Here is a 54480-nt window from a genome sequence, read left to right as displayed (position 1 = left end):
CCGAAGACGATGATCTTCTATCTCGCAATCACGCCGACCATCGTCGACCTGAAGACCATCACCCTCGCCGACTACGGCATTCTGGTCGCCCTCACCGTCATCGTGCTCTTCGTGGTGCTGGTGCCTTATCTGGCGCTGGCGGCCAAGGCGCGCTGGTTCCTGAAATCGCCGCGCGCGCTGAAGGCGCTGAACCGCACCGCCGCCGGCTTCATGGTTGGCGCAGCAGCTGCCATTGCGGCCCGTCAGTAGGTGCATCGATATTCAGGTGAGGCCGGCCTGCAAACGCCGGCTTGCTGCGCTTCCGGTGCTCACGTACCCGAAAGCGCTCCGCTCCGGTTCTCGCAAGCCAGCATTTTCGGCTCGGCCTGACCTGAATCTCGATACACCTTGGTGCGCAATCGGCACTTGCTCAGCCAATCCATTCCGCCAATCCGGCCATCCGGGAAATGCGTTTCCGGGAGGTCAGCCTTTTCAGCAAGCGCCCCACTCGATATTTTCGGCCGGCAGCCTATCTTGCGCGATCGAAAGCCCTATTCTGTCCGCCGATGCCAATTGCCTGACCAATTGCCTGACTTGGGAGCGAAACCAATGAACAAGCCCGTCTCTTCGCCGCGCGTGCCCGGCCGCGGCCGCGTCTACAATTCGATCACCGAGACGATCGGCGACACGCCGTTGGTGCGGCTCGACAAATTCGCCAAGGAGAAAGGCGTCGTTGCCAACCTTCTGGCCAAGCTCGAATTCTTCAACCCGATCGCCTCGGTCAAGGATCGCATCGGCGTTTCGATGATAGAGGCGCTGGAAGCGTCGGGCCGCATCAGGCCCGGCAAGACGACGCTGATCGAGCCGACCTCCGGCAATACCGGCATTGCGCTCGCCTTTGCCGCCGCCGCCAAGGGCTACAAGCTGATCCTGACCATGCCTGAAACCATGTCGGTGGAGCGCCGCAAGATGCTGGCGCTGCTTGGCGCCGAGCTGGTGCTGACCGAAGGTCCCAAGGGCATGAAGGGCGCCATTGCCAAGGCCGATGAACTGGCCGCCACCTTGCCCGACGCCGTCATTCCGCAGCAGTTCGAAAACCCGGCCAATCCGGAGATCCACCGTCGCACCACGGCCGAGGAGATCTGGAACGACACCGATGGCGGCGTCGACATCTTCGTCGCCGGCATCGGCACCGGCGGCACCATCACCGGCGTCGGCCAGGTGCTGAAGCAGCGCAAGCCTTCGGTGCATGTCGTCGCCGTCGAGCCTGAGGCCTCGCCGGTGCTGTCGGGCGGCCAGCCCGGTCCGCACAAGATCCAGGGCATCGGCGCCGGCTTCGCGCCAAAGATCCTCGACACCTCGATCTATGACGAGATCGTCAAGGTCTCCAATGAGGATTCGGTCGCCAACGCCCGCCTCGTCGCCCGCCTCGAAGGCGTGCCGGTCGGCATCTCGTCGGGCGCCGCACTCCAGGCGGCAATCGTCGTCGGCTCGCGGCCGGAGAACAAGGGCAAGACCCTGGTGGTGATCATCCCGTCCTTCGCCGAGCGCTATCTCTCGACCATCCTGTTCGACGGGCTGGGGGCTTAGTCCTTACGTCTTCGCTGGACTGCCGAAAAACCGGCCGTGGCTTCAGCCGCCGGCTTGAGCGGAAGGCGGCTTCCGGGTCAAATCGCCCGGCCTGCTTCGTGCAGGTTGGGGAGGATTTTATGTACAAACTTTACACACGCCCAGGCAGTGGCGGCTTCGTCGTCGAGGCCGCGTTGGCGCTGGCAAACGTGCAATTCGACCAGATCGATGTGCCGAAGAAAGACCCGCCGGACCCGACTTTCCTCGACATCAGCCCGTTGAACCAGGTTCCGGTCCTGACCTTGCCCAGCGGTCAGTCGATAACCGAATCGGCGGCGATCTGCATCCTGCTTGCCGAGCGCCACCCGCAGGCGGGTCTGGCGCCGGCCGCCGGATCGCCGGATCGCGCCGATTTCCTGCGCTGGATGGCGTTCATGTCGTCGGTGCTCTACCCAGCCATCCTGCGTCTATACTATGCCCATCGCTACACCACCGATGCCGAGGGCAAGAAAGCCGTCAAGCAGGCAGCCATTGCCGAGATGGACCGCGGCTTCGCCATTGTCGATGCAGCACTTGAGGGGCGAGATTGGCTGGTCGGCGACGCGATGTCGCTGGCCGACATCTATCTCGTCATGCTGGTGGCCTGGCACCCTGATGTCGACAAGGCGCGGGCGGACTGGCCGAACATCGAACGCCTGTGGTCGACATTGCGCGCGCATCCGCTGATGAAACGGCTCAACGCATCGCATGAGATGTGGCCGAGTTGAGCGGCGCTCAATTTCGCAGGATCGCCCGTTTCGCCTGCAGGAAGCGGCGCACGGCCGGGTCGCGCTCGAGGCCGATCGCCCGGTCATAGGCTTCGACCGCTTGCGCTGCATTGCCGAGCCTGGCCAGCAGGCCGGCGCGGGCAGCCCAGTAGGGTTGATAGTCGTTAAGCCGCTTGTCGTCGCCGAGCACGTAAAGCGCCGCAAGTCCCGCCGCCGCCCCGTCGACCTCGGCGATCGCCACGGCGCGGTTGATCGCCACCACCGGCGACCCGGCAATGGCCGACAGCGCATCGTAAAAATTTCGGATCGCCGCCCAGTCGGTCTGGCCGGTCCGCCGCCGCGTCGCGTGCACCGACTGCACGGCCGCTTCGAGTTGGTAGCGGCCGATGACGCCCATGGTCGCAGCGTGGCCGAGCAGCGCTTCGGCCTCGTCGATCAGCGCGTGATCCCACAGAAGGCAATCCTGATCGGCAAGCGGAACATAGTCGCCGGCTTCATCGCGCCGCGCCGGGCGGCGCGCCTCGGCGGACAGCATCAGCGCCAGCAGACCGAGCGCTTCCGGCTCGTCGGGCATCAGCGACGCCACCAGCCGCCCGAGCCAGATGCCTTCCGTCGCCAGATTGCGGCGTTGCGTTTCAGTTCCGGCGGGGTCGGTCCAGCCCTCAGCGAAAGCGGCGTAGATCGCCTCCAGCACCGTATCCAGCCGCTCGCCGAGTTCGGCCCGCTCGGGTACGCGGAACGGAATGCCGATCTCGCGGATGCGGCTCTTGGCGCGCACCAGGCGCTGGCCCATCGTCGCCGGCGAGACCAGGAAGGCCGAGGCGATTGCTCCCGCGTCGAAACCCAGAACCGTCTGCAGGATCAGCGGCGCCCGCACGCTGGCCTCGATCGCTGGATGCGCACAGGCAAACATCAGCCTGAGACGCTCGTCGGGCAGGTCTTCGTCTTGCATGCTTGCCTCCATCTCCTCGGCCATCAGCTTGAGATGGTCGCGGCTCGCCTCGCTGGTCAGCCGACGGCGCACCGCATCGACACCACGGCGGCGCGCGACCGCCAGCAGCCAGGCCTCCGGCTTTTCGGGCACGCCGGTTTTCGGCCAGCGCTCAAGTGCTGCGGCAAAGGCATCCGCCAGCGCGTCCTCGGCGCCGGCGACATCGCGCGTGCGCGCCGCGAGCCAGGCGACGAGCTTGCCGTAGCTTTGCCGGGCGGCCGCCTCGGCCGCCGCGCGCGCGATCTCCGGTCGACTGTCCATCACTGGGTCATTTCTGAGAGGCGTACTCGGTCATTTCCCAGATCGGCCGCACCTCGATAGTGCCGGCGCCGGCGCCTGGACAGCGCGCTGCCCATGCGATCGCCGCGTCGGCGTCCTCGGCCTCGATCATGTAGAAACCGGCAAGCTGCTCCTTGGTGTCGGCGTAGGGGCCGTCGAGCACATTGGTCTTGCCGTTGGCCGTCCGCACCGCGGTGGCAAGCTGGGTCGGCTTCAGTCGGTCGCCGGCGAGCCACGCTCCGGATTTCTTCAACGCTTCGGTGTAGGCGCCGTAGGCGGCGCTGATCTCGTAGGTCTTGTCGCTCGGCGCGGCCGCCATCGCGGCTTCGTTCGCGTATATCAAAAGCATGTATCGCATGGTCTTCTCCCGTTCTTAGGAAGGCCGCGTCATTGCGTGCCGAACGTATGTCGCGCGGCCCTGCCCGATTTCGACAGGCTTCAGAAAAAACTTTCATCTTCACCAGGCGATTTCGCAAGGGCCAGATCTTTCCTGGCTGGACGGTGGCAGCACCGGAGTGGCAGCGGTCGCGCCCAGCACTATCCTCTGTCGCGGCGGGCACGTCACGCGAGCGATGGGAGATGAGAATGCAACTCGTGACCCACAAGAAATTCAAGAACGGCCGGTTGATGCCATGGGCAAAAGGCACGGTCGTCAGCGGCGCGAAAGGCACCGTCTATCTCTGCGGCAACACCGCGACATCGGCCGACTATGATCCAGCCGGCAAGAAAGGCGGCGGCTTCGCCGGCGATGCGGCGGCGCAGTGGCGTGAAGTTCTCGGCAACATCAAATCGGATCTGGAGGAAATGGGCAGCGGCCTCGACCATCTCATCAGGCTGACCTTCTTCGTCAGAGGGCCGTTTCCCGACGGCGGCGTGCTCGGCTCTCTCAATTTCGTCTCGACGTGCTGGACGCGTTCTTCGCCGAGCATTGTCCGAAGCATTGCAGCTACAACAATCCGCCACCATCGGAGGTAATCGGCGTCGCAGCGCTTGCCCAGGCCGACATCGTCATCGAGATCGTCGCCGTCGCGGCGCTGCCGGACTGAGGTCGGATCAGGCCTTCGGCTTGAGCCAGCCGCGATAGCGCACGATCAGCCCCGGCGAGCGAGTGCGAGGTCACTTTTGGGCGACATGGGATCAGCCGATCATCCGCGCACGCATCGCGGCGGACGGGATCTCGCAACTGTCCTTGCGGCCGAAGATGGCGTAGCGGTTTTTGGCGATGCGTTCGTAAAGCCAGCCGCGCAAGGGGCGCGGCAACAGCAGCAGGGCTTTCGCCGCTCGCCACGGCCAGCCGAGTTCGGCCATCACGGCAACAAAACTGTCCAGCCGCATGAAAGGAGCGCCGCCGATGAGGACCAGATTGGTCTCATAGCTGTCGGTGCGCAGTCCATGCTTGTGGAACAGCGCCTCGCCCAAGGGCGACTGCGCCGTGGCGAAGCGGAAGCGGTTTTTGCGGTCGAGCCTGACCACCGTGCGCACGAAGGCCGAGCACAGCACGCAGACGCCATCGAAAACGATCAAAGGCTGGCTGGCATCGAAGGGGTCAGGAGAAGACGTCACGGGACATCCGGCAGCTTGTGTCAGGCGACACTAAGCCTGCCGGCTAGGGGATCAAAGCCGCGGCGTTGTCGCACGGCTTCTCGCGGCCAGCGCGGGGCGCTCGGCGCGATAGGTGGTTGCGCGGTGGTCGGCGCCCGGTCTGCAGATCCGGCTGTCGTGACGCGTTTCGAACGTCATGATCAGTGCGCGCCGAGCGAGCTGCCGCGACGGGCGCAGGCCGGGCCCGGTCCGCGCATGTAATAGCGCTCCGGCCGATAGGTCGGCGCGATGAATTCGCGGATGGCGGCGGCATAGCCGGCGATGTGGCCCCAGAATTTCATTTACCCAGTCCCTGTCCCGATTTTCGGATGTCCCGTCCGATTGCGGGGATCATAGCGTCGAGGCGTGAATAGTCGGTGAACACGATGTTAATCTTCGGTCGAAAACCCGTCGCTTCGTGGCCGGAATGCGGCGGTTTCGGGGTCTTTCAGAGCCTTTTGAGCCCTTTCCGGCCAATGTGACTTTTGCATCACATATGTTTCGTCTGGATGTCGCTTGGGCGCGGTTCTGTTTCAATTTCGGCGAGCCCCGCGAAATTTCCGTGCGCATGGCTGCAAAGCCGCCAGGCAGCAATCGGAACCGGAATCGGCTTTACCCGTTCTCGGTTGAACCGCATCGCGCAGGAGTTTCGCCATGGCACCCCGCCCCGCCTGGAAGGGCTATCTGAAACTGTCGCTGGTCACCTGCGCCGTCGAACTGACCAACGTCGTCACCCACACCGAAAAGGTCTCGTTTAGGGTGCTGAACCGCAAGACCGGCAACACGGTCAAGCGCATCTATGTCGATGCCGAAACCGGCGAGCCGCTCGACGAAGGCAATGAGATAAAGGGCTACGAACTCGATGACGGCGACTTCGTCCATATCGAGGAAGACGAGATCGCCGCGGTGCAGATCGAGTCGTCGCACACCATGGCGCTGGACGGCTTCGTCGACAAAGCCTCTATCCAGCAGATCTATCTCGACACGCCCTATTATGTCGCGCCGGCCGACAAGGTGTCGGAGGAAGCCTTTGCCGTCATCCGCGACGCCATGGCCGGCAAGAAAATGGCCGGGCTGGCGCGCATCGTGCTCTATCAGCGGGAACGTCCCGTCGTTATCGAGCCGCTCGGCAAAGGCATGGTGCTGACCACTTTGCGCTACGACAACACGGTGCGGCAGCCCGACAGCGCCTTCGGCGACATCGAGGCGGTGAAGACCGACCAGGAGATGACCGATCTCGCCGAACTCATCATCGACAAGAAGAAGGCGAAGTTCGATCCCTCGAAATTCGAGGACAAATATGAGGACGCGCTGCTCGAGCTGATCCGCGCCAAGAAGGCCGGTAAGAAGGCGCCGAAGCCACAGGCCGCGCCCAAGCCGTCCAACGTGGTCAATCTGTTCGACGCGCTGAAGAAGAGCCTGTCGGATGGCGGCACGGCGAAAGGCTCGGCCAAGAAGGCCAGGCCGGCCGCCAAAAGCGGCAAGGCGAAAGCCGCCGCACCCAAACGCAAATCGGCGTGAGGCCCAGCACCATGGCCAGCCTCGAACAATATCAGTCCAAGCGCGATTTCAAGAAAACCGCCGAGCCTGCCGGCAAAGTCACGCGCGGCAAGACATCCGGCGGCATCTTCGTCATCCAGAAACACGATGCGACCAGGCTGCATTACGATTTCCGCCTCGAGCATGACGGCGTCTTGTGGAGCTGGGCGGTGACGCGCGGCCCGAGCCTCGATCCGCACGAAAAGCGGCTGGCCGTGCATGTCGAGGACCACCCGATCGACTATGCGTCCTTCGAAGGCACCATCCCCAAGGGCGAATATGGCGGCGGCACGGTCATCGTCTGGGACGAAGGCACATGGACGCCCGAGATCGACCCGGCCAAGGCGATGAAAAAAGGCCACATCTCGTTCGAGCTCAAAGGCAAGAAGCTGAGCGGCCTGTGGCATCTGGTCAGGCTGAAGCCACGCGCGGGTGAAAAGCGTGACAACTGGCTGCTGATCAAATCCGACGACGCCGCTGCCCGCCCGGGCGAAGACATTCTGAAGGACGCACCGGAATCGGTGAAATCCGGCCTCACCATCGAGCAGGTCGCGGAGGGCAAGACCGTCGACGGCAAGAAGCCGAAGGTCTGGCATTCCAACAAGCCTGCCGCCTCCAGCAAGGCGAAGGCCGGCAAGCGTCTCGATTTCATCGAGCCGCAGCTGGCGACGCTGGAGCGCGAGGCGCCGCCCGGTAAGGACTGGCTGCACGAAGTCAAATTCGATGGCTACCGCATGCAGGCGCAGATCGCCGGCACCGAGGTGCGGCTTCTGACCCGTACCGGCCTCGACTGGACGGAGAAATTCGGCTCCGAGATCGTTGCCGAACTCGCCCAGCTGAAATGCAGCGACGCCATCATCGATGGCGAGATCGTGGTGTTGGCCGACAGCGGCGTTTCGTCCTTCGCGCTGCTGCAACAGGATCTCTCCGCCAATCGCACCAGCCGCTTTACCTACTACGTCTTCGACCTGATGCGGCTCGACGGCAAGGATTTGCGCGCCGAGCCGCTGGTCGAGCGCAAGCAGGCGCTGCAGGAGCTGCTTGGTGAGCCGGCCGAAAATGCCGCCGTCCGCTTCAGCGACCATTTCGCCGAGCCGGGCAAGATCATGCTGCAGCATGCCTGCCGCATGGGGCTCGAAGGTATCGTTTCCAAGCGCGCCGACGCGCCCTATCGCAGGGGTCGCGGCCCAAGCTGGGTAAAGTCCAAATGCACGGAGCGCCAGGAATTCGTCATTGGCGGCTATGTGCCGTCGGAAAAGACCGGCCGCGGCCTGCGCTCGCTGCTGGTCGGCTATTTCGAAGGCGGCAAGCTCAATTATGCCGGCCGCGTCGGCACCGGCTTTTCGGTCAAGGGCGCGACGGACCTGAAGAAGAAGCTCGATGCGCTGAAGGCAGAATCATCGCCTTTCGCCGCCGCCGTGCCGAAGGGCAAAGGTCTGGTCTGGGTCAAGCCTGAACTGGTCGGCGAAGTGGAGTTCCGCAGCTGGACCTCGGACCGTATAATACGCCACGCGTCGTTCCAGGGACTGCGCGAGGACAAGCCGGCGGAGGAAGTCGTGCAGGAAAAGCCATCGAAACCGGCGAGCAAAGCAAAGCCCGTGGCAAGCAGCGCCGGCAAGGCTTCCGGGACGGAAGCTGGGGCAATGACCACCAGCGTAAAACTATCCCATCCCGAAAAGCTGCTGTGGCCCGACGAAAAAATATCCAAGCAGGCTTTGCTTGAGCACTACGCGCTGGTCTGGCCGCGCATGGAACAGTTCATCATCAACCGGCCGCTCAGCCTGGTCAGGGCGCCGGACGGCATAGGCGGGCCGCGCTTTTTCCAGAAACACGCCTCGGCCGGCATGAGCGACAAGATCGCCCGGATGAAGGACCCGACCGATGGCGAGGAGATCCTGTTCATCCGCGATTTCGACGGCCTCGCAGCTCTGGTCCAGTACGGCGTGGTCGAGGTCCACATCTGGGGCTGCACGACCGACGAGCTGGAAAAGCCCGACCAGATCATCTTCGATCTCGATCCCGACGAGGGCGTCGACGTCAAGGCGGTGCGCGAGGCAGCGCTCGACATCCGAGGCAAGCTCGACGATCTGTCGCTGCCCAATTTCGTCAAGCCGTCGGGCGGCAAGGGCTACCACGTGCTGGTACCGCTGAAGCCTTCGGCGGATTGGGAGGCGGTCAAAACCTTCTCGCATGATTTCGCCAAGGCGCTGGAGCAGGCAGCCCCCGACCGCTACACGGCAACGCTGTCGAAGAAGGCGCGCACCGGCAAAATCTTCGTCGACTATCTACGCAACGGCAGGGGTTCGACCACGGTCGCGCCCTACTCCTCACGCGCCAAGAAGGGCGCGACAGTGTCCATTCCGGTGACATGGGCGGAGGTGGAGGCGGGGCTGGCGCCGAACGCATTTCCGATCGGCGACAAGACGACGCTGAAGCAATTGGAGAAGGCTGATCCGTGGGCGGATTTCTTCAAGCAGGCGAAGGTGCTGAAGCGGGGGTGAGGGGCCGACGTAGCGATCCTTCGCGCCCCCCTCTGGCCTGCCGGCCATCTCCCCCACGAGGTGGGAGATTAGCGGTTCCGGCGCCCCGCTCATTCCTGCAACCGTTGAAGATTGGCGAAGGCCCGCGTGACGTCCGATCTCCCCCCTTGTGGGGGAGATGTCCGGCAGGACAGAGGGGGGCGCTGTCCCGCCAGCATCGCGAAATCGGCACCGGCAAACTAAGCCAAAAACACCCGCTCAAACGCCTGTTTCCCCGGCGGTGAAAACAACACAGCCCGACTGTCCTTCTCCCGCCTTGCCCATTTCTCCGCCAGGATCTTGTCGAGGATCGCCGCGCCCAGCGTGCCGGCGAGGTGCGAGCGGCGTACGCTCCAGTCGAGGCAGGCGCGGCAGACCGGCCGGCGCGGCTTGGCGTCGACATCGATGCCGATGGCCGAAAAATGCGAGGCCGCCGACGGCCCGAGCCGGATCTCCTGGTCGTCGCGCAAAAGAATGTCGCGTGCGACAAGCCGGTCGAGCATCGCCACCGCCTGTTCGCCGGCGAGGTGGTCATAGCAGACGCGGGCGACGCGCATGGCGCCGTCGCGCGGGCCCGGTCGCACGCGCTTGGGGCCGACAGCTTCCGCCACGCCGGTGATGGCTTCGATCATGCCCGCCACTTGCGGGCCGGCAAGGCCGTAATAGCGGTGCCGGCCCTGGCTGGCCAAAGTCAGCAACCCGCCCTCCATCAATTTCGACAGATGCGACGACGCCGTCGGCAGCGACACGCCGGCCTCCAGTGCCAGTTCGCTTGCCGTCAAAGCCGTGCCGCCCATCAGGGCATTCAGCATGTTTGCCCGCGCCGGATCGCCGACCAGGCTGGCGATGCGGGCGATGTCGGGTCCTTCACGCATAGTTCGGTCTCCATCGAAGCATTCTTGCGAGATAATCACTAATGTCGGGAGAGATCAAGGAGAACGCCGATGCCAACCGCTTCCGCCCCACTCGCCAGCCGCCAGCCCTTCCCGGTCGTCACCTGGCTGCACCGGCGGCTGCTCGCCCGCTGGTATGACCGCCATCTGCAGCGGCTCGACCTCGCCGAGATCGACGACCATTTGCTGCGCGACCTCGGCCTGACCCGGGAGGATGTGCGCCGCGAATGCGCGAAATCCTTCTGGCAGGCCTGACCGCCGGCATTTTGCTTAGCAGGCCCGGCGGCACAACGTTTCGACGCCGCTCGAACCATCCATGCGAAACCCAAGGAGATCACGATGACCATCACCTGCTTCATCCGCTATGAGATCGACCCGTTCGGCAAGGCGGCGTTCGAGCAATATGCCAAGGCCTGGGGCCAGGCGATCCCGCGCTGCGGCGCCGATTTGATCGGCTACTACGCCCCGCATGAGGGCTCGGCCACCAGGGCCTACGCCGCCTACAACATCGACAGTCTGGCCGCCTACGAAGCCTATCGCGCCCGGCTCGCTGCCGATCCCGCCGGCAAGGCCAATTACGAATTCGCCCGCCGGGAAAAGTTCATCTTGAAAGAAGACCGCATCTTCTTGAAGCTGGTGTCGGGGCCGCATGGACCGCAGCAGCTGTTCCAGCCCGCGGTCAAGGAGGAAGCATGATCGCTGTCATCTTCGAGGTGCAACCGGCTGAGGGACAGCGCGATGCCTATCTCGGCATCGCCGCCGAGCTGAGACCCCTGCTCGACGGTATCGATGGCTTCATCTCCATCGAGCGGTTTCAGAGCCTGGTCGACCCGAACCGCATCCTGTCGCTGTCCTTCTGGCGCGACGAGGAAGCGGTCAAGGCCTGGCGCAACACCGAGGAGCATCGGCAGGCGCAAAAGGCCGGCCGCGGCGGAATCTTTGCCGGCTACAGGCTGCGCATTGCGCATGTGGTGCGCGATTACGGGCTGACGGAGCGGGACGAGGCGCCGGCGGATAGTCGGGCGGTGAATGGGTGAAGCTGACGATGTGCAGCGGCATTCATAACCGTCGACCATCGCGCCGCCCCTCATTGTCCTGCCGGACATTTCTCCCCGTGTAGTGACGGGGAGAAGACGCTGTTGCTGATGGTTTCGCCAATCGCCAGCGTTGCAGAACAAGCTGCGAAATTCGCGATAGCCCCCTTCTCCCCGTTTACGGGGAGAAGATGCCGGCAGGCAGATGAGGGGCAGCGCCGACCTTTGCCTTACCTAGGCATTCCCGATCAGCACTCCGGCCGCGAACACCAGCGCCCCGCCCAGCACCACCTGGAACGCCGCGCGCAGGAACGGTGTCTGCATGTAGCGGTTCTGGACGAAGGCGATCGTCCACAGTTCGAAGAACACCACCACCGCCGCCACCGCCGTCGCCGTCCAGAAATGCGGGATGAGATAGGGCAGCGCGTGGCCGAGGCCGCCCAGCGTCGTCATGATGCCGACGGTCAAGCCGCGCTTGATCGGTGAGCCGCGGCCCGACAGTTTGCCGTCGTCGGAGGCGACTTCGGTGAAGCCCATCGAAATGCCGGCGCCGATCGAGGCGGCGAGCCCGACCAGCAGCGTCTGCCAGGTGTCGTGCGTGGCAAACGCTGCGGCAAAGATCGGCGCCAGCGTCGACACCGAGCCGTCCATCAGCCCGGCCAGCCCCGGCTGCACATAGGTCAGGATGAACTGGCGCTGCTCGGCGCTTGCCTCCTCGTCCTTGACGGCGCCCGGCACAAGTGTCTGCTCCAGCCGATGCGCCGAATTCTCATGGCTTTGCTCCGCCGCCGCGAGGTCGTTGAGCAGTTTTCTGGTCGAAGCGTCGCTGGTGCGCTTGGCCGCTTCAACATAGAAGCGATAGGCCTGCCGCTCCATCTCCTCGGCCTGGCGCCGCACATGCTCGATGCCGAGCGGCCGCACCAGCCAGTCGGGCTTGCGCTCGTAATAGCCTCTTACATGCTCGCGGCGCAGCAGCGGAATGCGCTCGCCGAAACGCTTGCGGAAGAGCTCGATAAGGGAATCGCGATGGCCGTCTTCCTCCTCCGCCATCGCCTCGAACACTTTTGCCGATTGCGGGAAGTCTTCCGCCAGCCCGTCGGCATAGGCGCGGTAGATGCGCCCGTCATCCTCCTCGGAGGAAATTGCCAGAGCCAGGATCTCCTGTTCCGACAGCGTTTCGAAGGGACGGCGGCCGAAACCGAAGACACGGGAAAGCATGATAAATTCACCCTAGTTTAGAATAGTTCTAAACTAGGCGCTGTCGCCGTGCCGGTCAATCGCCGGTCAACAAGTGTTGAAGTGCCCGGGCTGCGGCGCGCCCTTCATTATCAGCGAATGTTCACCTATATTGACGGCCACACGCAAAGCGAAAGGTATCCTGGAGATGACGACAAAGCCGCATGACCACTTCGATCCCAAACCCGTCCTCGATCTTATCGCCAGCATCGAGGCCGATCTGCAGCGGCTGAAAGGCCTGGTTGAACAGCAGGTCGAAAAATTCGATCCCGCCAATCCGCACAACAAGGCGCCTGACGGCAAGCTGACCGAGGAAGGCGTCGAATGCTGCTACCGCATGTTCGACGAAGGCAAGTCGCGCTATTCGGTCGCCCAGCAAATGAAGATCTCCTTCGCCGCCGCCACGCACAGGTTCAATGCGTGGCGCAAGGCGGGTGGCGCGAAGCGGCAGAGGGCGCTGTTAGGGTGATTGGCGAAGGCCAACGCGACATCTGATCGCCCCCCTTGAGGGCAGGGCAATCGCATATGCCAGGTTTTCGCTCTACGAATACCCCCACCCTTAGTCCCTCCCCACAAGGGGGAGGGAGACTTGGTAGGCGCTGATCTCCGCAAACCACCTAGGTTCGATGCCAAAAAGGGGTGGCATGCGGCAGCGTTCCCTCCCCCTTGTGGGGAGGGTTAGGGTGGGGGTCCTCTTCGTAAAAACTCATATGCGATTGCCCTGCCTCCAGGGGGGAGATGCCTGGCAAGGCAGAGGGGGTCGGTCCGACCGGGCTCGACGTCCTGCGGGGCAGATGGAGGGCTAGCGCTTCACGCGCGGCGACCCCCTCTGTCGCCTTCGGCGACATCTCCCCCTCGAGGGGGGAGATCAGCAGCTTCGCCCCTACGGCACCAGATCAATCTCTTCCGTCTCGCCGCCTTCGCAGGTGTAGCAGCAGTCTTCGCATTTTTCTTGGTTGTTGGGGCCGACGCCCCAATAGGTTTCCTCGTCGCCGTCGACCCAGGCGCCGTAGCAGATGGATTCGCCTTCGTTGCACGAGATCGGGATCTGCTTGGTCTCGCCATCGTCGAGATAGAAATCCTTGTCGTTGCCCGGCCAGACATAGTCGCGGTCCTGGCTGTAGAGCTCGAGGCGCATGGCGTTGGGATGGCTGTTCTTGACGGCAAAGGTGATGTCGGCGGCATAGGCCGATGGCGCCAGCAGAGCGGACAGCGAAAGCGCTGCGACGATGCGGCGCGTGATGGTGAGAGACATGGCATTCCCCGAATGAGAATCGGCCCCCCGGCCGAGAGCGCCAGCATCGCATGATGGCGGGTGAGATTGAAGGGCGGTCGCTGACTGAATTTGGGTGATTGGCGGGCGAGTGTAATCTCCCCCCTTGAGGGGGAGATGTCGCCAAAGGCGACAGAGGGGGTTGCCTCGCGTAGAGCGCCAACCTCATCTGCAAAATCAGGCCGAGCCCGGTCGGACCGACCCCCTCTGGCCGCTACGCGGCCATCTCCCCCTCGAGGGGGGAGATCAGCAGCTTTGGCGCCTCACTCACCCCACAAACCCAACCCGTTTATGCGATCCGTCGCAAAACGGCTTGTTGGCCGAGTGGCCGCAGCGGCAGAGAAACGTGCGGGTGGTGCGGTCGATCGTGTGGCCGGTGCCGGTGACGATCTCGGCATTGCCCTCGACCTTCAACGGCCCGTTGGTGGTGGGCGTTATCGTCAGCGGGCCATTCCGCGCGTCCAGCGTCGCCGGCGCCTCCTTCAGCGGCGGCTCGCCGGTGGCTGTGAAGCCGGCCTTGATGTGGCCGTTGTCGCAGAACGGCTTGTTTTGCGAGGCGCCGCAGCGGCAGAGCGTGGCGCGAAACAAGGTCTCGCCGCCCAGCACGATCTCGGCATGAACGGCCAGCGGCCCGTTCTCGCGCAGCCGCACCGTGTTGACCACCGGCGGCTTCTCCTGCGGCCCGCCATCCTTCCTGAAGTAGCCGATGGCGCCGGACGGACAGTTTTCGGCCAGCGTCACGACTTGCTCGACATCAGCCGCCTCGGGGTGGATCCATTCGCCGGGCGCATTGGGCACGAAGACATGCGGGTTGCCGAGCACGCAATTGCGCGAGTGGATGCAGCGCTTGCCGTTGAAGGAAACGTCGATCTTCTCGCCTTCGACCGTGCCTGCCATGGAGCTGTCCTCGTGGTGGGTGACAAGAGGCTAGGGCGGTGGCGGCAAGGGCGTCAAGCTCGCCGGGGGCGAACTGCTGATCTCCCCCCTCGTGGGGGAGATGCCTGGCAAGGCAGAGGGGGGCGCTGTCCCGCCGACCTCTCAAGCCTGCAGCCCACCTCGTTTCGATTTAAGGCTTGTTGATCCGATGCGCTGGCGATCCTTCGCGCCCCCCTCTGTCCTGCCGGACATCTCCCCCACGAGGGGGGAGATCAGCAGCTCCCGCCGACCGCTCCTCACTCCACCAGATCGATCGTTTCCGTCGTCTTCTCCACGCAGATGAAGCAGCACGTATCGCAAGGCTGGTCATTGTCTGGCCCGACCCCGGCCGAAATCGCATCATTGCCGTTCACCCAGGCGCCGTAGCAGATGTTTTCGCCCTGAGAGCACGAGATCGGCACCGATTTCTGCGAGTTCGGTTCGATCAAAAACACCTGGTCGCCGCCCGGCCACGACATCTTGCGGTCACGGCTGAACAGCTCCACCGCCACGGCCTGGCTGCGCAGGTTCTTGACGAAGAACGCCATGTCGGCGGCATGCGCCGGGGTGGCGATGAGGAGGGCGGCAAGGGTGAGGCGAAGCATGGCGGTTTCCGAATCGGAGAGGGGAACTAGAGCATGAGCGGAGAAGCGGCGGTAGAGCGGGCAATCTCCCCCCTCGAGGGGGAGATGTCGCCGAAGGCGACAGAGGGGGTCGGTCCGACCGGACTCGACCTCATTGACGCCGAGGAAGGCTAGCGCTCCACGCGATGCGACCCCCTCTGGCCTGCCGGCTTTCGTCGCTCGGAAAGCCAAGCAATTGGCTTCCCGTCCGCTACGCGGACCACTCCTCAACCCCCTCAAGGGGGAGATCAGCGCCTCACCACCACATGCGGCGCGAATGTCTTTATCGCCTCGACCATGTCCTGGCCGCGCACATCCAGCGACGACACCTCCATGTGCACGATGTTCTTGCCGAAGGGCAGCATCCGGTCGAGCGCATTGGCGGGCGCATATTTGATTTCGTCGGGCGGCTCCCGCGTGAGCTCGAAATTGAGCATTGCCGCGCCCTTGCCGGAGGTCAGATGCACGCTCTTCACCATCGCCCATGGCACCAGGACATCACCGGCGCGGCGATCTCGGAAACCATGGCTGTCCAGGATAACCTTGACCGAACTGTCGAAGGCGCCGCGCGCGATGACATAGCCGAGCCCTAGGCAGCCGAGCGCCACCAGCGCGATGACAAGCACATGGCCGCCATCGGCGCCCGCCGCCAGTCCGCGCAGCGCGCCGAAACCGGCAATCGCGCCGATCAGCAACGGCCCGATTGCCGGGAAGATCTTTCCCGTGGCGCTGTTGCGGAGTTCGAGCGGCGCGGACATCGGACAAGATTGAAACTGAACGCCGCGCGAGTCGAGAGGTCTATGCCGGGCTGGCTGGCGCGCTTTGGCCAGCCGGCCGCTCGCGGCATAAATACAGGATCGCCAGCATCACCGCGATCAGCACGATGGCGTAATAGATCCCGACGCCGGCATAGTGTTCCGCCCTTTCGATCGGATAAATGCGGCCGTCCCTGGCGGCGCGCGCCACCATCGAGGCGACAAGCGCGTCATGCGAGAACATCCAGTTTATCGCGCTCAGGAGCAGGACCGAGATGAGCAACAGGGCGTTGTAGAACTTCGCCCTCGGCGCGAACCGCAGCAGCATGGCGCCACACCAGCCGTAAACGGCGCCGTAGAGCGCGGTTGCCGCATTCTTCAGCGGCGTCTGCTCGACCATGAACAGGAAAGGCGTGCCGTCATCGCCTTCGGCCAGGCGCAGCATGTACCAGATGCCGGAGAGCACGCCGAGCGTGCCGAGCAGCAGATTGGCCCATTGACGCTGGCCGGCCGGTTGCTCGTTGAGCGGGTAGGAGAGCAGCCATTCGCCCACCGAGGCGTTGGCCAGCCGCACAAGAGCGACAAGGACCACCGAAACGAGCTGCCGCGCCGCCCATGTCGTCGGTTGACCGAGAACGGCCTCGCCGACACCGGGAAACAGCCGGTCGGCGACGACCACCGCCGCATTCACCCAGGCATAGTCGAGGCAGAAGCTGAGGAACGGCAAGACATATTTGCGCAAATCGAAATTCTCCGCCCTGTCACTTCTGCTTGGCGCATCGCCCCTGCTTAACGGTTGGGCCGCACAAGTGTCCAGATCCAGCCGGCAAAGGTCAGCACCAGGAACGGATAGCCGGCGGCGGGCAGCGGCGCCGAGGTCGGCAGCAAGGGCGCGCCCCACAGCACCATGGCCACCGTCACGATAAACAGGATGGCGGCGATGAGGCCGGTCAGCCGCATCCACAGCGCAAAAGTGTTCGCCGCGCCGATCAGGACAAGCGCTGCCGCCCACAGCGAAATGCCGGCGACATAGGAGGGCACACTGGCCTCCAGCCCCGCCGCATTGCCGGCCAGCAGCAGGCTTTCGCCGGCGAGGAAGGTGAGGAACCCGGCCGCGACGCAGTCATTGCCCAGCCGCTGGTATTTCATGGTCAGAAGTGCGGTTGCCAAGACGAGCGCTACGCCGTCGATCGCCCAGAGCGTTTCGCGCAGCGGCGCGCTGGTGACGAAGGTGCCGGCCAGTCCGAAGGCACCACCGATGGCGAGGCCGAGAGAGGCGATGAGGTCTGAGGTGGTGCGCATGTGACGGCTCCCCAAGCGGGGAGAGGATACTGCAGGGTGGGGTGATCGCAAAGCTTGGCGATGGCCACCTTACAATAAAAACGTCAGTAATGTGGACCTATGTTGCATTGCAATAGAATCATACTCCCTTGATGATGTTTGCTTTTTAGCAAACAAGAAGTATTGTTCGCGGAAGCGGGGTCGCTTTGCGCTGAGTTATCCCCGCTGGGAGGAGTTGCGTAAGCGTTTGTATTTATTGTGGAAATCCCGAAACCATTAGCTTCTGTTAATGGTTTATTAGCCATGCCTTGACTCTCGGCATAGCTTAACCTCATCTTGAAGTCGTCCAGAATCAAGAAACCGCCGCAAAGCTGGCGAGCCGCGACGGTTTCAGAGTTCTAGCCCGCACAAGATTGGACGTCAGGCGCGGGGTATGGCGTATTTGGTACACTGATGTTGAATCAGAATAATCCGCCATGGTCAAGCCTGACGTTCGCTCACGCCAATCAAGGAGTGACTCCTATGGCGCAGCGTACTTACCCCTCGTACTGGTTGTACAAGGACAATCGTGGTGAATGGCGTTGGACGTACGAAGCTTCGAACGGCGAGACCATCTCCGTAAGCAGCGAAGGTTACAAGCGCCGCGTCGATGCCCAGCGCGGTATCGACATCATGAAAGCTTCGACAAACAGCCCGGTCTGGTACCCGGCGAATCTCGAAAATGCTGCCTGACGACGGCCTATCGAGAGGGGCCCGCTGCCTTGTTAGGCGGGGCTCCTCCCTGTAGGAAATACATTTCAGGTGACCGCGCGAGTGATCCATCATGCCCGACCGCTCTATTGCATCCGTAGGATTCAGAGTCCGCACTAACGCAGTAACATATATCGAATTTGGTAAAAGTAACTCTCTTCTCGACTTTGATGTTATAATGTTTCGACCCGACATTGGGAACTATATGTTTTCCAGCGAGGTATACAATGGAAAACCGTGTTTAGATGACGAGAAATCGTTTTCTATCAAACGTCACATGGAGCACTGGCGTCGGGAAATAAGAGATGCAGTAGATAGCGGTAAGACCGTTATAGTATTTATGACCGACCTAACGCCGATCTCGATCGCCACCGGCGAAAGGAAATACTCCGGAAGTGGTCGAAATGCTCGAATAGAGCGAATGGTAACGGATTACGACAATTATCAGTTCCTACCATACGCCCTACGAATGACTCCAAGCGTCGGAAGTTCGATGGTGTTAGGGTCAGCAAAAGCACAACCGCTGGCCGAGTATTGGAGAAGTTTCGAACAGTATTCTCTTTACAAGGTTATGCTTGACGGTACTGGAGTTTCTGGCCAGATACTGACTCGAAATGGCGGAAAGACAGTCGGTATGATAGTCCGCTCAAGGACGGCTAACGGCGCTTTAGTTTTGTTGCCAGATGTCGATGTTGAAACTAAGCTCTCAGGCGTAGTCCAAACGAAAGCCGGATTGCGCCCATCAGACGAGAGTCAAAAGTTTTCTGATAGGCTCATTAGCGCCGTGGTCTCGATCGACAAGGCTATAAAGGAGTCGGTCGAAGTTACACCAGAGCCGCCTTGGGCTACAGATTTTATTTACAAGTTGAGGGCCGAAGTTGACATCGAGAAACGAATTGCTGACTTGGACACCGAGTTCGCGCGAATAAGTGCGGAGACCGCTGGTTTAAAGGACAAGTTGGTAGATATCTCTTCTCTGCGAGGATTACTCTACGAGAAGGGCCCTCCCTTGGAGAAATCTATAATCAAGGCTCTTCGCATTCTTGGCTATGAAGCTGACGGTTTGAAAACAGCGGACTTAGAGCTTGATGTCGTGTTCACTTCACCTGAAGGGAGATTAATTGGAGAAGCTGAAGGAAAGGACGACAAGCCGATAAATGTTACAAAGCTTCGACAACTCGCACTCAATGTCCACGAGGACTTTGCACGAGATGACGTCGAGACGCTTGCAAAGGGTGTTTTGTTCGGAAACGGTTACCGTCTCACCGCGATAGCTGAGCGTGAAGACCCTTTCACTGATAAATGTCAGAGTGCATCGCAAGTCAGTTCGACAGCGTTAGTGAGCACACCAGATTTATTTTTGGTTGCTAAGTACCTTGGCGAAAACTCCGATCCAGACTTCGCAAAGCGATGTAGAGAGCTAATCGGTTCAGGAGTGGGTCGCGTCTCTTTTCCGGTCACTCCAGAAGCTAAGGTCCCTGGCTGCGATACTTAGAACGAGACCGCTTTCGTTGTTCAGTATCCGTATGAGGACGGGCGCTTAAGTCAGTACGTCGGATCGACGCGTCCTCCTTAGTCGCCCATCTTCAAGGCCTGGATAAACGCCTCCTGCGGAATATCCACCTTGCCGAACTGGCGCATCCGCTTCTTGCCTTCTTTCTGCTTGTCCAGCAGCTTGCGCTTGCGGCTCACGTCGCCGCCGTAGCATTTGGCGGTGACGTCCTTGCGCAGCGCAGAGATGGTTTCGCGGGCGATGACCTTGCCGCCGATCGCGGCCTGGACCGGGATTTTGAACAAATGGTGCGGGATCAGCTCTTTCAGCTTCTCGACCATCTGCCGGCCGCGCTTTTCCGCCGCCGTGCGGTGGACCAGCATCGACAGCGCGTCGACCGGCTCCTCATTGACCAGGATCGACATCTTCACCAGGTCGCCCTCGCGATAGTCGGTCAGATGATAGTCGAACGAGGCGTAGCCCTTGGAGATCGACTTCAGCCGATCGTAGAAATCGAAGACGACCTCATTGAGCGGCAGATCGTACGTCAGCATGGCGCGCTTGCCGACATAGGACAGGTCGGCCTGGATGCCGCGCCGGTCCTGGCAGAGCTTTAGAATACCGCCGAGATAGTCGTCGGGGGTGAGGATGGTGGCGCGGATCCACGGTTCTTCGATGGCTGAAATCTTCACCACGTCAGGCATGTCGGCTGGGTTGTGCAGCTCCTTCATCGAGCCATCGTTGAGCAGCAGCCGGTAGACGACGCTGGGTGCCGTGGCGATGAGGTCGAGGTTGAACTCGCGCTCCAGCCGCTCCTGGATGATTTCCAGATGCAAGAGGCCGAGGAAGCCGCAGCGATAGCCGAAGCCGAGCGCGGCACTGCTTTCCATTTCATAGGAGAAGGAGGCGTCGTTGAGGCGCAACCTGCCGACCGCGGCGCGCAGATCCTCGAAATCGGCGGCGTCGACCGGGAACAGGCCGCAGAACACCACCGGCTGCGCCGGCTTGAAGCCGGGCAGCGCATGCGCGGTGGCGCGCTTGTCCTCGGTGATGGTGTCGCCGACGCGTGTGTCGGCCACTTCCTTGATCGAGCCGGTGAAGAAGCCGAACTCGCCGGGGCCGAGCTCGTCGACATTGATGCGGGCCGGCGTGAACACACCGGTGCGCTCGACCAGATATTTGGCGCCGGTGCCCATCATGCGGATGGTCTGGCCCTTCTTCAGCACGCCATCGATGATGCGCACCAGCACGATGACGCCGAGATAGGCGTCGTACCAGCTGTCGACCAGCATGGCCTTGAGCGGTGCGGTCGCGTCGCCTTCGCGCGGCGGCGGCAGTTGGTGGACGATGGCTTCGAGCACATCGGGAATGCCGAGGCCGGTCTTGGCCGAGATCAGCACGGCGTTGGAGGCGTCGATGCCGATGACCTCCTCGACCTGCTCGCGGATGCGCTCGGGCTCGGCCGCCGGCAGGTCGACCTTGTTCAGCACCACGACGATCTCGTGGTTGTTGTCGATGGCCTGGTAGACATTGGCCAGCGTCTGCGCCTCGACGCCTTGCGAGGCGTCGACGACCAGCAGCGAGCCCTCGCAGGCGGCGAGCGAGCGCGACACTTCATAGGCGAAGTCGACATGTCCGGGCGTGTCGATGAGGTTGAGGATATAGTCCTCGCCATTGTTGGCGCGGTATTTCAGCCGCACCGTCTGTGCCTTGATGGTGATGCCGCGCTCGCGCTCGATGTCCATCGAGTCCAGCACCTGCTCCTTCATGTCGCGCAGCTCCAGCCCGCCGGTGGACTGGATCAGCCGGTCGGCAAGCGTGGATTTGCCATGGTCGATATGGGCGACGATGGAGAAATTGCGGATGTGGTCGAGAGGCGTGCTCATGTCGCGCGCTTTAGCAGGGGCGGGTTGCAGGGGCAAGCGGGGGTGGGTTTGCAGAGCAACACTGCCGGGAATGAAGCCGCAATGACCAATGTCTGCGCTGCCCCTCATTGTCCTGCCGGACATTTCTCCCCGTATAGTGACGGGGAGAAAGGGCCTGGCCGCAGCCGCGGCGCTCTTCTTGTTGCAACATTGGCGATTGGCGAAACCGGCGATGACAGCGTCCCTCTCCCCGTCACTCTACGGGGAGAGGATGCCGGCAGGCAGGTGAGGGGCAGCGCCAACGCTTAGAACAGGTGTCGTCCCGCATCGCGCACATCACAAACCGGTGAGCGATGTAACGAAGCCTCGGGCGGCTGCGAAGTGGGTGATGACCGGCGCATCCCAGCGCCCCACGGAGCAAGCCCAATGTCCACAAAACTTATCGCCTTGTCCGGCCTCCTCGCAGCATCGCTGTTGTCGTCGATCGGCACCGCCTTCGCCCAGCCGCTCACCGTGGTCGAATTGTTCACCAGCCAGGGCTGTTCGTCCTGCCCGCCGGCCAATGCCAACCTGATCAAGGTCAAGGACCAGCCAGGCGTTCTGGCGCTGTCGTTCAACGTCACCTATTGGGATTATCTCGGCTGGAAGGACACGTTCGGCCGCGAGGAGTTCACGCAGCGCCAGGTGCGCTATGAGCCGTCGCTCGGCCGCTCGGGTCCGTTCACGCCGCAGGTCGTGGTCAATGGAGGCGCCGATGCGGTGGGCGCGGCGCCCGGCGAGATCGAGCAGCTGATTACCTCGAGCACCCATGCCGCAGGCCCGTCTCTGTCGCTCGACGGCGGCAAGATCAGCATCGGCGCGGGTTCCGCACCCGGCGGCAAGGCCGATGTCTGGCTGGTTCGTTACAACAAGGGCGTCATCGAGGTGCCGGTGGCGCGCGGCGAAAACACCGGCCGCACCCTGCCGCATGCCAATGTCGTGCATTCGCTGGAGAAACTCGGCAGCTGGAGCGGTGACGCCACCTCGCTGCCGCTGCCGGCAGCCTCCGGGGGCCTCAGCACGGCGGTGCTGGTGCAGACGCCCGGCGGCGGGCCGATCCTGGCCGCAGCCGCCAACTGATTTTTCTATTTCTACGCAACGCCGCTAGCGCGGCATAACCGGGCTCGCATCCGCGCGCCCTCATCAGAGAGGAAGTACCCATGACCAAGACCCTGACGGCGCTCGCCTTTGCGCTTTCGATGACGGCCTTCGCCGCCGGCGCCCGCGCCGACGAAGCAACCAACGCGGTGAAGCCGGCCGATCCGATGGCCACCGAGGCGATGAAGCCGGCAACGGACGCCATGAAGCCGGCGACCGATGCCATGAAGCCCGTCGACCCGATGGCGACGAATGCGATGAAGCCCGCCACCGACGCCATGAAGCCGGCCGATGCCATGAAACCCGCAACGGATGCGATGAAGCCGGCGGACGCGATGGCGCCCGCTAACTAAGGCTTGAACCCGCGGCCCGGCTGTACAGCGGCCGGGCGGCGCACGGCAATTTGAGAAACCAGACGGGACGATCTGTCGTATAGTCGTCGCCACCATCAAGGAGATCAGACATGACCGGCATTGCAAAGACGAGAACGCCGATCTTGAAGAGCGCGCTTGCCGCGCTCATCGTCGCCGCGGCGGCGGCTGCCTTCTGGCAGAGCCCGGCGCGCTCGGCCGAGGACGCGGTGGTGATCCCGCCGCCGGCGATGGACGAGAAGGCAGCCAGCGGCAGCGAGAAGGCGATCTTCGCCGGCGGCTGCTTCTGGGGTGTGCAGGGCGTGTTCCAGCACGTCAAGGGCGTGACCAAGGCCGTCTCCGGCTACACCGGCGGCGCCAAGGATGACGCCGTCTACGAAACGGTGGGCAGCGGCCGCACCGGCCACGCCGAATCGGTCGAGATCACCTACGATCCGTCCAAGGTGACCTATGGCCAGCTGCTGCAGGTCTATTTCTCGGTCGCCCACAACCCGACGCAGCTGAACTACCAGGGCCCGGACTCGGGCACCCAGTACCGCTCGACCATCTTTGCCGAGAACAGTGAGCAGCAGAAGATAGCCCAGAGCTACATCGCCCAGCTCGACAAGGCCAAGGTGTTTCCCAAGCCGATCGTCACCACGCTGGAAACGGGCAAGACCTTCTATCCGGCCGAGGAGTATCACCAGGATTTCCTGACGCTGAACCCGACCTACCCCTATATCGTCTACAACGACCTGCCCAAGGTGGCGAATTTGAAGTCGCTGTTCCCGGCGCTGTACAGCGAAAAGCCGGTGCTGGTGCTGGCGGGGAAGAGCTGAACACCTAATCTCCCCCCTCGAGGGGGAGATGTCGCCGAAGGCGACAGAGGGGGTCGGTCCGACCGGACGCGACCTCCTGCGGCAGACGAAGGTTAGCGCTCCACGCGCGGCGACCCCCTCTGGCCTGCCGGCCATCTCCCCCTCAAGGGGGGAGATCAGCTCCCCTCAATCATACGTCAAATCCGTCGCCTTCCCGCCGAACACTCGATACGCATAGAACGAATAGAAAATAATCACCGGCAGCACGACCACCGTGCCGGCGAGGATGATGGCGAGGCTTTCCGTTGCCGACGCCGCCTGCCAGATGGTCAGCCTGTCGGGCACCACGAAGGGGTAGAACGACCACGCCAGCCCGGCAAAGCCGAGGGCAAAGATGGTGGCGAGCGTCAGGAACGGCCGGAGCGCATGGCGGTCGTCGGGCTTGGGCAGATAGAAGGTCTGCCGCCACAGCCACAGGAAGAGCAGCGCCGACAGGATCGGCAGCGGCGACAGATAAAGCATTTCGGGCCAGCCGAACCATTTGGCGAAGATGCGCGGGCTGGCGAAGGGGGTGGCCAGCGACACCGCCGCCATGCCGAGCGCGGTCAGCACGAGGGTTGTGCGCAGCCAAGCCACCGCCTTCTTCTGCAACGCGCCTTCAGTCTTGTAGATTACCCAGGCGGCGCCCATCGCGGCATAGGCCGCCGACAGGCAAAGCGCCACCAGCGCGCCGAAGGCGATGCCGCCAAGGCCGACATCGAGGCCCAGCACATAGACGCCGAGCATATAGCCCTGCGCCAGCGAGGCGATGATGGAGCCGAGGAAGAAAATGCGGTTCCAGCGCTGCTTCTTGCCGGACGGCACCTTGGCGCGGAAATCGAAGGCGACGCCGCGCAGGATGAGGCCGACCAGCAGCACGAAGACCGGCAGATAAAGTGCGGTCAGGATGACGCCATGCGCCATCGGGAAGGCGACCAGCAGCAGGCCGACGGCCAGCACCAGCCAGGTCTCGTTGGCGTCCCAGAACGGGCCTATTGCCGCGATCATCGTGTCCTGCTCGGCATCTTCGGCGACCGAGAACAGGATACCGATGCCGAGATCGAAACCGTCGAGAATGACGTAGATCAGGATGGCCAGGCCCATCAGGCCGGCGAAGATGAGGGGGAGCGCGGTTGGCCAGTCAAAGGTCATTGGTATCTCCTTACGCACTGGTCTTGATTTACGAAGTCGGCGCTGCCCCTCATCCCCCTGCCGGGACCTTCTCCCCGTATAGGGACGGGGAGAAGGGGGCTGGTCGTAATCTCGGCACCCGTTCTGCAGCGGTGGTGATTGGCGAAAGCGGCGATGACAGCGCCCCTCTCCCCGTCCCTATACGGGGAGAGGATGCCGGCAGGCAGGTGAGGGGCAGCGCTGACCGTAAAAGCGTACATCCTCACTCTCCTGCAGCCGGCTGCGACATGGCCGTCTTCATCACGCCCGGCAGCGGCGAGGTGTCGCCGTCCTTGGCCGCCTTCAGCGCCAGGTGCACCAGCACGCCGAGATAGGCGATCAGCAAAAGCACATAGAGGATGAGATAGATCGCCAGCGTCAGTGCGACATGGCTGCCGGCGACCGGGCCGACGGCGTCCGCCGTTTTCAACACGCCTGTGACCAGCCAGGGCTGGCGGCCGATCTCGGTGGTGTACCAGCCGGCGAGCGTCGCCAGCCAGCCGGATAGCGCCATCGGCACCATCAGCATGGCCAGCGGCCTTGGCAGGCTGTGGCGGCGCTTGAGGAAGAAGGTGGCCGACCATGAGACGATGAGCATCAAAATGCCGGTGCCGACCATGATGCGAAAGCCCCAGAACAACGGGAGGACCGGCGGGTGGAGGCCGGGATAGTCGTTCAGCCCCGGCACGATGCCGCTGGTCGAGTGCCGCAGCACAACACTGGCGCCATCGGGAATGGCGACCTCGAACTTGTTTTCCTTCGTCGCCTCATCCGGCCAGGCAAACAGCACCAGCGGCACGTTGGGCCCGGTGTTCCAGTTGGCTTCCATGGCGGCGATCTTCTGCGGCTGGTGCTCCAGCGTGTTCAGGCCGTGCTGGTCGCCGGCAAAGATCTGGATCGGGATCAGGATTGCGGCGGTGAACACACCGGTGCGCAGCGCCTTCCACATCGATTCCGAACGGTCACCGGTGAGATAGCGCAGCGCCGACAGGCCGGCGATCAGGAATGAGACGGTGAGCCCCGAGGCGAGCAGCATGTGCACGAGGCGGTAAGGCATGGACGGGTTGAAGACGATCGCCCACCAGTCGACGGGATGCGCCTTGCCGTCGATGATCTCGAAGCCGGCCGGCGTCTGCATCCAGGAGTTCAGCGCGATGATCCAGAAGGCGGACAGCGTGGTGCCGCCGGCGACCAGCACGGTGGCCAGCGTATGGACGCGGTTCGACACACGGCGGAAGCCGAACAGCATGATGCCGAGGAAGGCCGCTTCGAGGAAGAAAGCGGTGAGGATCTCGTAGGCGAGCAGCGGCCCGGCAATGTTGCCGACCTTTTCCATATAACCCGGCCAGTTGGTGCCGAACTGGAAGCTCATGGTGACGCCCGACACCACGCCCATGGCGAAGGACAGCGCGAACACCTTCACCCAGGTGAAATAGGCGCGCATCCAGGCGGAATCATTGGTGGCGTTGTAACGCAGCTTGAAGAACAGCAGCACCCAGCCAAGCGCGATGGTGATCGTCGGAAACAGGATGTGGAACGAAATGTTCGCCCCGAACTGCATTCGCGACAGGATGAGCGGGTCCATGGCGGGCTCCGGCTGCTGTTTCTTGCCGCAGGATAGGCTGCGGATGCGGTGCGGTCAAAGCGACGTGGCGCCACGCGGGGCGCGTTGTCGCAGCAGATCGGGCCAAACCGTCAGTGCCCCACCGTCCGGAGCAATCGCATATGACGGCACCCTACGAATACCCCCACCCCTAACCCCTCCCCACAAGGGGGAGGGAGACTTGCGTCGGCGCTGACAGCGGCCAATTTGTCGGGGTTATGACGTCAGATGAGGGAGGCGGGCGGCAGCGTTCCCTCCCCCTTGTGGGGAGGGTTAGGGTGGGGGTCCTCTTCACAAAGCCGTCTGCAGCAACGCACGGCGAAACGGCAAAAAGAGAACGTTTGTCCAGAATTGTCAGCAGCGGCATTGACTTCCGGCCGTGCGCACCGACATTCAGCGCAATAATAATCCCTTTCAAGCAGTCGTTTCCCGCCTCATGTCTTCCACTATTTCGCCCTCCATCATTGCGATTTCCGGGGTCACCAAGACCTATGCCACCGGCTTCAAGGCGCTGAAGGAAATCAACCTCGACATCGAGCGCGGCGAGATCTTCGCGCTGCTGGGGCCGAACGGCGCCGGCAAGACGACGCTGATCTCGATCGTCTGCGGCATCGTCAACCGCTCGTCGGGCACGGTCACGGTCGACGGCCATGACATCAACAGGGATTACCGCGCCGCGCGCAGCCTGATCGGGCTGGTGCCGCAGGAGCTGACCATCGATGCCTTCGAGACGGTGTGGACGACGGTCAATTACAGCCGCGGCCTGTTCGGCAAGGCGCCCAACCCCGGCTTTGTCGAGAAGGTGCTGCGCGACCTCTCGCTGTGGGACAAGAAGGACGCCAAGGCGATCACGCTGTCGGGCGGCATGAAGCGGCGGCTGATGATCGCCAAGGCGCTGTCGCACGAGCCGCGCGTGCTGTTCCTCGATGAGCCGACCGCCGGCGTCGATGTCGAGCTGCGCCAGGACATGTGGGCGATGGTGCGCCGGCTGCGCGACGATGGCGTCACCATCATCCTCACCACGCATTACATCGAAGAGGCCGAGGCGATGGCCGACCGCGTCGGCGTCATTAACAAGGGCGAGATCATCCTGGTCGAAGGCAAGGCCGAGCTGATGCACAAGCTTGGACGCAAGCGGCTGCTGCTGGAGCTGCGCACGCCGCTGACCGTCGTTCCCGATGCTTTCTCGCGCTATAGACTGGAGCTGTCGCCGGATGGCACACAACTGACCTACACCTATGACAATCAGAGCGAACGCCCCGGCGTCGCCTCGCTGCTGCGCGAGCTCGAGGCGGCCGGCATCCAGTTCCGCGACATGGACACGCAAAACAGCTCGCTCGAGGAGATATTCGTCAATCTGTTGAGGCAAGACGCATGAATTGGCGCGCAGTCTGGGCGATCTATCGGGTCGAGATGGCGCGTGCATTGCGCACCGTGCTGCAGAGCATCGTCTCGCCGGTGATCTCGACATCGCTCTATTTCGTCGTCTTCGGCTCGGCCATCGGCTCGCGCATCACCGAGATCGACGGCATCAGCTACGGCGCCTTCATCGTGCCCGGCCTGATCATGCTGTCGCTGTTGACGCAGTCGATCTCCAACGCCTCCTTCGCCATCTATTTCCCGAAATTCGTCGGCTCGATCTACGAGCTTTTGTCGGCGCCGGTGTCCTATCTGGAGATCGTCATCGCCTATGTCGGCGGTGCGGCAACCAAGTCGATCATTCTCGGCCTGATCATCCTGGCTACGGCCTCGCTGTTCGTGCCGCTGCATATCCAGCACCCGTTCTGGATGCTCGCCTTCCTGGTGCTGACGGCGGTGACCTTCAGCCTGTTCGGCTTCATCATCGGCATCTGGGCGAAAAGTTTTGAGCAGTTGCAGCTGGTGCCGCTTTTGATCATCACGCCGCTGACCTTCCTTGGCGGCAGCTTCTATTCGATCAACATGCTGCCCGAGGTCTGGCGCACGGTGACGCTGTTCAACCCCGTCGTCTATCTGATCAGCGGTTTCCGCTGGAGCTTTTATGGCAAGTCGGACGTCTCGGTCGGCATCAGCCTCGGCATGACGGTGGTCTTCCTGGCGGTCTGCATCGCCATCGTCGCCTGGATATTCAGGACCGGCTACCGGCTCAGGAACTGACGAGCCGTGGCTTCGGCCAAGGGCTAGATCGCCTTGATCAGGCGCAGCAGGCCCAGCATCTCGACCAGCGTCCCCTTGCGAAAGGCGATGTAGGTAGGCTCCTCGATGCCGTGGAAGCGGCGCTTGAACGCCGCCTGGCCCTTGAGGTTGAACTTGCTGCGGTTGACCCAGGGTGATTCATAGGCGCGCTCGAAAGCGTTGCGCCAGAAGCTCGATTCGGCAAATTCATTGGCGCCGACGTCGAGCATCGGCGACAGGCCGAGCGTGACGACCGAAATGCCCTCGCCGCGAAAGCGGTCGACGGCGAATTTGGTCAGGCCGATTTCGGCATGCGGCGAGGCATCGATGTGCTTGCGCTTGAACGAGGTGGTATAGCCAATCACCTTGCCGTCTCGGAACAGCGGATCGAAATCGAGCAAGGCGACGAGTTCGCCTTCCGGGCTGTAGAGCACGAAACGGCGCATATCGATGCCGAGATGATCGGCGAAGGGGCGGTTGAGGAAGGCCATCTCCCAGCGCTTGACGATGCGGTCGGCCCGCCAGTTCTGCGACAGGCGCTGGACCTCGTCGAGGTAGACCGCTCCCTCGCCAAAGGAAAACCCCTTCTTCAACAGCCAGCGTTCGGAATAGCGCACGGTTTCGTTGCGCTTGCCGGAAAAGTCGTGCGCGGGAAGCTCCAGCCGCGTGTCGACGCCGAGACAGTTGACCTGGTAGCCGAGCCCGGACAGCACGCGCGCCGTCGGTTCGCCGATCTGCACGAACCACGGGCTGTCGGCGGCTTCGACGAAGCGTCTTATGTAGTCGGGCCGATCAGGCGGGTGGGCCACCGGGTCACCGAGCGCGAAATGGTGCTTCATCTTGGTGCCGAAGGCGATATAGCCCTCAGTGTCGCCGAAATAGGACAGTTTTTGCTGCACGGCGGTCGAATAGGCCAGAGAGAAGTCGCCGTGCTGGCGAACCAGCGCCAGCCGCTCGACATGCGACAAATCCTGGCGCGGCACCTTGGCTGCAGCGCCCTCCAGCAGTCTGTCGAGAAAGATACGCAAGGAGGGCATGGTCGAGCTTCCGCGTGCCGATGATAAACAGAGGCCTGCCCCCAAGGCCTCGAATCAGTCGCATTGACGCGACCTCATTATCGATCATATCGCCCATGTGCCATACAGGACGGGCCATATAGGACGGGTCCCATGGCGCAGCTAAAAGGGAATCTCGACCGAATGGCGGCAACGACAGGCGAAACGATGCCCATCGTCCCGGGGCCGAAAGGCTCTGACGAGACGGTGATCGTCATCGGCGCCGGGGCGGCCGGCTTGGCCGCTGCCGACGCGCTTGGCCGGCGCGGCATGGCGGCGGTTGTGCTGGACAAGGAACAGCGGATCGCCGAACCGTGGCGGCGACGGCACGAGAAGCTGACCCTCAATACGCATCGCGCGCTGTCGGCCCTGCCCGGCCTTGCCTATCCGTCGCGCACCGCCGCCTTTCCGAACAAGGATGTCATCGTCGGCTATCTCAATGATTTTGCCCGCATCCGCGGCATAAGGGTCGAATTCGGCACCGCCGTCGAACGGGTCGAGCGCAACGGCGGCCACTGGCTCGTCCATACCAGCCAAGGAGTGCTGAGCGCACGTCACGTCATCGTTGCCACCGGCCGTGACCGCTTGCCGTGGACACCGGATTGGCCGGGCAAGGCGACGTTCGCCGGCAAGTTCGTCCACGCCGCCGATTTCGGCACAGCGGAGGACTATGCCGGCAAAAAAGTGCTGGTGGTCGGAGCCGGCAATTCCGGCTTCGACGTGCTCAACCACCTTGCCCGCGCCGACACGGATGCCGTGTGGCTGTCGGCCAGGCAAGGTCCTTCGCTGATGCCGAAGCGGATCGGCAAGGTTGCCGTGGCGCGCTTCGGCGGCTTCATGGCGATGCTGCCGACGTGGATTGCCGACGCCATGATCGCGGCGACGCAACGCCTGGTGTTTGGCGACCTTACCCGCTTCGGCCTGCCGCCGGCGCCGAAAGGCGGCGCCAGCCGGCTCGGCGTCGAGCAGATCGCGATTGCCGTCGACGACGGCGCCGTCGCCGCGCTGAAGGCCAGACGGATTTCGGTGGTGGCGCCCGTCGCGGCCTTCGAAGGCCCGGGCGTGCGGTTGAACGACGATACGGTGATTGAGCCGGATGTGGTGATCGCAGCGACCGGCTATCGCACCGGCTTGGAGTCCATGCTGGGCGACCTCGGCGTGCTCGACGCCAAGGGCGTGCCGAAAGCCAATGGCGGCACGCCGAGCGGCCAGCCCGGTCTGTGGTTCATCGGCATGCGGCCGAGCCTGACCAGCTATTTCCACAGCGCCGGCCTGCAGGCCGAAGCGATTGCAAGGCAGATCGCCCGTGGATGACTAAGCTTGGAGGCGTCCGGCAAATCGCCGTGGCGTGCTCTTGATTCCACTTCTTGCCTTGTTATATAACATGTTATGGTTGTGCAACGAGCGGACCCACCAATGGAAGACATCATTCGATCTCTTGGCTACCTCACCCTCGGCAGCAGGCTGAAGCGCATCGGCGAGCAGCTGCAGGCCGATACGCAGCGCATGCTCGATGGCCTGGAGGTTCCGGTCCAGTCGAGCCAGTACCCTCTGCTGGCCGCGCTTGATCGGCTCGGGCCGCTGCCGGTCGGCGAGCTGGCGCAGTCGCTCGGCATCACCCAGCCGGGCGTGACGCGCAGCGTGGCGCTGCTGGCCGAGCTGGACCTGGTCGAGGCCATTCAGTCGGACGGCGACCAGCGGCGGCGAATGGTCTCGCTGACCAAGAATGGTCAACGTCTGGTCGACAGAGCGAAGCGGGACGTCTGGCCGCGCATCGAGAATGCCGTCGCCGACCTGTGCAAAGGCCTTGCAGGGCCACTTCTAGAACAACTCTCGGCCATCGAGGACGGCCTGGCGGCGGCTCCGCTCGATCGTCGCGTAAAGCAGGGTGTCGCGCCATGAGCCATATCCTCGACCGACCCGTCTGGAGCGCGCTCGACACGCGGCATCGAATCTTTGCCTATGGCGACAAGCTCGCCAGGCGTTATCCCTCCTCGATCGTTCCCTTCGCCGCCACCGCGATCGACGACGCCGAAAGCCTGCAGGCGCTCACAAGACTCGTTCCCGCAGGTGAAAGCGTGTTCATGCTTCAGGCGGATCCTATTGCCCTGCCGTCTGAACTGGCCGCGACCGTGACCGCCTTCGGTGTTCAGATGGTCGCCGAGGCGCCGTTGCCCGCCGTGTCGGATGAGCGCGTCCAGCAACTGACGCTGGACGATGCGGCCGAGATGCTCGCTCTGGCGACGCTGACCAAGCCCGGGCCGTTCACGCTCAAGGCGCTCAGTCTCGGCGATTTCTGGGGCGTGAAGATCAATGGCAGGCTGGCGGCGATGGCCGGCGAGCGCATGAAGCAGCCCGGATACAGCGAACTCAGCGGCGTATGCTCGCATCCGGACTTTCGCGGCGGCGGCCTTGGCCGGCTGCTGTCGCTGTTCGTGTCGAACCGGATCATGGCGCGCGGCGAGGTGCCCTACCTGCACGCCTATGCCAACAATGCCAACGCGATTCGGTTATACGAATCCATCGGCTTCAAGCTAAGGTCGGAGATGAACGTGGCCGTCGTGCAGCGCGCCGGCTAGGCCAAGGGCCATCCTCACGGCTTCACGCCGATTTCGGCTCCAACCGGCGGAACCCGACGGTTTCCATAAGCATGTCCTCCTCGACCATGCCGGCATTGTGGAGCGCAAGCACGTTCAGCGCGATCTCCCGTGCCTCGGCCGAATCGGGATGCACGTCGCGCCTGCGGCAGGCCTCGTCGAACACACGTTGCAGCTTGGCGATGTCATCGGGCCTGAGCAGGCCACGGTCATAAACAGACTTCGGCATGGCAGCCTCCTCTAGAAGACCTAGGGCGCCATGATTAAATGTCCAATCTTTCCCGAGGCTTGAGTGGAACAGTCGCCTGGATTTGGGTGAATCCGGCCCGCGCGTTGGCAATCAGACCGCGATCTTGCTGCCATCCACCCGGCTGCCTCTCGTCACCGGTCGGGCTTGTTCCGCTGCAGTCTGCTTGACGAGCCGGCGCGCTTGCGAAACAAGGGCTGCCAAGAACGGCAGCGAGGCACAAAAGTGAGTTTCTGGGGACTGGCGCAGCTCGTCATTTCGACGGTCATTTTCCTTTTGGCGGCAATCGCGGCCAAGCAATGGGGGCTGGCGCCGAGCCTCGGCAAGATCCTGCTGACGCTGGCGCTCTATACGGCGGGCAATCTGATGATGCTGCGGCTGGTCCGCGAGTTCGGCATGTCGGTCTCGTTCAGCCTGTCGGCGGTGATCCAGCTGGTAGCGGTCAACGCCGTGGCGCTGGTGTTCTTCGGCGAGCGCGTCAATGCCTTGCAGGCAACCGGCATTGTGCTGGCCATCGCCGCCGTGGCGCTGATCACACTCGGGCCCTATCTGCAGGGGCGGTTATAGTCCGATGAAGGCCGCCATCCGTACCCTCGCCAACAGGATCGAATTTCCGGTGCTGCTCGCCGGACTGATCATCGCCGGCGGACTGTGGGGGTTCGAGGAGCTGATGGAAGTGGCGCGCGACACCACCCCGCATGCTTTCGATACCGAGATCCTGCTCGCCTTCCGCCAGGCCGGCCATCCTGAGGTTCCGCTCGGCCCGCTCTGGCTGCAGGGAGCGATGCGCGACATCACCAGCCTCGGCAGCTCCGCGGTGCTGGTGCTGATCGTGGCGGCGGTGATTGTCTATCTGCTGCTGATCCGCAAGGCAGGAACGGCGCTGTTCATCCTGGTGGCGGTGGCTGGCGGCCAGGCGCTGTCCAGCCTGCTGAAAGCCGGCGTCGACCGGCCGCGCCCGGACCTCGTCTCTCACCTGGCCAACGAGACCTCGCTCTCGTTTCCAAGCGGCCATGCCATGGTTTCGGCGGTGACTTATCTGACGCTCGGCTCGTTGGCGGCGCGCTTCCTGCCGGGACGCACGACCAAGATCTTCGTGCTCTGCCTGGCGGTTTTGACGACGCTGCTGGTCGGCGTCAGCCGCGTCTATCTCGGCGTCCACTGGCCTTCCGACGTGCTCGCCGGCTGGTGCGCTGGCTTCGCCTGGGCAATGCTGTGCTGGCTGGCAGCGCGGCTGCTGCAGCGGCGGCATGCGGTGGCAGATAGTGACAGCGAGCTTGAAGAAAACTAACGGTCCGGAGCGGAAATCAGATCAGCCGGTTGATCAGCCCGTGCCCGCAGCCTGCCAGCAGAAAAACCGCCGACACCCACGGCGTCAAGCGGCCGCTGGTGACCTTTGCTGCCTCGATCAACGATGCGCGGGCGCAACTCAAAGCCGTACCCGCTGACTGAGCAGGCAAGTGTGCGTTGTCAGTCCAGGCTCAGCACCGCGATCTCGCCTTCGTTCATCAGCGGCACGAAGATCCGCGTGCCGTCCGTGCCGATGTCGGCGCTGCCCGGCTTGAACTGCGCCACAACCTGTGGGGCGCCGCCAACCTTGTAGCGATAGAGCGTGCCGGTCATGTAGGCGGTGGCGTAGATGCTGTCGCCGATGGCGACGACGCCGTCGAGGTCAGCGAAATTTTGCGCGCCGGGCAATGGCGTGACGGCTTTGCTGGCGATATCCACCGACAACAGGCCGCCGGGCTCGGCGGTGCTGAAATCGGGCCTGATGCCCTTGCCCCAGGACGCCACGATCAGCCGATGGCCATCGGCAAAGACACCGTTGGGTGACGCCAGCATCGCGTCCTTGACGAACAACTCGGGCTTGTCGCCGTCGATGCGGTAGATGGCGTCGGCCAGCATATCGGTGACATAAATTTTGCCCGAACTGTCCGATGTCACGTCGTTGAGGAAGACGGCGCCAGGCACATCGATGGTCGACACGAGCTTGCCGCTGGCGAGATCGACGACGCGCACCTTGGTTATGTCGGCGACGTAGAGCTTGCCGCCGGTGATCGCCGAGCCCTTCGGCGCATCCATGCCGTCGGCCCAGTGTTGCGTTATCGTCTTGCCGTCCGGCGACAGCACCGAGAGATAACCGTTACCGTCGGCTTCGCCGGGATTGCCGACGATGTTGGAGACGATGATGCGGTTGTTGGCGGCGTCGAACAGCGCCGATTCCGGCTGCTGGAAGCCGGAGGCGCGCCAGACTTCGCCGGCCTCGGCGACCGGTACAAGCGCGATGCCGAAGGCGGCGAAACAAATCGAGGTGATGAGGGTTTTCATGGCCAGGTCTCCTGATGACGAGCGGAGAGCTAGAGATTTCGATACTTTTCGGAAAGTCCGATTGCCGCTAGTATCGAAACTCGATACCAAATGGCGCAAAAGAGGTGCATCCCATGAATGGCCTGATCTTCGAGGCGCTGAAGCGGACGTTGAAGGCCAAGGGCGTCACCTATCGCGACCTTGCCGAGCGCATGGGCGTTTCCGAGCCGACGGTGAAGCGCATCTTCCATGAGCGCAATTGCAAGCTCGACCGGTTGGTGGAGATTTGCGCGGCCGCCGGCGTCGAGCTGGAAAATGTGCTGGGGTCGATGAACAGGGGACCAGGACCGGTCAACCGCATCGCACCGGAGATTGAGCGCAAGCTCGCCGGGCGGCCGGCGCTGCTGTTCATCTTCGTCATGCTGTCGGAGAAATTCACGCCCGAGGGCGTCATGCGCTCGCAAGGCCTGAGCGAAGCCTCGATGTTCCTCTATCTGCGCGATCTCGAAGCGCTCGGGCTGATCGCGCTGGGCAGCGGGCTGTCGGCACGGCTGCTGGTCGACACGCCGATCCAGTGGAATTTCGAAGGGCCGCTCAGGCCATTGTTCGAGATGACCAACAAGAATTTCATCGGCTGGGCGATCACCCATCTGGAGCGGGAAGCGACCTTTGTCTCCTTCTCGCGGCGGATGCGGCCGGAAACGGCCGAGATGGTGAAGCGCGAGGCCGAGGAACTGGCCGAGCGCGTCAAGCTGCTCGCCCATCACGACCAGCACACAACGCCCGAGGACGAGCTGACCGGCTACAAATGGACGTTTGCTTTCGGTGCGACGCCGTTTCCGGCGATCATGCCGATCGGCCCGCACCCCAGGGATGCCGGAGCATTCGACCGGCCCGCGGCTCCTGCAAAGGGACGCCGTCCTTTGCCGGCCTGACACGGCCAAGCCTCCGCCAGTCCTGCTGCGGTTTTCAACATGATCCTTTGTCTGGACGTTTTTGCTCTTTGCAGCCGCGTTTCAAAAATGAAACCACATTCATGATAGAGTTCGCGCACTGATTTGCCAGACTGTAGAGGTCGGGTTTGCCGAGTGCGTGACACGTCCCCGTGAAATCGAAGTGATCCCATGCCGACCGCGCCAACACTTGAACTTCGCCGCTATTCGCGCCTGAAAAATTTGCGGGCGCGCGCCGAACGCCAGGGTGCTGCATTGCAGTTCTGGGCGCGGACGGCATCGCTCGCCGTGATCTCCTGCTTCTTTTCATTGATCAGCCGCTGGGATGCCTCGCTGCTCTTCGTGCTGGCGGGCCTGTTGCTGTTCCAGCTCGTCGGCCTGATCCAGTTTCGCTTTGCGCGCCGTCGCACGGCGCGATGGTGGATCGGTTATCTCGTCGGTACGCTGGACATCATTCTGTTGACCGTTCTGCTGGTAACGCCCAACCCGTTTTCCCAGGAGGTCGCGCCGGCCGCGATGCAACTGCGCGAGGGCAGTTTCAAATTCCTGCTGATTTTCGTATGCCTTGGCGCGCTGACCCTTTCGACACGATTGGCGCTCTATCTCGGCGCGCTCGCGGCTTTGACGTGGACGATCGGCGTGGGATGGGTGATTCTTCGTCCGGGAACCGTCATTCCGGCGACGAACCTCTATTCGATGCCGGTGACAGAGCGACTGAACCTCTATCTCAACCCCAATTTCGTCGATACATTCGCGCAGGCGACCAACGTGTTGGTCGTGCTGATTATCGGCGCAATCATGGCGCTGGTCGTCTCTCGTTCCCGACATCTGTCGGAAGACTATGTCAAGGCAGAGCGTGCCCGCGCCAATCTCGCCCGGCATTTTTCGCCCAATGTCGTCGACCAGCTCGCCACGGATGACGAGCCCTTCGGCCCGGTCCGCCGGCAGGATATCGCGGTGCTGTTCGCCGACATCGTCGGCTTCACACACTATTCCGAGGATCATCCGGCCGAAGCAGTGTTCGAACTTCTGCGTCAGTTCCACCGTCGCATGGAGCAGGTCGTTTTCGACCACCATGGCACCGTCGATAACTATATCGGCGATTGCATCATGGCGACATTCGGCGTTCCGCAAGCCAGCCATGACGACGCGACTCGGGCCATTCAATGCGCTGAAGCGATGATCGCCGCTCTCGAAGACTGGAATGTGCAGCGCGTGTCCAGGGGATACCCGCCGCTGGACGTTCGGATCGGTGCACAATATGGCGCTGTCGTCATCGGCGCGGTCGGCAGCGAGCGCAATCTGTCCTTCGCGGTGGTGGGCGACACCGTCAACGTCGCCAGCCGTTTGCAGTCGCTCTGCCGTGAGCTTCAGGCGAATATTTGCTTTGGGTCACGACTGATTGAGGCCGCGAAGGCGGAATCGCCCACGACACAGTTGAATGCGCGCGATCATGGACCGGTGAGCATCCGCGGCCGGGACGAACCGGTCCATGTCTGGGTCGAACACAGAGCCGAAAACCAGGGCGCTATCGCGGTTTCGGCATGATGCAGGCCGCGCCAAGCCATCACGTGTCTGAGGCGATTGCGCCAGCCTTCGCGGCTGCGACGTCTGTGCTTGCCTTGTCGTCCCAGGTCACCGCCCGGTAGTCGAAGCCATATTCCAGCGTCGGCTTGACGATGCGGAAAAAGGGCGACAGGTCGAAATCGCGCGGCGTGTAGAGCGAATGGTGGCGGATGTGCAGGATTTCCCGGCGTGAATAGCTCGACTGCGCCGAGGCGCGGCCGGGTGCGCGGGTGATCTCGGGCAGGATCGGATAGCGGATCTCGCCATAGGCCTCGGCAATCAGCGTCGAGCAGATGGCGCGCGTCGGATCGCCCGAGCCAAAAGCCAGCATGCGGCGGCGCCAGCGCACCGGCACCGGCGGCGCCGGCAGGAAAAAGCGCAGCATGTCGAAGATGTTCTTGAGGTCGTATTTCAGGCCGAGCTTGCCGATCATGAAGGCGACGACCTTGTCGCGGTCTTCCGGCGTCAGGCCGCTCGCGCGGCAGATGCGCGTGTTGTAGGTGCGGTAGCGCGACAGCGGCACGGCGACACAGCCTTCGCCGAGCGTAACCTCGATCAGGCGCGGCCGCTCCGATCCATCAGCGGGTTCGGGCAAGGCATCGCCAACATAGAAGGCGGCGTGCGACCATGTCGACTGGGTCAGGTATTTGATGGCCGCGGAGATCTTCTGGTTGCCCTCGATGAGCAGGATGTCGCCGGGTTCGAGCGCGCGACGCAGCGTCTCGGCGTCGGACGGCGTGTAGGGCTCATAGCCGGAGGATTCGTCCTGCAGCCGGCCGGCAAGCCAGCGGCCAAGTCGGTCGAGAAGCGTTTCGGCGGGCGCGGTCATCGTAGAGCGTGACTAGCACGGGGTGGTGGGCGAGGGCCAGCGGGCCGTCAGCCGACCGTCGCGTTCGCGTCTTCCTGGGTCGCCGGGCCGGCGAGATCGTCGCGCGCATTGCGGGCAAGTTTCTTCGTCGAGCGCTTCGGGTTGTCGCCGAACAGCCCGGCAGCCCCGGCGAGACAGGCCTTCTTCAGGCTCTTTTCCGAGCGCTTCAAAAGCTTGCCCAGAAGCTTGGTGTCCTGGGCATCGCCGAGCGGTTCGTCGTCGGCTTCGAGCAGGGCGCGCATGACGAAGACATCGTGCAGTTCGCCGAGCTTTTCGCCCAGTTCGTCGACCGCCTTGCGCCGCACCTTGATCGGCGTCGGCCACAGCCGGCCGAGCAGCGACAAATGCATCGAGTGGGTCTTTGCCGCCTTGCGCAGGTCGTGGAAATCCTCGGCCCCACCGCGCGATCCCGCCCTGTCCAGCGCCTTCCTGGCGCGGCGCAAGGTCTTGCGGGCGCCGTCGGCGAGCACGTCGGCGGCGTGTTCGGGCAAATCCGGGAGCAGCAGCCGCTCTATCCGGACCAGGCCTTCCTCGCAGGCGGCGGTCGCAGCACCTATGGCGGCGTCGAGGCCGGCGCCGGCATGCATTTCATGCTGGCGGGCAATAAGCCGATCGCGCACGCTGTCGAGGCCGCCGCCGGCAACCTGCTCGGGAAAGGCGGCGGCCAGGCGATCGATGGTCTCGACCAGGGCGGTTGCCTCGCGCGGACCGGCAAGCAGGGCCGCCACCTGGCGATAGCACTGGTTCTCGGTCCCGCAAAACGTTTCGTTACCGGAATGGACCAGGCGTAGCAAGGCGCGCGCGCTCTTCAGGCGCTTGCGGCATTTGTGCAGCGCCTGCTCCGGCCGGTCATGCGCCGCGGCCAGATGCGCAAGCGCCTTGCCGATTTCCTCGCCAAGGATGCGTCTGACCTCGCCGGTCAGCGGCAGGCGCGGATCGATGCGAAAACTCATGCGGCGATCTCCGGAATCCCCCCAAGGGCGAGCGACGCGTTGTAAAACCTTTGCTCGCCGGTCACTTCGCGGCCGAGCCAATCGGGCAGCATTTCGTCAGGTACATCCTCCGGCGTCTCAAGCTCGGCCACCACCAGGCCGGCAAGAATCCCACCGAAAACATCGACTTCGTAGAGATAGCCGCGATGCCTAACATGGTGGCGTGTCTTCTCGATGACATGTCCGATAGCGAAGGCCAGCATCTCCTCGGCATCGGCCAGCGGGATCGGATATTCGTATTCGTCGCGCTCGCGGGCACGGCTGCCGAATTTGAGCGTCAGCTTCGCCGAGCTGCCGTCGCTGATGCGCACCCGCACGGTGCGGCCGGGGGCTGCGGCAAGGTAGAACTGGCGAATGCGGATATCCGCGTCGGCCAGATTACGCCACTCGGCGCTGGAGACCAGGAACTTGCGTTCGACTTCCTTGCCCATGGCCGCGCACTAAAGCGTCTGCGGCTCGACATGGCAAGCCGGCACAGAGAATCAATTTGACTTTAATCAATCGATTGATTAAATTGCTGGCATGATCAAACCAGTACTCGACAAAATGCCCCGCCAGGAGACATCGCCCGCCGAGCAGACGCGCGCCGCACTCGTGGTGGCCGCGCTCAAACTGTTCGGACGGCAGGGCTTCGACGGCACCTCGACGCGCGAGATCGCGGCGGAGGCCAAGGCTAATATCGGCTCCATCGCTTATCATTTCGGCAGCAAGGAAGGGCTACGCGCGGCCGCCGCCGACCACATCGTCGAGACCATCCAGGCGATCGCCGGACAGGCGATCGGAACTGCGCCGGCTCAGTCCACTCCCGAGGCTGCCAGGGCGCAGCTGTTCGCGGCGCTGGAGCGCATGGTGGGGTTCATCGTCGCGAGTCCCGAGGCTGGCGAGATCGTACAATTCGTACTCCGAGAGCTCTCGCATCCCACAGCGGCGCTCGACCGCATCTATGCCGGCGTGTTCGAGCCGACGCATCGGCGGCTCTGCCAGGTCTGGGAACAGGCGACCGGCGAGCCGGCAGAGAGCGAGGCCACCAAGCTCACGGTTTTCACGCTGATCGGCCAGGTCATCTATTTCCGCATAGGCCGCGAGGCGGTGCTGCGCCGAATGGGTTGGCGCGAGATCGGCGCCGCGGAAGCCGCCAAGGTGGTGGCGGTCGCCACCAACAACCTCGAGGCCATGCTGGGCGCGCGAAAGCCGGCCGCCCGCAAGGAGGGCAAGCGATGAGTTTTCTCTGTTCCCTGCCCCTCGCGGCCCAGCTGTTCAGCGCCTGCGCGCCGGCGGCACCCCTGGCCGTCGGCTATGTCGAGGGCGAGTATGTCTTGCTGGCGCCGATCGAGGTGGCGCAGGTCGAGACCGTCAAGGTCAAGCGCGGCGACCGTGTCGAGCCCAACACGCCGGTGGTGACGCTGGAAAGCGCCGACGCCAAGATTGCCGTGGCGCAAGCCGAGGCCGCGCTCGCCCAGGCGCAGGCGCAGCTTGCCGATCTGCAGGTTGGCAAAAGACCGGAAGAGATTGCCGTGCTGAAGGCCGAGGTCGACATGGCCCGCGCGCAAGCCACCGACGCCAGGCGTCGCTATGACCGCGCCAGCGATCTGTTCAAGCGCGGCACCGGCACGCAGGCCGACTACGACACCGCGTCGGCGACGCTGGAGACGGCCAATGCGCAGGTCGGCCAGGCGGAAGCCAATCTCGCCGTCGGCGGCCTGCCGGCGCGGCCCGAAACGATTAAGGCGGCCGACAACCAGGTCAAGCAGGCGCAGTCGGCGCTGGAACAGGCTGAGTGGCGGCTGTCGAAGCGGGTGCTGGCGGCGCCCTCGCCCGGCCGCGTCAACGACGTCATCCGCAACCCCGGCGACACCGCCGGCCCGACAGCGCCCGTCATCTCGATGCTGCCCGATGGCGCCGTGAAACTCAGCGTCTATATCCCGGAAAGAGCCTTTTCATCGATCAAGGTCGGCACGTTGCTTTCCGTCCATTGCGACGGCTGCGGCGAGGCCGTGAAGGCGCGCGTCAGCTATGTCTCGCCCGATCCGGAATTCACCCCGCCGGTCATCTATTCGCTCGAGAACCGGCAGAAGCTGGTCTACCTCGTCGAGGCGCGGCCGGAGGGCGATGCACAAGCGCTGCAGCCGGGGCAGATCGTGGATGTCGAGCTGGCGGCCTCGGCAAAATGAACGCCATCGACGTTCATGGCCTGGTCAAGCGCTTCGGCGACAAGACGGTCGTCGACCATGTGACGATGGCGGTGGCCGAAGGCGAGATCGTCGGCTTTCTCGGCCCGAACGGTTCCGGCAAGACGACGACCATCCGCATCATGTGCGGCCTGCTGACGCCCGACGAGGGCGAAGGCACGGTGCTGGGTTTCAACATCCGAACCGACTCGCTCCGGATCAAGCGCGAAGTCGGCTACATGACGCAGAAATTCTCGTTCTACGAGGATCTGACCATCGGCGAGAACCTCGAATTCGTGGCGCGGCTCTACCGGCTGAAGCCGGTCGAGGAGCATGTGGCGCGCACGCTGGAAGAACTTGGCCTGACGACGCGCCGCAACCAGCTCGCCGGCACGCTGTCGGGCGGCTGGAAGCAGCGCCTGGCGCTCGCCGCCTGCATCATGCACAAGCCGAAGCTGCTGCTGCTCGACGAGCCGACCGCCGGCGTCGACCCGAAGGCGCGGCGCGAGTTTTGGGACGAGATCCATCGTCTCGCCAGCGGCGGCCTGACCGTGCTGGTCTCCACCCACTATATGGACGAGGCCGAGCGCTGCCACCGCATCAGCTACATCTCCTATGGCAAGATGCTGGCCACCGGCACGGTGGACGAAGTGGTAAAGAATGCCGGGCTGACCACCTTCGTGCTGCAGGGGCCGCACCTCGACCAGGTCGCCGATGCCCTGAAGGAACGGCCGGGCGTCGACCAGGTTGCGCCGTTCGGCGCCACGCTGCATGTCGTTGGCTCCGATAAGGCATCACTCGAAAAGGCGCTCGCCGATGTCGAGAAGGAGCATAAGGGCGTCACCGTAAAACCCGGCGAGACCAGCCTCGAGGATGTGTTCATCCAGTTCATGTCCGGCTCGAAGGACAATATGGCATGAACAACGTCTTCTCTTTCGCCAGGCTCGGTGCGCTGCTGATCAAGGAATTCATCCAGATGCGGCGCGACCGCATCACCTTCGCCATGATGCTGGGCGTGCCGCTTATACAATTGGTGCTGTTCGGCTATGCCATCAACAACGATCCCAAAAGCCTGCCTGCCGCACTCGTGGCGACCAGCAACGACCCCTACACCCGCGCCATTGTCGCGGCCCTGCAGACGACCGGCTACTACCGCTTCGACCATGTCGCGCAAAGTGCCGAGCAAGCCGAATTCCTGATGGCGCGCGGCGACGTTTCCTTTGTCGTCACCATCCCTGCCGATTTCGGCCGCCGGGTCGAACGCGGCGACAATCCGCAGATCCTGATCGAGGCCGACGCCACCGATCCGGCCGCCGCCAGCGGCGCCATCTCGACTCTAAGCACCGTCGCCAGCCAGGCGCTGCTTCGAGCGCAAGGCATGCAGGAGGCGGCGGCCGAGAACGCCAGGGGCCAGCTCGACGTGGTGGTGCACCGGCGCTACAACCCGGAAGGCATCTCGCAATACAACATCGTTCCCGGGCTGCTCGGCGTCATCCTGCAGATGACCATGGTGATGATGACCTCGATCGCGCTGACACGCGAGACCGAGCGCGGCACGATGGAGAACCTGCTGGCGATGCCGTCCAGTCCGCTCGAGATCATGCTGGGCAAGGTGCTGCCCTATCTGGCGGTCGGCGCGGTGCAGGTGGTGGTGGTCCTGGCGGCGTCGAAGCTCCTGTTTGCCATCCCCTTCACCGGTTCGATGTCGCTGCTGCTCACTGCCGTTCTTGTGTTCGTGCTGGCGCTGGTGCTGCTCGGCTACACCATCTCGACCATTGCCCGCACGCAAATGCAGGCACTGCAGCTGACCTTCTTCTTCTTCCTGCCGTCGATCCTGCTGTCGGGCTTCATGTTCCCCTATCGCGGCATGCCCGGCTGGGCGCAGACCTTCGGCGAGATTTTTCCGCTGACGCATTTTTTGCGCATCACCCGCGCGGTGATGCTGAAGGGCGCGGAACTGCCGGCGGTGGCGAGCGAGATCACCTGGTTGGTCGCGTTCGTGGCCTTGTTTGCCGGCGTAGCACTCGCGCGGTTCAGGCGGACACTCGACTAGGCTCTCAACGATTGAGCGATTTTGGACCGCTGACGAAGGGGCTGCCCCTGACGTAAAACCGCAGCGGGCGGTCTGCATCCCTCGTAATGCCGATGCGGATGCCTTGGCCGATGTCGCCGGCTTGATGCTCATCTTCTGCCAGCCATAGCGGGCCTTGCCGGCACAGATCGAGGCCATCGAGCGAACGATCGATCCGCAAGGCCTGGGCGAGCCGTCCCGGCCCTCGCGCCAGGTCACGCAAGCGCTCGACGCCCCGGTTCTCCCGCATAAGCGGAATGCCTTCGAGCGGTTCGAGCGCCCGGATCAGCACGCCGGTGCCGGTCCCCACCCCTTCGCTTGAAACATTGAGCATCCAGGAGACGCCATAGGCGAGATAAACATAGGCGTGGCCGGCCTCGAGGAACAACGAGCGATTGCGCGGCGTCATCCCGCGATAGCCATGGCCGGCGGCGTCGCCGGTGACATAGGCTTCGGTTTCGACGATGCGGCCGCTGACGATACCTTTCGGCAGCTCCCGCACCACCAGTCTGCCGATGAGGTAGCGGGCGAGAGCAGCCGTATCTTCCGGCAGTTCGGCGCGGTCGAGCGGGCGGAGGCCGGTCATGCTATCGCCGCCTGGTTTCAAGATATCCGCTCGACCCATTGCGCACGCGAAGGTCCCGGATCGAACGGATCGCCGAAATACTGGGTCTCGCGGGCCACCTTGCCATCGAGGAACTCCATGATGCTCACCGTATAGGAGGGAATCCCGTCATAGGTCAGGACATATTCGGTGATCCAGAGGTCGCCTGAGCCGGTGATCCGCCGCACAGCGAAGCGCTTCTGGTTGGGCTGCGCGGCGCGCGACGACTGGATGTTGCGCCGCCCACGAATGCGCTCGCCCGATTGCGGATAATCGAGCACTGCGTCGTCGCGATAGATCTGATGCTCCGTCTCGAAATCATTGGCATCGGAGGCAGCCCAGTGGCGATCCAGAGCCGCTCTTATGTCAGCGTCTGCCATATCGGTTCTCAGGCCGCGGCCATGATCTCGGCATAGGTGCTGAAATCGACATTGCCGCCCGATAGCACCACGGCCACGCATTTGCCCGACAGCTCGATCTCGCCCGATGACAATGCTGCCAGCGCCACGCAGCCACCAGGCTCGACCACCAGCTTGAGATGGGCCATGGCGTCGCGCATCGCCTGTGCCGCCGCCTTGTCTGAGACGGCGATCGCGCCGGCGAGGTTCTTGCGGTTGATCTCGAAGGTCATCTCGCCCGGCTCGGCAACCAGGATGGCATCGCAGATCGAGCTGTGGCCGGGTTCGTTCGAAACCCTTTTTCCCTCGATCAGCGAACGGCGGGTGTCGTCGAAATGCTCGGGTTCCACCGCCCAGACCGCCGTATCTGGCGAGGCGTCTTTGACCGCAATCGAAATGCCGCTCGACAGGCCGCCACCACCGCAAGGGATGAGAACCGCGTCGAGGCTGACACCGAGCGCCTTGGCCTGGCGCATCAATTCGAGGCCGATCGTGCCCTGACCTGAGATGATGGCCGGATCGTCGAAGGGCGGCACCAGCACCATGCCCTTGTCCATATAGGGGCGCACCACGGTCATGCGGTCGCCGCGAAAACGATCGAACGGCACCACCTCGGCGCCCATCTTGCGGACGTTGGCGATCTTCATCGCGGGTGCGTCGGCGGGCATGGCGATGACTGCCTTGACGCCGAACATTGCGGCGGAAGCGGCGACGCCTTGTGCGTGGTTGCCCGACGAGAAAGCGACCACGCCGCGGCCGCGCTCTTCCTCGCTCAGCGTCGACAATTTGTTGTAGGCGCCGCGGAACTTGAACGAGCCGGTGCGCTGCAGCGTCTCCGGCTTGAACAGGATGCGGCCGCCGAAGCGCTTGTTGAGTTCCGACGATTCGATCAGCGGGGTTTCGACGATCAGGCCGGAGAGCCGCGCGGCGGCGGCGTGGATGTCGGCAATGCCGGGAAGCATGGTCATGACGAAGTCCTGAGAGGGATGAGATCGGCGCATGGTGCACGCAAAGGCAGGCCGCGCACCAATGAAAAAATGTGACCGTTACAAAGTTTGGCGGGCATGAGCGGCGAGGAGGAGGGTCAAACTGGCCCACCTCTCCCGCCTTTATCCGCGAGGCCGTATCGGCTAAGGGCGGGGGAACAGAATTCCGGACCGCCAGAAATGACCACCAAGCCCAAACCCCTGTTCCTCGGCATCGACACCGGCGGCACCTATACCGATGCCGTGCTGTGGTCGGAACAGGGGGGTCCTAAAGGCAAGGTGCTGGCCAAGGCCAAGGCGCTGACCACGCGGCACGACCTTGCCGTCGGCATTTCCGGTGCGGTCGACGCGGTGCTGGAGAAATCCGCCACCGACCCGGCCTCGATCAAACTCGTGTCGATGTCGACGACGCTTGCCACCAACGCGTTGGTCGAGGGGCAGGGCGGTCGCGTTGCGCTGATCATGATCGGCTTTACCGAAGCCGACCTCGCCCGCGACGGGTTGAAGACCGCGCTCGGCACCGACCCGGTGGTGTTTTGTCCGGGCGGCCATGATGTCCACGGCAATGCGGCCAAGCTCGACCTCTCGGGCTTGGAGGCCGCACTCCCCGAACTCGGCGCCTCGGTGTCGGGCTTTGCCGTCTGTGCCTATTTCGCCACCCGCAACCCGGCGCATGAACTCGCCGCGCGCGACCTTATCCGCGAAAAGACCGGCCTGCCGGTCACCGCCAGCCACGAATTGTCAGCCAAGCTCGGCGGCCCGCGCCGCGCGCTCACCACTTTGCTCAACGCCCGGCTGATCTCGATGATCGACCGGCTGGTGGCGGCGACCGAAGGCTTTCTCGAAGCGCGCAAGATCGCAGCGCCCCTGATGGTGGTGCGTGGCGACGGCGCGCTGGTCTCGGCCGCCTTTGCCCGCCAACGGCCGATCGAAACGATTTTGTCCGGTCCGGCCGCCAGCCTGGTCGGCGCCCGCCACATGACCGGGCTCGACAACGCCATGGTGTCGGACATTGGCGGCACCACAACGGATGTCGCCGTGCTCGACGGCGGACGGCCGCGCCTCGATCCGGAAGGCGCCACGGTCGGTGGTTTCCGCACCATGGTCGAAGCGGTGGCCATGCGCACCTTCGGTCTCGGCGGCGATTCCGAAGTGGCGCTGGAAGATGGCGCGCTCAACCCGAAAATCCTGCTCGGGCCGCGCCGCCTGGTGCCGCTGGCGCTGGCCGGCATGATGCATGGTGTTTCCGTGACATCCGAGCTCGAACGCCAGCTGCGTGCGCCCAATCCCGGCCGCATGGACGGCCGCTTTGCGCTGCGCACCGGCGTACCGGACAGGCTTGCGGCCGGCCTGACCGCGCCTGAAGCCAAACTCTACGAGCAGATCGGCAATGTGCCGCTGGCCATCGACAGGCTGCTGGCCTCGAACGCCCAGAACGCCACGCTGAACCGGCTGGTCTCGCGCGGCCTCGTGCACATCTCCGGCTTTACGCCTTCGGACGCCGCCCATGTGCTGGGCAAGCAGGCCAACTGGGATGCGGCCACCGCCCGGCTCGGCGCCGAACTCTTCGCTCGCAAGCGCGACGGCCGCGGCCAGAACATCGCCGCCTCTCCCGAGGTGATTTCCGAACGCGTTCTGCTGACTCTGACGCGTTGGTCGGCCGAATATATTCTCGAGACCGCCTTTGCCGAGGACGGGCTGGATGGCGCGGCAACCGTCGCCCATGCGCTGGTGCAGCGCGCCGTCGATGCCCATCCCGGCATCGCCAGGCTCTCGGTCGCGCTCGATCGCCCGGTCATCGGTCTTGGCGCCTCGGCGCCGCTGCACTATGCCGGCCTGGCCGAGCTGGTCGGCAATGAATGCGTGGTGCCGGAAGACACCGACGTCGCCAACGCCCTCGGCGCCGTCGTTGGCCAGGTCCGCGTCTCCGCCGAAGCCCGCGTCAGCCAGCCCAAGGAAGGCCTGTTTCGACTCGCCTCGGGGCAAACGGTGCGCGATTTCACCGACGAAGCCAAGGCGATCGCGGCGGCGGAAGCCGATGTGCGGGCGATCGTTGCGGAGCGCGCGAAAGACGCCGGTACCGATAATGCAGAGATCGAAGTGGCGACGGAATTCCGCGTCTCCACGGTCGAGGCTCAGCGCATGTTCATCGAAGCGCATGTGGTGGCGGTGGCGTCGGGAAGGCCGAGGATTGCGGTTTAGCGCGGGTAATCTCCCCCCTTGAGGGGGAGATGTCGCCGTAGGCGACAGAGGGGGTTCTAGCGCGTGGGGCGCTAACCTCCATCTGTCGCAGGAGGGCGAGCCCGGTCGCACCGACCCCCTCTGGCCGCTTCGCGGCCATCTCCCCCTCAAGGGGGGAGATTTGGCGGCGATTCCCGCCGCCTTCACCCTAAGCTGAATTGACCCTTCACCCCTGACATGCCAAAGGCCGCAAAGCCTTTCATCTGGAGAAGCCCTGATGACCGATCGCGTCGAGATCGCCGGATTGCGGATTGCCCGCGAATTGCACGACTTCGTAGGCAACGAAGCGCTGCCGGGCACCGGTATTGCGGCCGACGCCTTCTGGAACGGTTTTTCGGCCATCGTGCACGATCTGGCGCCGAAGAACCGGGCGCTGCTGGCCAAACGCGACGCCATGCAGGAGCAGATCGACGCCTGGTATCGCGCCAATGGCGCGCCCATCGATATGGAGGCCTACAAGAATTTCCTCAAGGAGATCGGCTATCTCATACCGGAAGGCCCAGCCTTCAGCGTCTCGACCGACAATGTCGACCCGGAGATCGCCATCGTCGCGGGGCCGCAGCTGGTGGTGCCGGTGATGAATGCGCGCTATGCGCTCAATGCCGCCAATGCCCGCTGGGGGTCGCTCTACGATGCGCTCTACGGCACCGATGCCATCCCCGAGACCGGCGGCGCCGAGAAGGGCAAAAGCTTCAACCCTGTGCGTGGCGCCAAGGTGGTGGCCTGGGCAAAACGCTTCCTCGACGAGTCCGTGCCGCTCACCTCCGGCAAATGGGCAGGCGTGAACGGGCTTACAGTCCAGGGCAGCATCTTGCGGCTCAGCGCCGGCGCCGGCGGCACCACGCTGGCCAACCCGAAACAGTTTGCCGGCTATCGTGGCGACCCGGCCAACCCTGAAGCCATTTTGCTCACCCAGAACGGCCTGCACATCGAAATCTTGATCGACCGCGCCAACCAAATCGGCCGCACCGATCCGGCCGGCATTGCCGACGTCATCCTGGAATCGGCGCTGACCACCATCCAGGACTGCGAGGATTCCGTCGCGGCCGTGGATGCTGAAGACAAGGTCGTGGTCTACCGCAACTGGCTCGGCCTGATGAAGGGCGACCTGGCGGAGGAAATCAGCAAGGGCGGCAAGAGCTTCGTGCGCAAGCTCAACCCGGACCGCGCCTGGACGGCGCCCAATGGCGGCGCACTAACCTTGCCCGGCCGCTCGCTGATGCTGGTGAGAAACGTCGGCCACCTGATGACCAATCCAGCCATTCTCGACCGCGACGGCCATGAGGTGCCGGAAGGCATCATGGATGCCGCAATGACCGCGCTGATCGCGCTGCACGATGTCGGCGCCAACGGGCGGCGGATGAATTCCCGCGCCGGCTCGATGTATGTGGTGAAGCCGAAGATGCACGGACCGGAGGAAGTCGCCTTCGCCGTCGAGATTTTCGACCGCGTCGAAGCGCTGCTCGGCATGGCCAAAAACACCATCAAGATGGGCATCATGGACGAGGAGCGGCGCACCACCGTCAACCTGAAGGAGGCGATCCGCGCGGCCAGGGAGCGCGTCGTGTTCATCAACACCGGCTTCCTCGACCGCACCGGCGACGAGATCCACACCTCGATGGAGGCCGGGCCGATGATCCGCAAGGGCGACATGAAGCAGGCCGCCTGGATTTCCGCCTATGAGGCCTGGAATGTCGATACGGGCTTGGAATGCGGTCTGGCCGGCCACGCCCAGATCGGCAAGGGCATGTGGGCGATGCCCGATCTGATGGCGGCGATGCTAGAACAGAAGATCGCCCATCCCAAGGCCGGCGCCAACACCGCCTGGGTGCCGTCGCCGACCGCTGCCACGCTGCACGCTACCCATTACCACAAGGTCGATGTCCATGCCGTCCAGGCTGCGCTGAAGAGCCGGCCCAAGGCGAAGCTCGACGACATATTGTCGGTGCCGGTGGCGGTGCGTCCGAACTGGACGCCGGATGAAATCCAGCGCGAGCTCGACAACAATGCGCAAGGCATTCTGGGTTATGTCGTGCGCTGGATCGACCAGGGCGTCGGCTGCTCCAAGGTGCCGGATATCAACGATGTCGGCCTGATGGAAGACCGCGCCACGCTACGCATCTCCTCGCAGCACATCGCCAACTGGCTGCATCACAAGGTCTGCTCGCAGATTCAGGTGATGGATTCGCTGCGCCGCATGGCGGCCATCGTCGATTTGCAAAATGTCGGCGATCCCCTCTACCGGCCGATGGCCGCCGACTTCGACGGTTCTATCGCCTTCCAGGCCGCCTGCGACCTGGTGTTCAAGGGCCGCGAACAGCCGAATGGATATACCGAGCCGGTGCTGCACGCGCGGCGGCTGGAGCTGAAGGGGAAGGCTTGAGCGCCAGCGTCCCCCTCCCCTCAAGAGGGAGGGATCTACGCCGCCTGCGCCACCCGCTCCGACATCATGCGATAGGAAATCGCCTCGGCCAGGTGGATGCGGCCGACGGTCTCGCTGGCGTCGAGGTCGGCCAGCGTGCGCGCCACTTTCAGCACGCGGTGATAGGCGCGCGCGGAAAAGCCGAGCTTTTCGCTGGCGTCTCTCAGCAGCGAGAGGCCGGCTGCATCCGGCACGGCGATGTCTTCGATGATCGAGGGCGAGCAATGCGCATTGGTCGTCGCGCTGGTGACGCCGAGCCGTTCGAAGCGCTCGCGCTGGATGGTGCGCGCACGGGCCACGCGCTGGGCTACGGCGGCGCTCTTTTCCGCCCGATCCGGCCGGATCAGATCGGCGGCCGAGACCGCCGGCACCTCGATCCTGAGGTCGATGCGGTCGAGCAGTGGGCCGGAAATGCGCGCCTGGTAGTCGGTGCGGCAGCGCTCGCCGCGCAGGCAGCGATAGCCCGGTTCGCCGGCCATGCCGCAGCGGCACGGGTTCATCGCCGCCACCAGCTGGATGCGCGCCGGATAGGTGACGCGGTGGTTGGCGCGCGCGATCATGCAGTCGCCGGTCTCCAGCGGCTGGCGCAGCGCATCCAGCGTCTGCGGTGAAAATTCGGGAAATTCGTCGAGGAACAGCACGCCGTGATGGGCAAGCGAGACCTCTCCCGGCCGCACCCGCAAGCCGCCGCCAACCATCGCCGCCATCGAGGCCGAATGGTGCGGAGCGCGGAACGGCCGCCGGTCGGTGAGCTTGCCTTCGCCGAGCTCGCCCGCCACCGAGGCGATCATCGAGACTTCCAAGAGTTCCTTCGGCGCCAGCGGCGGCAGGATCGACGGCAGCCTTTGCGCCAGCATCGATTTTCCCGAGCCTGGCGGGCCGACCATCAGCAGATTGTGGCCGCCGGCGGCCGCCACTTCCAGCGCCCGCTTGGCGCTCTCCTGGCCCTTGATGTCGCAGAGGTCGGGCAGGTCGCGCGCCGAGACATGGATGCCGGGCTCGGGCCGCGACAGCACCTGCGTGCCGCGAAAATGATTGGCAATCGCAATCAGGCTGCGCGGCGCCAATATGTCGAAATCCTTGCCGGCCCATGCTGCTTCCGGCCCACAGCCGAACGGGCAGATCAGCCCCTTTCCCTCGGCATTGGCGCCGATCGCCGCCGGCAGCGCGCCGGCCACCGCGGCAATGGTGCCGTCGAGCGACAATTCGCCGAGCACGACATAGGAGGCCAGCATGTCGCCCGGAATGGCGCCGAGTGCGGCCATCAGGCCGAGCGCGATCGGCAGGTCGTAATGGCTGCCTTCCTTGGGCAGATCGGCCGGGGCTAGATTGATCGTGACCTTTTTCGACGGCATCGACAGGCCCGACGCATGCAGTGCCGCCTGCACCCGCTCGCGGCTCTCGGCCACCGCCTTGTCGGGCAGGCCGACAATGTGCATGCCGACCTTGCCCGGCGCGATCATCACCTGGACATCGACCGGCACGGCTTCAATGCCCTGGAAAGCAACCGTGCGAACCCGCGCCACCATTTGTTCAAGCCCCCGGATACCGGTTCGCTCGGGTCTTTCTGATCAGACTGCGAGCGATGTCGGCCCAAGACAACCATAGATTTCAGCCCAAGGCAAGAACATTACAGGAACATGCAAGTGTCGCCGTACTTCCGGCACCATACGATGCCGACGCCTGCCTTCGCCCGAGACAGAATTAACCACAAAGGCGCGTCGCGGTTGGGTGTCACCGATCCGACTCGCATACTATGGTATGGTTGGGATCGGGGGACATCCGCAGCGCGTCCAGGCGCCAAAGCGAGGAAAACAGGATGCCGACCTTAAGCAATGGCAGTCAGCTCACCGTATGGGAAGAACCCGACTATCCCAATCCAAGCCCAGACGCGGTGCTTTTCAGCATCACGGAACCCGATGGCGACGTGATCGGGCCGATAGGGGCAAAGCCCGATTTCCCGTTCGGCGGCATTGACGTGGCTTCGGTCGATGTCTTCGACGGCTTCTTCACCATCACCAGCTTCACCAACGAAGGCAGGACCGAGACCTGGACGTCGGTCGAAACGCAGGTCTTCGACAATGACGGCAATCTTCTCCGCACTTTGTCCGACCAGGCAGCCTACCTGTCGGCCCGGATCGTCTCGGTCAACGCCGACAGCCCCAACACCATCACCGTCACCTGGATCGGGGCGAACGAGTATTTCGGCGGCGAAAACACCCAATACGGCCAGCACCAGATCATCCTGGAGGGAGGCACGCTGCAGCCCGACACGTTCGTCAATCATGCGCCCACGGTTGCCAATCTGAATGTGTCGGTTTCGCAGGGGGAATTTCTCGACGACATCAAATTCAGCGCCGCCGATGCCGACTATGATCTCCTGAGCTTTGTCGTCGTCGATGGGCCGGACCACGGCACCTTTGAGCAAAGCACGCGTTTCGACGGCAACCACTATCCGTTTCACCAGGGTCACTATGGCAACAGCCTGCACTATCATGCCGACTTTCTGAACGGCAATCTGTTCGACTACACACCCGAGGCGGGCTTCGTCGGCACTGACAGCTTCACGGTTTACGCCACGGACGGCCAGGGCAACAGCAATCTGGCGACGATTACGATCACGGTTGCTCCACCGGCCGAATCCATCGCGCTGACCGACGCCGCGAACACAGTGAACTATGGAGCCCATGATCGTGCCGCGCTCGTCACCGCGCTAGGCGGCAGCGACCGTGTCATCGGCACGTCGTTCAACGATACGCTCGATGGCGGCGCCGGCAACGACCAGCTGTTCGGCGGCACCGGGGCCGACACCCTCATCGGTGGCGCGGGCACGGATTGGCTGAAGGGCGGCGCCGGCAATGATGTCATAAGCGGCGGCGCGGGCACGGACGGCATCCGTGGCGATGAGGGCGACGATGCCCTTGATGGCGGCGCCGGCTCCGACGACCTGCGTGGCGGTGCTGGCGATGACATCCTCAATGGCGGTGCCGGCGGCGACCGGCTGGCCGGCGGCGAGGGCAGGGACGTCTTCGTGTTCGACTCCCTTGGACCGGCGAACTGCGACAGGATCGAAGACTTCGATGCGCAGGATGATATGATCCGCCTGGACAGCTCCGTGTTTGTCGGGCTGCAGGCCGGCCCGCTTTTCGCGGCAGTCTTCGCGATAGGTGACAAAGCCGTCGATGACAGCGACCACATCCTTTACAACGACGTGACTGGCGACCTGCTGTTCGATGTGGACGGGGTTGGCGGCGCGGCGGCTGTCAAGTTTGCCGCCGTCGACCCGGGCACCTGGGTCACCGCGGACGATTTCCTGGTGTTCTAGGGCGTTTCACCGTTTCACGGAAACGGCGAACCGCTCTATCTCTTTGTTTTTACATGAATGCTCAGGAAAAGCGCTGCGCGCTTTTCCCCCTTTCCGGGCATTGCAGCTAGTGCCGCTTGCCTTCCACCGCGTCCCAGAACAGGCTCGCAATGTCGGCGCCGCCAAAACGTTGCACTTCGCGCACGCCGGTCGGCGAGGTCACGTTGATCTCGGTCATGTAGTCGCCGATCACGTCGATGCCGACGAGGATGAAGCCGCGCTCTTTCAGCGACGGTCCGATGCGGGCGCAGATCTCGCGCTCGCGCTCCGTCAGCTCGGCCTTTTCGGCGCGGCCGCCGACATGCATGTTGGAGCGTGAATCATGGTCGGCCGGCACACGGTTGATGGCGCCGACTGCCTCGCCGTCGACCAGGATGATGCGCTTGTCGCCTTTGCGCACATCCTTCAGATAGCGCTGCACGATATAGGGCTCGCGCGACAGCTGGGCGAACATCTCGAGCAGCGAGGCGAGGTTGCGGTCGTCCTCCCTGAGATGGAAGATGCCTGCGCCGCCATTGCCGTAGAGCGGCTTGACGATGATGTCGCCGAATTCCTTGCGGAAGGCGGCGACTTCCTGGGGATCCTTGGTGATCAACGTTTCCGGCATCAAATCCGGAAATTCGGTGACGAAGATTTTTTCCGGGCTGTTGCGCACCCAGGCGGGGTCGTTGACGACCAAAGTCTTCGGGTGGATGCGCTCCAGAATGTGCGTGGTGGTGATGTAGTTCATGTCGAAGGGCGGATCCTGGCGCAGCAGGATCACGTCCATCTCCGACAGGTCGGTGCGCACCTTGTCGCCCAGCGTGTAGTGATTGCCCTTCTCGTCGCGGAGCTTCATCTCCTCGATGCGGGCAAACACCTTGCCGCCCAGCATCGACAGCCGGTCGGGCGTGTAGTGGAACAGTTGGTGGCCGCGCCGCTGCGCCTCCAGCGACAGCGCAAACGACGTGTCGCCGGCGATCGAGACAGTGGAGACATGGTCCATCTGGACGGCGATTTTCAGGGGCATCTTCTAGTCTCCAGCGGGCT

The 54480-nt window shown here is 63.6% G+C and carries 57 protein-coding genes (1 of these 57 running past the window's edge); 31 read left to right on the top strand and 26 right to left on the bottom strand.

Features of this window, described 5'->3' with window-relative positions; translation table 11 throughout:
• The 3 genes from AC04SH_RS07850 to AC04SH_RS07840 form a co-directional block, all read left to right on the top strand.
• Positions 1 to 249, top strand: the 3' end of a protein-coding gene (locus AC04SH_RS07850; protein ID WP_488574580.1) for a LysE family translocator. Its footprint begins 369 nt before the window's first position; the window shows 249 of its 618 coding nt (coding positions 370-618); its start codon lies off the left edge, out of view; it ends in the stop codon at positions 247 to 249.
• A 339-nt stretch (positions 250 to 588) separates the two neighbouring features.
• Positions 589 to 1569 (top strand): cysteine synthase A, encoded by a 981-nt coding sequence (gene cysK / locus AC04SH_RS07845; RefSeq protein WP_488574579.1) that lies wholly within the window; start codon positions 589 to 591, stop codon positions 1567 to 1569.
• Positions 1570 to 1688: 119 nt separating this feature from the next.
• Positions 1689 to 2315, top strand: coding sequence for a glutathione S-transferase family protein (locus tag AC04SH_RS07840; protein WP_203277405.1), 627 nt, complete (start codon positions 1689 to 1691; stop codon positions 2313 to 2315).
• Positions 2316 to 2322: 7 nt separating this feature from the next.
• On the opposite strand, the gene AC04SH_RS07835 is transcribed toward AC04SH_RS07840, so the two are convergent.
• Both AC04SH_RS07835 and AC04SH_RS07830 read right to left on the bottom strand, forming a co-directional pair.
• A complete protein-coding gene (locus AC04SH_RS07835; RefSeq protein WP_488574578.1) occupies positions 2323 to 3567 on the bottom strand; it encodes an RNA polymerase sigma factor in 1245 nt (414 codons plus the stop codon).
• Positions 3568 to 3574: 7 nt separating this feature from the next.
• Positions 3575 to 3943 (bottom strand): YciI family protein, encoded by a 369-nt coding sequence (locus AC04SH_RS07830; RefSeq protein ID WP_488574577.1) that lies wholly within the window; start codon positions 3941 to 3943, stop codon positions 3575 to 3577.
• A 227-nt stretch (positions 3944 to 4170) separates the two neighbouring features.
• Here AC04SH_RS07830 and AC04SH_RS07825 point away from each other — a divergent pair, with 227 nt between their 5' ends.
• A complete protein-coding gene (locus AC04SH_RS07825) occupies positions 4171 to 4560 on the top strand; it encodes a hypothetical protein (protein WP_488574576.1) in 390 nt (129 codons plus the stop codon).
• Between the two features lie 162 nt (positions 4561 to 4722).
• Here AC04SH_RS07825 and AC04SH_RS07820 read toward each other — a convergent pair whose 3' ends face one another.
• Complete coding sequence (locus tag AC04SH_RS07820; protein WP_488574575.1) at positions 4723 to 5148, bottom strand: thiol-disulfide oxidoreductase DCC family protein; 426 nt, start codon at positions 5146 to 5148, stop codon at positions 4723 to 4725.
• A gap of 179 nt (positions 5149 to 5327) precedes the next feature.
• A complete protein-coding gene (locus AC04SH_RS07815; RefSeq protein ID WP_023672040.1) occupies positions 5328 to 5468 on the bottom strand; it encodes a hypothetical protein in 141 nt (46 codons plus the stop codon).
• A 352-nt stretch (positions 5469 to 5820) separates the two neighbouring features.
• On the opposite strand from AC04SH_RS07815, the gene ku reads away from it, so the two are divergent.
• Both ku and ligD read left to right on the top strand, forming a co-directional pair.
• Complete coding sequence (ku, locus tag AC04SH_RS07810) at positions 5821 to 6687, top strand: non-homologous end joining protein Ku (RefSeq protein WP_488574574.1); 867 nt, start codon at positions 5821 to 5823, stop codon at positions 6685 to 6687.
• Positions 6688 to 6698: 11 nt separating this feature from the next.
• Entirely contained in the window at positions 6699 to 9206 is a 2508-nt protein-coding gene (gene ligD / locus AC04SH_RS07805; RefSeq protein WP_488574573.1) for a DNA ligase D, read from the top strand.
• A 218-nt stretch (positions 9207 to 9424) separates the two neighbouring features.
• On the opposite strand, the gene AC04SH_RS07800 is transcribed toward ligD, so the two are convergent.
• Entirely contained in the window at positions 9425 to 10099 is a 675-nt protein-coding gene (locus AC04SH_RS07800; protein ID WP_488574572.1) for an ArsR/SmtB family transcription factor, read from the bottom strand.
• A 69-nt stretch (positions 10100 to 10168) separates the two neighbouring features.
• Between AC04SH_RS07800 and AC04SH_RS07795 the strand changes: the two genes are divergently transcribed.
• The 3 genes from AC04SH_RS07795 to AC04SH_RS07785 all read left to right on the top strand — a co-directional run bounded on the left by AC04SH_RS07795 (position 10169) and on the right by AC04SH_RS07785 (position 11154).
• Entirely contained in the window at positions 10169 to 10372 is a 204-nt protein-coding gene (locus AC04SH_RS07795) for a DUF1127 domain-containing protein (protein WP_488574571.1), read from the top strand.
• A gap of 84 nt (positions 10373 to 10456) precedes the next feature.
• Positions 10457 to 10813 (top strand): NIPSNAP family protein, encoded by a 357-nt coding sequence (locus AC04SH_RS07790; protein WP_488574570.1) that lies wholly within the window; start codon positions 10457 to 10459, stop codon positions 10811 to 10813.
• Complete coding sequence (locus AC04SH_RS07785) at positions 10810 to 11154, top strand: antibiotic biosynthesis monooxygenase family protein (protein WP_488574569.1); 345 nt, start codon at positions 10810 to 10812, stop codon at positions 11152 to 11154. The genes AC04SH_RS07790 and AC04SH_RS07785 overlap by 4 nt, the downstream gene beginning before the upstream one ends.
• Positions 11155 to 11385: 231 nt before the next feature.
• On the opposite strand, the gene mbfA is transcribed toward AC04SH_RS07785, so the two are convergent.
• Positions 11386 to 12369, bottom strand: a complete 984-nt coding sequence (mbfA, locus tag AC04SH_RS07780) for an iron exporter MbfA (RefSeq protein WP_488574568.1) — start codon at positions 12367 to 12369, stop codon at positions 11386 to 11388.
• 166 nt (positions 12370 to 12535) lie between these two features.
• Between mbfA and AC04SH_RS07775 the strand changes: the two genes are divergently transcribed.
• Positions 12536 to 12856, top strand: a complete 321-nt coding sequence (locus AC04SH_RS07775) for a hypothetical protein (RefSeq protein ID WP_477232294.1) — start codon at positions 12536 to 12538, stop codon at positions 12854 to 12856.
• A gap of 414 nt (positions 12857 to 13270) precedes the next feature.
• Here AC04SH_RS07775 and AC04SH_RS07770 read toward each other — a convergent pair whose 3' ends face one another.
• The 6 genes from AC04SH_RS07770 to AC04SH_RS07745 form a co-directional block, all read right to left on the bottom strand.
• Positions 13271 to 13642 carry a hypothetical protein gene (locus AC04SH_RS07770; protein WP_477232293.1) on the bottom strand — a complete coding sequence of 124 codons (372 nt, stop codon included), beginning with the start codon at positions 13640 to 13642 and terminating at the stop codon, positions 13271 to 13273.
• 285 nt (positions 13643 to 13927) lie between these two features.
• Positions 13928 to 14557, bottom strand: coding sequence for a CDGSH iron-sulfur domain-containing protein (locus AC04SH_RS07765; RefSeq protein ID WP_488574567.1), 630 nt, complete (start codon positions 14555 to 14557; stop codon positions 13928 to 13930).
• A 275-nt stretch (positions 14558 to 14832) separates the two neighbouring features.
• Positions 14833 to 15180 carry a hypothetical protein gene (locus AC04SH_RS07760; protein ID WP_203277416.1) on the bottom strand — a complete coding sequence of 116 codons (348 nt, stop codon included), beginning with the start codon at positions 15178 to 15180 and terminating at the stop codon, positions 14833 to 14835.
• Between the two features lie 266 nt (positions 15181 to 15446).
• Positions 15447 to 15956, bottom strand: coding sequence for a hypothetical protein (locus AC04SH_RS07755; RefSeq protein WP_488574566.1), 510 nt, complete (start codon positions 15954 to 15956; stop codon positions 15447 to 15449).
• Between the two features lie 40 nt (positions 15957 to 15996).
• Positions 15997 to 16695 carry a hypothetical protein gene (locus AC04SH_RS07750; RefSeq protein WP_488574565.1) on the bottom strand — a complete coding sequence of 233 codons (699 nt, stop codon included), beginning with the start codon at positions 16693 to 16695 and terminating at the stop codon, positions 15997 to 15999.
• Positions 16696 to 16742: 47 nt separating this feature from the next.
• Complete coding sequence (locus tag AC04SH_RS07745; RefSeq protein WP_488574564.1) at positions 16743 to 17255, bottom strand: hypothetical protein; 513 nt, start codon at positions 17253 to 17255, stop codon at positions 16743 to 16745.
• A gap of 501 nt (positions 17256 to 17756) precedes the next feature.
• Between AC04SH_RS07745 and AC04SH_RS07740 the strand changes: the two genes are divergently transcribed.
• The gene (locus tag AC04SH_RS07740) at positions 17757 to 17966 is read left to right on the top strand and encodes a YegP family protein (RefSeq protein ID WP_488574563.1); all 210 of its coding nucleotides are present in this window, start codon (positions 17757 to 17759) and stop codon (positions 17964 to 17966) included.
• Between the two features lie 91 nt (positions 17967 to 18057).
• Positions 18058 to 19479: a hypothetical protein gene (locus AC04SH_RS07735; protein ID WP_488574562.1), complete on the top strand. Its 1422-nt coding sequence runs from the start codon at positions 18058 to 18060 to the stop codon at positions 19477 to 19479.
• Positions 19480 to 19556: 77 nt separating this feature from the next.
• On the opposite strand, the gene lepA is transcribed toward AC04SH_RS07735, so the two are convergent.
• On the bottom strand, positions 19557 to 21362 hold the full coding sequence (lepA, locus tag AC04SH_RS07730; protein WP_488574561.1) for a translation elongation factor 4: 1806 nt from the start codon (positions 21360 to 21362) through the stop codon (positions 19557 to 19559).
• A 405-nt stretch (positions 21363 to 21767) separates the two neighbouring features.
• On the opposite strand from lepA, the gene AC04SH_RS07725 reads away from it, so the two are divergent.
• The 3 genes from AC04SH_RS07725 to msrA all read left to right on the top strand — a co-directional run bounded on the left by AC04SH_RS07725 (position 21768) and on the right by msrA (position 23667).
• Complete coding sequence (locus AC04SH_RS07725; RefSeq protein ID WP_488574560.1) at positions 21768 to 22460, top strand: DUF1223 domain-containing protein; 693 nt, start codon at positions 21768 to 21770, stop codon at positions 22458 to 22460.
• Positions 22461 to 22540: 80 nt separating this feature from the next.
• Positions 22541 to 22831, top strand: coding sequence for a hypothetical protein (locus AC04SH_RS07720; protein ID WP_488574559.1), 291 nt, complete (start codon positions 22541 to 22543; stop codon positions 22829 to 22831).
• 110 nt (positions 22832 to 22941) lie between these two features.
• Positions 22942 to 23667, top strand: a complete 726-nt coding sequence (msrA, locus tag AC04SH_RS07715) for a peptide-methionine (S)-S-oxide reductase MsrA (protein WP_488574558.1) — start codon at positions 22942 to 22944, stop codon at positions 23665 to 23667.
• Between the two features lie 165 nt (positions 23668 to 23832).
• On the opposite strand, the gene AC04SH_RS07710 is transcribed toward msrA, so the two are convergent.
• Entirely contained in the window at positions 23833 to 24837 is a 1005-nt protein-coding gene (locus AC04SH_RS07710) for a cytochrome d ubiquinol oxidase subunit II (protein WP_488574557.1), read from the bottom strand.
• A gap of 241 nt (positions 24838 to 25078) precedes the next feature.
• Positions 25079 to 26440 (bottom strand): cytochrome ubiquinol oxidase subunit I, encoded by a 1362-nt coding sequence (locus AC04SH_RS07705; protein WP_488574556.1) that lies wholly within the window; start codon positions 26438 to 26440, stop codon positions 25079 to 25081.
• Positions 26441 to 26894: 454 nt separating this feature from the next.
• Here AC04SH_RS07705 and AC04SH_RS07700 point away from each other — a divergent pair, with 454 nt between their 5' ends.
• Positions 26895 to 27836, top strand: coding sequence for an ABC transporter ATP-binding protein (locus AC04SH_RS07700; RefSeq protein ID WP_477232282.1), 942 nt, complete (start codon positions 26895 to 26897; stop codon positions 27834 to 27836).
• Positions 27833 to 28594, top strand: a complete 762-nt coding sequence (locus AC04SH_RS07695) for an ABC transporter permease (protein ID WP_477232281.1) — start codon at positions 27833 to 27835, stop codon at positions 28592 to 28594. Before AC04SH_RS07700 ends, AC04SH_RS07695 begins: the two co-directional genes overlap by 4 nt.
• A 23-nt stretch (positions 28595 to 28617) precedes the next feature.
• Here AC04SH_RS07695 and AC04SH_RS07690 read toward each other — a convergent pair whose 3' ends face one another.
• Positions 28618 to 29649, bottom strand: coding sequence for a phosphatidylglycerol lysyltransferase domain-containing protein (locus AC04SH_RS07690; protein WP_488574555.1), 1032 nt, complete (start codon positions 29647 to 29649; stop codon positions 28618 to 28620).
• Positions 29650 to 29835: 186 nt separating this feature from the next.
• Between AC04SH_RS07690 and AC04SH_RS07685 the strand changes: the two genes are divergently transcribed.
• The 3 genes from AC04SH_RS07685 to AC04SH_RS07675 all read left to right on the top strand — a co-directional run bounded on the left by AC04SH_RS07685 (position 29836) and on the right by AC04SH_RS07675 (position 32246).
• Complete coding sequence (locus AC04SH_RS07685; protein WP_488574554.1) at positions 29836 to 30981, top strand: flavin-containing monooxygenase; 1146 nt, start codon at positions 29836 to 29838, stop codon at positions 30979 to 30981.
• Positions 30982 to 31083: 102 nt separating this feature from the next.
• Complete coding sequence (locus AC04SH_RS07680; protein WP_477232278.1) at positions 31084 to 31569, top strand: MarR family winged helix-turn-helix transcriptional regulator; 486 nt, start codon at positions 31084 to 31086, stop codon at positions 31567 to 31569.
• Positions 31566 to 32246 carry a GNAT family N-acetyltransferase gene (locus AC04SH_RS07675; protein WP_488574553.1) on the top strand — a complete coding sequence of 227 codons (681 nt, stop codon included), beginning with the start codon at positions 31566 to 31568 and terminating at the stop codon, positions 32244 to 32246. The genes AC04SH_RS07680 and AC04SH_RS07675 overlap by 4 nt, the downstream gene beginning before the upstream one ends.
• A gap of 22 nt (positions 32247 to 32268) precedes the next feature.
• Here the strand turns inward: AC04SH_RS07675 and AC04SH_RS07670 are convergent, their stop codons facing one another.
• On the bottom strand, positions 32269 to 32493 hold the full coding sequence (locus tag AC04SH_RS07670) for a hypothetical protein (protein ID WP_142867420.1): 225 nt from the start codon (positions 32491 to 32493) through the stop codon (positions 32269 to 32271).
• Between the two features lie 243 nt (positions 32494 to 32736).
• Here AC04SH_RS07670 and AC04SH_RS07665 point away from each other — a divergent pair, with 243 nt between their 5' ends.
• The gene (locus AC04SH_RS07665; protein WP_192257146.1) at positions 32737 to 33078 is read left to right on the top strand and encodes a hypothetical protein; all 342 of its coding nucleotides are present in this window, start codon (positions 32737 to 32739) and stop codon (positions 33076 to 33078) included.
• 4 nt (positions 33079 to 33082) lie between these two features.
• On the top strand, positions 33083 to 33802 hold the full coding sequence (locus AC04SH_RS07660) for a phosphatase PAP2 family protein (RefSeq protein WP_477232276.1): 720 nt from the start codon (positions 33083 to 33085) through the stop codon (positions 33800 to 33802).
• A gap of 179 nt (positions 33803 to 33981) precedes the next feature.
• Here the strand turns inward: AC04SH_RS07660 and AC04SH_RS07655 are convergent, their stop codons facing one another.
• Positions 33982 to 34839 (bottom strand): SMP-30/gluconolactonase/LRE family protein, encoded by an 858-nt coding sequence (locus AC04SH_RS07655; RefSeq protein ID WP_488574552.1) that lies wholly within the window; start codon positions 34837 to 34839, stop codon positions 33982 to 33984.
• 113 nt (positions 34840 to 34952) lie between these two features.
• Between AC04SH_RS07655 and AC04SH_RS07650 the strand changes: the two genes are divergently transcribed.
• Together AC04SH_RS07650 and AC04SH_RS07645 are read left to right on the top strand one after the other, a co-directional pair.
• A complete protein-coding gene (locus AC04SH_RS07650; RefSeq protein WP_488574551.1) occupies positions 34953 to 35753 on the top strand; it encodes a helix-turn-helix domain-containing protein in 801 nt (266 codons plus the stop codon).
• A gap of 189 nt (positions 35754 to 35942) precedes the next feature.
• Positions 35943 to 37319 (top strand): adenylate/guanylate cyclase domain-containing protein, encoded by a 1377-nt coding sequence (locus AC04SH_RS07645; RefSeq protein WP_488574550.1) that lies wholly within the window; start codon positions 35943 to 35945, stop codon positions 37317 to 37319.
• A 19-nt stretch (positions 37320 to 37338) separates the two neighbouring features.
• On the opposite strand, the gene AC04SH_RS07640 is transcribed toward AC04SH_RS07645, so the two are convergent.
• From AC04SH_RS07640 to AC04SH_RS07630, 3 genes are read right to left on the bottom strand one after another with little or no spacing between them, the layout of a single operon-like run.
• Complete coding sequence (locus tag AC04SH_RS07640) at positions 37339 to 38166, bottom strand: C40 family peptidase (protein ID WP_477232273.1); 828 nt, start codon at positions 38164 to 38166, stop codon at positions 37339 to 37341.
• Positions 38167 to 38213: 47 nt separating this feature from the next.
• Positions 38214 to 39158 carry a CHAD domain-containing protein gene (locus AC04SH_RS07635; protein WP_488574549.1) on the bottom strand — a complete coding sequence of 315 codons (945 nt, stop codon included), beginning with the start codon at positions 39156 to 39158 and terminating at the stop codon, positions 38214 to 38216.
• The gene (locus AC04SH_RS07630) at positions 39155 to 39628 is read right to left on the bottom strand and encodes a CYTH domain-containing protein (RefSeq protein ID WP_488574548.1); all 474 of its coding nucleotides are present in this window, start codon (positions 39626 to 39628) and stop codon (positions 39155 to 39157) included. The genes AC04SH_RS07635 and AC04SH_RS07630 overlap by 4 nt, the downstream gene beginning before the upstream one ends.
• A 91-nt stretch (positions 39629 to 39719) precedes the next feature.
• Here AC04SH_RS07630 and AC04SH_RS07625 point away from each other — a divergent pair, with 91 nt between their 5' ends.
• The 4 genes from AC04SH_RS07625 to AC04SH_RS07610 are packed head-to-tail and all read left to right on the top strand — an operon-like array spanning position 39720 to position 43418.
• Positions 39720 to 40418 carry a CerR family C-terminal domain-containing protein gene (locus AC04SH_RS07625; RefSeq protein WP_488574547.1) on the top strand — a complete coding sequence of 233 codons (699 nt, stop codon included), beginning with the start codon at positions 39720 to 39722 and terminating at the stop codon, positions 40416 to 40418.
• Positions 40415 to 41368 (top strand): HlyD family secretion protein, encoded by a 954-nt coding sequence (locus AC04SH_RS07620; RefSeq protein WP_488574546.1) that lies wholly within the window; start codon positions 40415 to 40417, stop codon positions 41366 to 41368. The genes AC04SH_RS07625 and AC04SH_RS07620 overlap by 4 nt, the downstream gene beginning before the upstream one ends.
• Positions 41365 to 42285 carry an ABC transporter ATP-binding protein gene (locus tag AC04SH_RS07615; protein ID WP_488574545.1) on the top strand — a complete coding sequence of 307 codons (921 nt, stop codon included), beginning with the start codon at positions 41365 to 41367 and terminating at the stop codon, positions 42283 to 42285. Before AC04SH_RS07620 ends, AC04SH_RS07615 begins: the two co-directional genes overlap by 4 nt.
• Positions 42282 to 43418, top strand: coding sequence for an ABC transporter permease (locus AC04SH_RS07610; protein ID WP_488574544.1), 1137 nt, complete (start codon positions 42282 to 42284; stop codon positions 43416 to 43418). Before AC04SH_RS07615 ends, AC04SH_RS07610 begins: the two co-directional genes overlap by 4 nt.
• Before the next feature lie 4 nt (positions 43419 to 43422).
• On the opposite strand, the gene AC04SH_RS07605 is transcribed toward AC04SH_RS07610, so the two are convergent.
• From AC04SH_RS07605 to AC04SH_RS07595, 3 genes are read right to left on the bottom strand one after another with little or no spacing between them, the layout of a single operon-like run.
• On the bottom strand, positions 43423 to 44022 hold the full coding sequence (locus AC04SH_RS07605) for a DNA-3-methyladenine glycosylase (protein WP_488574543.1): 600 nt from the start codon (positions 44020 to 44022) through the stop codon (positions 43423 to 43425).
• A gap of 17 nt (positions 44023 to 44039) precedes the next feature.
• The gene (locus tag AC04SH_RS07600) at positions 44040 to 44420 is read right to left on the bottom strand and encodes a nuclear transport factor 2 family protein (RefSeq protein WP_488574542.1); all 381 of its coding nucleotides are present in this window, start codon (positions 44418 to 44420) and stop codon (positions 44040 to 44042) included.
• A gap of 8 nt (positions 44421 to 44428) precedes the next feature.
• Complete coding sequence (locus AC04SH_RS07595; protein WP_488574541.1) at positions 44429 to 45406, bottom strand: threonine/serine dehydratase family protein; 978 nt, start codon at positions 45404 to 45406, stop codon at positions 44429 to 44431.
• 198 nt (positions 45407 to 45604) lie between these two features.
• Between AC04SH_RS07595 and AC04SH_RS07590 the strand changes: the two genes are divergently transcribed.
• Together AC04SH_RS07590 and AC04SH_RS07585 are read left to right on the top strand one after the other, a co-directional pair.
• Positions 45605 to 47626, top strand: a complete 2022-nt coding sequence (locus tag AC04SH_RS07590; RefSeq protein ID WP_488574540.1) for a hydantoinase/oxoprolinase N-terminal domain-containing protein — start codon at positions 45605 to 45607, stop codon at positions 47624 to 47626.
• Positions 47627 to 47882: 256 nt separating this feature from the next.
• The gene (locus AC04SH_RS07585; protein WP_488574539.1) at positions 47883 to 50048 is read left to right on the top strand and encodes a malate synthase G; all 2166 of its coding nucleotides are present in this window, start codon (positions 47883 to 47885) and stop codon (positions 50046 to 50048) included.
• A 35-nt stretch (positions 50049 to 50083) separates the two neighbouring features.
• On the opposite strand, the gene AC04SH_RS07580 is transcribed toward AC04SH_RS07585, so the two are convergent.
• On the bottom strand, positions 50084 to 51616 hold the full coding sequence (locus tag AC04SH_RS07580) for a YifB family Mg chelatase-like AAA ATPase (RefSeq protein WP_488574538.1): 1533 nt from the start codon (positions 51614 to 51616) through the stop codon (positions 50084 to 50086).
• A gap of 290 nt (positions 51617 to 51906) precedes the next feature.
• Between AC04SH_RS07580 and AC04SH_RS07575 the strand changes: the two genes are divergently transcribed.
• Entirely contained in the window at positions 51907 to 53412 is a 1506-nt protein-coding gene (locus tag AC04SH_RS07575; RefSeq protein ID WP_488574537.1) for an Ig-like domain-containing protein, read from the top strand.
• Between the two features lie 106 nt (positions 53413 to 53518).
• Here AC04SH_RS07575 and gshB read toward each other — a convergent pair whose 3' ends face one another.
• Positions 53519 to 54460, bottom strand: coding sequence for a glutathione synthase (gshB, locus tag AC04SH_RS07570; protein ID WP_488574536.1), 942 nt, complete (start codon positions 54458 to 54460; stop codon positions 53519 to 53521).
• Positions 54461 to 54480 lie beyond the last annotated feature (20 nt).

It is taken from the genome of Mesorhizobium sp. CNPSo 4688 (assembly GCF_057784295.1).
Note: the sequence above shows the minus strand (reverse complement) of the source record. Positions and strands in the feature narration are given on the sequence as shown.

Excerpts from the sequence above, each read along its gene's own strand:
- cysK (WP_488574579.1), top strand. The coding sequence starts at position 589 with ATGAACAAGCCCGTCTCTTCGCCGCGCGTGCCCGGCCGCGGCCGCGTC.
- AC04SH_RS07840 (WP_203277405.1), top strand. The coding sequence starts at position 1,689 with ATGTACAAACTTTACACACGCCCAGGCAGTGGCGGCTTCGTCGTCGAG.
- AC04SH_RS07835 (WP_488574578.1), bottom strand. The coding sequence starts at position 3,567 with ATGGACAGTCGACCGGAGATCGCGCGCGCGGCGGCCGAGGCGGCCGCC.
- AC04SH_RS07830 (WP_488574577.1), bottom strand. The coding sequence starts at position 3,943 with ATGCGATACATGCTTTTGATATACGCGAACGAAGCCGCGATGGCGGCC.
- AC04SH_RS07825 (WP_488574576.1), top strand. The coding sequence starts at position 4,171 with ATGCAACTCGTGACCCACAAGAAATTCAAGAACGGCCGGTTGATGCCA.
- AC04SH_RS07815 (WP_023672040.1), bottom strand. The coding sequence starts at position 5,468 with ATGAAATTCTGGGGCCACATCGCCGGCTATGCCGCCGCCATCCGCGAA.
- ku (WP_488574574.1), top strand. The coding sequence starts at position 5,821 with ATGGCACCCCGCCCCGCCTGGAAGGGCTATCTGAAACTGTCGCTGGTC.
- ligD (WP_488574573.1), top strand. The coding sequence starts at position 6,699 with ATGGCCAGCCTCGAACAATATCAGTCCAAGCGCGATTTCAAGAAAACC.
- AC04SH_RS07800 (WP_488574572.1), bottom strand. The coding sequence starts at position 10,099 with ATGCGTGAAGGACCCGACATCGCCCGCATCGCCAGCCTGGTCGGCGAT.
- AC04SH_RS07795 (WP_488574571.1), top strand. The coding sequence starts at position 10,169 with ATGCCAACCGCTTCCGCCCCACTCGCCAGCCGCCAGCCCTTCCCGGTC.
- AC04SH_RS07790 (WP_488574570.1), top strand. The coding sequence starts at position 10,457 with ATGACCATCACCTGCTTCATCCGCTATGAGATCGACCCGTTCGGCAAG.
- AC04SH_RS07785 (WP_488574569.1), top strand. The coding sequence starts at position 10,810 with ATGATCGCTGTCATCTTCGAGGTGCAACCGGCTGAGGGACAGCGCGAT.
- mbfA (WP_488574568.1), bottom strand. The coding sequence starts at position 12,369 with ATGCTTTCCCGTGTCTTCGGTTTCGGCCGCCGTCCCTTCGAAACGCTG.
- AC04SH_RS07775 (WP_477232294.1), top strand. The coding sequence starts at position 12,536 with ATGACGACAAAGCCGCATGACCACTTCGATCCCAAACCCGTCCTCGAT.
- AC04SH_RS07770 (WP_477232293.1), bottom strand. The coding sequence starts at position 13,642 with ATGTCTCTCACCATCACGCGCCGCATCGTCGCAGCGCTTTCGCTGTCC.
- AC04SH_RS07765 (WP_488574567.1), bottom strand. The coding sequence starts at position 14,557 with ATGGCAGGCACGGTCGAAGGCGAGAAGATCGACGTTTCCTTCAACGGC.
- AC04SH_RS07760 (WP_203277416.1), bottom strand. The coding sequence starts at position 15,180 with ATGCTTCGCCTCACCCTTGCCGCCCTCCTCATCGCCACCCCGGCGCAT.
- AC04SH_RS07755 (WP_488574566.1), bottom strand. The coding sequence starts at position 15,956 with ATGTCCGCGCCGCTCGAACTCCGCAACAGCGCCACGGGAAAGATCTTC.
- AC04SH_RS07745 (WP_488574564.1), bottom strand. The coding sequence starts at position 17,255 with ATGCGCACCACCTCAGACCTCATCGCCTCTCTCGGCCTCGCCATCGGT.
- AC04SH_RS07740 (WP_488574563.1), top strand. The coding sequence starts at position 17,757 with ATGGCGCAGCGTACTTACCCCTCGTACTGGTTGTACAAGGACAATCGT.
- AC04SH_RS07735 (WP_488574562.1), top strand. The coding sequence starts at position 18,058 with ATGCCCGACCGCTCTATTGCATCCGTAGGATTCAGAGTCCGCACTAAC.
- lepA (WP_488574561.1), bottom strand. The coding sequence starts at position 21,362 with ATGAGCACGCCTCTCGACCACATCCGCAATTTCTCCATCGTCGCCCAT.
- AC04SH_RS07725 (WP_488574560.1), top strand. The coding sequence starts at position 21,768 with ATGTCCACAAAACTTATCGCCTTGTCCGGCCTCCTCGCAGCATCGCTG.
- AC04SH_RS07720 (WP_488574559.1), top strand. The coding sequence starts at position 22,541 with ATGACCAAGACCCTGACGGCGCTCGCCTTTGCGCTTTCGATGACGGCC.
- msrA (WP_488574558.1), top strand. The coding sequence starts at position 22,942 with ATGACCGGCATTGCAAAGACGAGAACGCCGATCTTGAAGAGCGCGCTT.
- AC04SH_RS07710 (WP_488574557.1), bottom strand. The coding sequence starts at position 24,837 with ATGACCTTTGACTGGCCAACCGCGCTCCCCCTCATCTTCGCCGGCCTG.
- AC04SH_RS07705 (WP_488574556.1), bottom strand. The coding sequence starts at position 26,440 with ATGGACCCGCTCATCCTGTCGCGAATGCAGTTCGGGGCGAACATTTCG.
- AC04SH_RS07700 (WP_477232282.1), top strand. The coding sequence starts at position 26,895 with ATGTCTTCCACTATTTCGCCCTCCATCATTGCGATTTCCGGGGTCACC.
- AC04SH_RS07695 (WP_477232281.1), top strand. The coding sequence starts at position 27,833 with ATGAATTGGCGCGCAGTCTGGGCGATCTATCGGGTCGAGATGGCGCGT.
- AC04SH_RS07690 (WP_488574555.1), bottom strand. The coding sequence starts at position 29,649 with ATGCCCTCCTTGCGTATCTTTCTCGACAGACTGCTGGAGGGCGCTGCA.
- AC04SH_RS07685 (WP_488574554.1), top strand. The coding sequence starts at position 29,836 with ATGCCCATCGTCCCGGGGCCGAAAGGCTCTGACGAGACGGTGATCGTC.
- AC04SH_RS07680 (WP_477232278.1), top strand. The coding sequence starts at position 31,084 with ATGGAAGACATCATTCGATCTCTTGGCTACCTCACCCTCGGCAGCAGG.
- AC04SH_RS07675 (WP_488574553.1), top strand. The coding sequence starts at position 31,566 with ATGAGCCATATCCTCGACCGACCCGTCTGGAGCGCGCTCGACACGCGG.
- AC04SH_RS07670 (WP_142867420.1), bottom strand. The coding sequence starts at position 32,493 with ATGCCGAAGTCTGTTTATGACCGTGGCCTGCTCAGGCCCGATGACATC.
- AC04SH_RS07660 (WP_477232276.1), top strand. The coding sequence starts at position 33,083 with ATGAAGGCCGCCATCCGTACCCTCGCCAACAGGATCGAATTTCCGGTG.
- AC04SH_RS07655 (WP_488574552.1), bottom strand. The coding sequence starts at position 34,839 with ATGAAAACCCTCATCACCTCGATTTGTTTCGCCGCCTTCGGCATCGCG.
- AC04SH_RS07650 (WP_488574551.1), top strand. The coding sequence starts at position 34,953 with ATGAATGGCCTGATCTTCGAGGCGCTGAAGCGGACGTTGAAGGCCAAG.
- AC04SH_RS07645 (WP_488574550.1), top strand. The coding sequence starts at position 35,943 with ATGCCGACCGCGCCAACACTTGAACTTCGCCGCTATTCGCGCCTGAAA.
- AC04SH_RS07640 (WP_477232273.1), bottom strand. The coding sequence starts at position 38,166 with ATGACCGCGCCCGCCGAAACGCTTCTCGACCGACTTGGCCGCTGGCTT.
- AC04SH_RS07635 (WP_488574549.1), bottom strand. The coding sequence starts at position 39,158 with ATGAGTTTTCGCATCGATCCGCGCCTGCCGCTGACCGGCGAGGTCAGA.
- AC04SH_RS07630 (WP_488574548.1), bottom strand. The coding sequence starts at position 39,628 with ATGGGCAAGGAAGTCGAACGCAAGTTCCTGGTCTCCAGCGCCGAGTGG.
- AC04SH_RS07625 (WP_488574547.1), top strand. The coding sequence starts at position 39,720 with ATGATCAAACCAGTACTCGACAAAATGCCCCGCCAGGAGACATCGCCC.
- AC04SH_RS07620 (WP_488574546.1), top strand. The coding sequence starts at position 40,415 with ATGAGTTTTCTCTGTTCCCTGCCCCTCGCGGCCCAGCTGTTCAGCGCC.
- AC04SH_RS07615 (WP_488574545.1), top strand. The coding sequence starts at position 41,365 with ATGAACGCCATCGACGTTCATGGCCTGGTCAAGCGCTTCGGCGACAAG.
- AC04SH_RS07610 (WP_488574544.1), top strand. The coding sequence starts at position 42,282 with ATGAACAACGTCTTCTCTTTCGCCAGGCTCGGTGCGCTGCTGATCAAG.
- AC04SH_RS07605 (WP_488574543.1), bottom strand. The coding sequence starts at position 44,022 with ATGACCGGCCTCCGCCCGCTCGACCGCGCCGAACTGCCGGAAGATACG.
- AC04SH_RS07600 (WP_488574542.1), bottom strand. The coding sequence starts at position 44,420 with ATGGCAGACGCTGACATAAGAGCGGCTCTGGATCGCCACTGGGCTGCC.
- AC04SH_RS07595 (WP_488574541.1), bottom strand. The coding sequence starts at position 45,406 with ATGACCATGCTTCCCGGCATTGCCGACATCCACGCCGCCGCCGCGCGG.
- AC04SH_RS07590 (WP_488574540.1), top strand. The coding sequence starts at position 45,605 with ATGACCACCAAGCCCAAACCCCTGTTCCTCGGCATCGACACCGGCGGC.
- AC04SH_RS07585 (WP_488574539.1), top strand. The coding sequence starts at position 47,883 with ATGACCGATCGCGTCGAGATCGCCGGATTGCGGATTGCCCGCGAATTG.
- AC04SH_RS07580 (WP_488574538.1), bottom strand. The coding sequence starts at position 51,616 with ATGGTGGCGCGGGTTCGCACGGTTGCTTTCCAGGGCATTGAAGCCGTG.
- AC04SH_RS07575 (WP_488574537.1), top strand. The coding sequence starts at position 51,907 with ATGCCGACCTTAAGCAATGGCAGTCAGCTCACCGTATGGGAAGAACCC.
- gshB (WP_488574536.1), bottom strand. The coding sequence starts at position 54,460 with ATGCCCCTGAAAATCGCCGTCCAGATGGACCATGTCTCCACTGTCTCG.